Below are 56,657 nucleotides of genomic sequence, written 5' to 3'. Positions count from 1 at the left end.
ACAACAACATTAGTTCCATTAACTGTAGGAGAAGTAACCGTTTGTGCTGTCACCTCGCCTGTAAAATTCGCCGTCGTCCCTCCCAAATGCCCAAGCATTGAGTCTCCGGCCTTTAATAAGTACTGCGGGAAAGCACAGGTCTTAGTGTTTGGGTTCCAGTTACCGCCACCAGAAAGACAAGAGTACTTGACCGCTTCAGCAATTAAACTTTCTGTATTTGAAAAACAGTCAGTGATGATATCGCTGGTTCCAGAAGGAGAAGAAATCCTTAGAGGAATACTCACCTCTCTTCCCTGTTCTTGCTTGGCAAGTTTCTTAATTTTTCTCATCTTAACGACAAGATCGATAATTTTTGTTCCGTCTGAGCTTACTTCGTTTTTATCCACCGTCCTGATCCCTTCGATCAAAACAGTATTGTTTCCATAAGTTTTTCCCGATTCAAACAGCACTCCGCCAACGTTATTTTTGATAACGGTAATAGCGTCACCGATTTTCCTGCCACCAATGGAATATGTACATGCTTCTTTAGAAGCAAGAGTTGTAGTGATGACTCTTCTAATTTCAAGTTCTTCAATTTTAGATTCAGATACGACAGATGCTGACTGTAAATTGTAAATAACCTTTGTCGTCGCAAGTGCAACAACGCCGACAATACCAGCAGCAATAAGGACTTCAACTAATGAGAAGCCTGCTTCATCATTGTTTACAAAATTCTTTTTCACAAACACTTCCATGAGTTTTTCTTAATATAAAAAAATAGTAAGCCCTATCCATACAGAACACCACCCAGATTCCATCAAGAATGCTCATGTTTTGTGACAACGGCCATATTTGGAACAATTTTAAAATGAATTCAAAGCACTGAATCTATACACAAAATCAAAGATATAATTAAAAAGCCTGTCTTATTATCCAAAAGAGGGCTATGGTTTGTTTGTTAAATATCGTTCGTTATTATTAGACCCCGCCTTGTTCTTCTAAAATCCAACTTTAATTAATTCAAAACGCCGTACTATTGCGGCCATTAAATTGGAGTCTTTATGACAAAAAAATTATTTGTGGGTAACCTCAATTTCTCAACGACATCAGATAACCTGATTAACGCATTTTCTGATTTTGGCAATGTCCAGGAAGTGAAAGTTATTATCGACAATATGACTAACAGAAGCAGAGGTTTCGCTTTCATTAATATGGAAACTGAATCTGAAGCTCAAAGAGCAATCTCTCATCTCAATGGAAGTGAGCTCGATGGAAGAAGTATTGTTGTTTCTGTTGCAAAAGAATTAGCTCCTAGAACAACATCATTTTCTAAAAAGTGGTAGTGACCAAAGCGACGAGCGTTAAGGCGACGCTCACTCGCGACAATTTTCTTTTACCATCCAATATGGATGCAAGAAAACATTCTCAGGAGCTCGACAGGCTCCTGGGTTTCAATACACTCAAAATTGAAAGTAAACTCAAAAAGCATTTTCAACATTATGCTCTAGAGAGTTCTGATGAGTCGAAACGTCCTTATAAAATCAATCGTGAAAGCTGGATTGGTTTAGACCCCCATCACCTACTGACTCCTTATGGTGAAGTCGCTTCTCTTTTTGAAAAGATTGAACACAAAAAGATTAAAACAGTGACTGATCTTGGCTGCGCATACGGAAGAGTAGGAATTGTGTCTGCCTTCTATTTTCCAGACGTCTCATTTATTGGGTACGAACTTGTCTCCAAAAGAATCAAAGAGGCCCAAAGAGTTTATGAAGCACTGGAACTTAAAAATTACAGATTAATCGAAGATGATATCCTCTTGGAAGATTTTAATCTCCCAGAGTCATGTATCTATTTTATTTATGATTTTGGAAGAGTGAGTGATCTAAAAAAAATTCTTAACAAGCTTATTGAAAGAATGCAGACAAACGAACTGATTATCATAGCTCGTGGTGATGAAATCCAGAGTTTGATGACTAAATTTTATAAAGAATTTAAAAAAGAAAACACTGTAAGGGAAAAATCATTTCTCATTTATACCCATCAGCTCGCGGAATAAAAAAAGAGGCGATGTCTCGCCCCTTCTTTATGAATCTTTTCTAACAACAGAACATTTTAAATAAATCGATCCGTGCCCATCAACTTTGCATGAAATATCATGCCCATCAATTGGATCATCTAACAATCGGATGCTTTTTACTTTCGTTCCAGACTTTAGCGTATCGCCACCCACTTTTAAATCTTTAACAGTTCTAACTGTGTCGCCATTTTGTAACTGGACACCGTTAGCATCTAAAAATTTAGGGCCTGCTACAACCTCTTGAGTTTTTTCTTCGGCCGCAAGAGTCCACTCGTGTGCACATTCTGGGCAGATCCACAGGTTCCCATCTGGGTATCCGTATGGCGAGTTGCATTTTGGGCAAGTTTGAGCGTCATCTGACATTTGAGTTCCTTTAGTACATGAATGAATAATGTGAACCTATTTTAGAACTTTTAGAACTCTTCTTTAAGTATGCATGCGTTAATTAATCTCAACTATCTACTACATTTTTACCTGAGAAATATCAGCAAAATGCTCTACAGACACAATCTCAACATCGGGCAGAGCTTCCTTCTCGGATATACTAAGTAATTCACAACGTATTGCAACTCTAGCTTTCTATGTATAAAATTTTATTATTTAATAGCTTTGCGCAAGAGGTTTTTCTCATGAGTTTTGTATGGCAATTTTGCTTAGTTGTATTGCTCACGATTACCTCGCACTCCAATGCAGTGGCTTCCCTTCCGCTCACTATCATCACAGAAGACTGGCCTCCCTATAACTATATTGAAAATAATGTCCTGAAAGGATTTTCAACAGAGCTCGTTGAATTAGTAATGAAGGACTTAAATATAAAAGACAAAATCACTGTCTTACCAGGTCCTCGTGCGATGAAAGTTCTCAATAAATCCAAGCGCACACTTTTTTTCTCAATGATTATGACTCCAGAGAGAAAACCACGATACAAATGGATTGGACCTTTCGGAGAACAGGCCATTTATTTCTATAAAAAGAAAGGAAGCACATTAAAAATTAACTCCCTTGAAGATGCAAAAAAAGCTAAATCTGTCTGCGCTCGTGAATCTGGGTTGGTCTCAGCTTTACTGAAGACCAACGGATTTACCAATATTGATGCTGGCGTAAGCCCTGAGAGCATTTACTTAAGGGTCATTCTTGACCGCTGTGAGCTTGGTATTGGCGAAACACCTCAGGGTGTCCACTTCTGGTTAAAAAAAATGAATCAGCCTCTGGATTCATTACTGCGAACAAACGTAAAGTTGATCAGCTCGCCTCTTTATATTGTCACCTCTAAAGATGTCCCGGATGAGGAAATTGCCCAGTGGCAGAAGGCCCTCAACAAAGTGATGGCCTCAAAGAAATATTTATCTTTAAAGCAGAAATACAGCAACTCATATAAAGCGCCTTGATTTTATAAAGATAAACAACACTTCCAAAACTATCTTTTTTTAAATCCAAACGGACAATGGCGGCACCCACCTTTGCAACATTTTCTTAAATGTTGAAGGTAGTATGAAGTCGATATAGGCTGACCATTTTTGGGGTCGATATAACTATCTTCTCTAGCGAGAGAAGCTTCTTTGTTCAATTGAGCGCATAGCTCTTTATATGTTTTTGGGTCTAATTTATTTTTCATTACTTGATAGTTAATACATATTTCTTCAAATAAAATTTTAAGAATCGTAAACTGAAACCTCAATCAAATTAAAATCTAAATCTCTAAAATAGACTGATGTAATTGGTCCAAGGGCCCCTGTTCGTGAGATCGGTCCTTCTTCAATCTTAACACCACAAGTATTAAGATGATCTACAATCTCTTGAATTGAACTTCTAGAGATTAAGCAAATGTCTACAGAACCAGGCGTTGGGGATTTTGCTTTTGGCTCAAATTCATTTCCTTTTTGATGGAGATTAAATTTAGATTTGCCAAAAGATAGTGCACGTCGACCAGCTCCAAAGCTTTCAGCCTTCATGCCTAAGACATTTTCATAAAATTTTATCGTTGCTTCAATATCACTTACTGTGAGTACAATATGATCAATGCGATCTATTACTATTGTCATAAATACATTCCTACCTTAATAATTATGAAAAACTATTATAGTTCCCATCTTTTTTTAAATGCCATTGCAACTTTCTACTTATAGAAGAACTCGTAATGTACTTGGTAGTCAAATACTTTTCATGGTTCCCTCAACAGATAAGTACGCTGGAACCTATTTGGTTCCTGATCAGTCAACTCCCCGTAATTCCTGCCTACTTTTTATAAACTTGCTTTTAGTCTCAACTAAGCGTAGAGTGAATACATCTGATCTAGTCTTGTCATTCGTTTGAAATTATTAAAACAGATTTTCCTAAAGAATTTGTTTTTTAATTAGAACTCACCTCTGATCATAAACTCAAAATCAAAATTAACATTTTTCATCACTCATTGTAGTGAGGAAGCTTATTGGAGTCTTTATGTCACAAAAAATTTATGTTGGTAACCTAGGTTACTCTATTGATGATGCTGCACTTTCTGAAAAATTTGCAGAATTTGGAACTGTTCAATCATCAAAAGTTATTATCGATCGCGATACAAATCGTTCAAAGGGTTTTGCCTTTGTTGAAATGTCATCTTCAATCGAAGCAGACCGTGCGATCAACGCACTAAACGGAACAGAGTTCGGTGGACGCGCAATGAACGTTTCAGAAGCCAAGCCAATGGTTCCAAAAAGCCGTTACTAATTAGCTTAAGTTAAAAGTTGCAACTGGTGAGGTTGCAATTGTTTTCTTCAATTCTAAATATCCACCAGGAGATCGTTATGGCCAAAGGACAGGACAAAGGTAAGGAAAAATCCAAAGACAAGGATAAAGTAAAGCTTACAACAAAAGAAAAACAGGATAGAAAAAAAGAAAAAGCAAAAAAATCTTACGACTAAATCGTTTTTATAAAAAAGCTCCGGATACAGGGGCTTTTTTTATCAAAGCCCCTTCTCTCTTTTATACACTTCACTCTATTAAATTTTAAGAAACACTCTATCAATGACTTGATTACTTTTCCTAAAACGATGATATTTTCACAGTATAATCGGGTGGGTAGTGAAAAAAGGACATAACTTTTCTAAAGAAATTTAGATGAAATTCTCATTTAGAGCAAAAACTCTGGAAGCCTCAAGGTCTAGCAGCCATGATATATTATGACAGCTGGCTAGCCTTAAACGAATTATAATCTCTAAATTTTAGTCAAATCCGAAATAGCAAAAACTTCTTCAGTCCCATCTGCATATTGAATTCTAACATTCTCATCTTCAAAAATTTGTAAGACAGTTGCTTCAAAGCTATGGCCATGTGTAAGAATTTTAACTCTATCTCCTACTGAAATCCCCTATAGAGAAGGTAGTAAGTGGCTTAGCAAAAAAATTGGCGCTACTCGTATGCTCCCATTTGCCAGTCTCAGCTTTGCTGTCTCATCGCTTAAAAGATACAAAATGACAGCATCATTGTGGAATCCATTTTCAATTAACTCCACTTTATCATTTGACTGAAAACCTTTTAAAGAAGAAAGAATTTTCCTCATTTGAGAGACTTGATACACAGAATATGATCCATCACTGAATCCAACCTTCACTGTGCTCTCACTCGGTATTTCTAAAATAGTCACTTCATAATAGCTGCTCTTAAGCACCAATTCGGCCTTTTCCCCTACGCTGAATTGCTTTTCAATCCCTGGAGTGCAATTTGCAAAAGCGCCAAAACTCCAAATAAAAGCTGCTAAAAAAATCATCTTTCTCATTTTTAAATCCTCCCTAATCTATGACCAATCAAACATACCTTTTAAAATATGATCATATTCACAAACAAATGATAAGGAAGCCAATCTTTAAAAAATGAAGGAAACGTGGTCTAGCGTGGTTTCTTAATGAAAATTAATCTAACTCTGAAAAATAACATGTCGCAGACGTCGTCACCACAAATGCGATTCCATTTTCTTTTACATAATAGGAATGAAATAACTGAGTTTCATGTTGAGAGTCTTTTGCTTTAGTTGAAATCAATTCTCGTCCCTTGTTTTGGAACTCAGTAATCATATTTTTATTAGTAAAATAAATATTCAACTTACCATTAACAATCTCTTTTGATACGACCGCTAGTGGGCCAGCATCCATTATATTATCCACTTTAAATGTATCACGAACTTCGGCAACAATCTTTGGCTCGTAGTCCGTGTTGTCATATCTTTTAATCGATGAATATTTACAACTTATTGACACAATTCCACTACTGGCAATATTTCGTTCAGACTGTTTTACAGACGAACAGCCTGTCATGAATAAAAAGCAAGATAAAATTGCAAAAAAATGGAGCCTCTTCATTATAAACCTCATCGTAAAAGTCTAAATGTCAAATCGGTTTGCCAATAAGGCATATTGAGGCATTGATTGGAAATGGTGTGGTTAACTGTGGTTGCAAGTGGTGGAGATATAAAAAATCCATTTATAATTAAATAAGTCCGAAAAGGAATATGAGGCAGAGCTCTATGTACTACGTTAAATTTCACATCATACATTTGTTCATTATGCTATTTTCCGCCCATGCCAAAGTTCAAGAGGGCCCTAGCAATAGATTTTTCTGTACAGACAATAACCTAAACAACCCCACACATTTTATTTTTTCCAACTCGAAGTATGCATCAAAAGACTTCAAAGAGTTTTACCAAAAAGTTGAAGAAAAAATTAAAGATCAAGCAAAAAGCAATTGCAGAAGCAAAACAAACACGGCTGACATACTCATAAATATAAAAAAAACCTGCGATAACTCATGTGAAACCCTCTCTGTTGATTTTTTAAAAAATAAAATCTTTAATTCAGGTTCAATGGCCAGGGCACTGCCTGAGTGCCTTCTTTTATGCGACGTCATGGCCAATTACTATCGTGGCTACATTGAAGGCTTAAGAGAAGCAAACAACGGTAAAAAAATGAATGATTGCTCAGGAGTTGTAGATACTTCTTCCAGAAATATCATGAAAAAAAATGACTTTGAAACGATTCAGGAAAACTTAAAAACCAAATCTTCAACGATACAAAAATAAAAAGAGCTTTACTCTTCTGCCTTCTCCAGACTTAAATCCACAGGGTGAAGGCCTACAACATAAGAAAATATAGTATTTTTATCCTCTGCCCCTTCCAAAAAAGAAAGAATATCTTCTCTGTAATTTGCTAATTTTCTCTTGGCCTCAGGCAGAAGTTTAGAGTCGGTTGCAACCAAAGACCAATTCAAAACTCTTTGAGATGGGTCAGAGTCAAGACTTTGAACTAACTGCCCAGTGATTTTCCGCGCCATTGCGCGGGCCAGGTCTTCTTCATCATTGCTTTTTGGCAACAACTGAAGCTTAACGATTTGCCCCGTGTGCCTCCAGTGCCCTTCTTCTGAAATAACGATATTTAGGCCTGCCAGGAAATTAAGTGTATTTTCTAATATCTGCACAGGAAGGTTCAAATATTTAGAAATTGCCAATGTGGTCTTTTCAAAATGCGACAAGTGCAAGATCTCAAGTAACAACAGGCACTGCTCACCACCAAGTATTGATAAATTCTCATCACTTATATAAAAAATACTCTTCTCTGAATAAAGCAGAGTATTTTCACGCTCAAATTGCTCTAAAGTCTCTTGAGACAACTGCAGTTGTTTTTTTATATTTAAATAAAATTTTTCAGATATTTGAGAACTACCATTTAAGTATTTACATAAATTAGAGGCGTCATACCCTAAATCTTTTGCAAACGAGCGAAGTGAATAAGATGGATTTCTCAAGCAGCGATTCTTAAGCTCTTCATTTAAAAATTTTCTAAAATACTTACCGTTGCTCATATTAATATCTGGCCTTGCAGTGTGGTAAAGTGTGGTGCTTCGAGCCCCCCTACTCTTGCTCGAATAAGAAAGCTTGCTATTATCCTAGCACAATTTGTTTAGGAGTCCTTATGCTAAAATTAATCTTTTTCTTACTATCAATGGCAATTACACAAAACGCATTTTCTTATGAATTTCAACTTGATTGTAAACCTGTAAGTAACACGAACAAAGATATCAACATTATCTTTGATCAAATCAAAGAGAAAGATAACTTCTTGGGATTCTCTAATGGAGATATCTACAAATTAACATTCCAGAAAAATGTTATGAACATCTATACGGGCCAGCTTGAAGAACTAGATAAAACGATTATTTATTCCAACCTAGAGGTCCTTGAGTGTAAAGCGCAGTCTAAGACTTTTTTAGCCGTCTATAAAGACAGGATTTCAAAAGTTGGCAAGTATAAATATGCAGCTTGGATCATTTTCGAAAAAGACAGTGAGAGTGATGAGATAAATGTTACTGCCGACCTAAGATGGGGTACATTTCGTCCGGTAAAATTAAAATCAGAATAGCACCTATATTAAATAAAAGTGGAGTCATATCAAAATAATGACATGACTCCACTTTATTAACCTTGAGTTTCAAGCATTCTCTCACTTACCTCGTACAGTATTTAAGCTTGCTCAAAGCATTTTTTTCAAAATCTCTGGCCACAAGATTAGACACTTCGGAAAAGCTGCCATTAGGATTATAAGTTTGTGTTTGAATTACACTATTCGTAAGAATGTTCCTAATTTGAACTTCCATAAAGTGCTCTTCGTTTTGCTTTAGATAAATCATGTAGTCTGGCTGAGAATCTAGTACGTCGGCTAAATTGGCCACTGTAAAAAAGTCAATTTCGTACTCGTCATGGTTTTTCATTGTTTTTTTAAGGGTTTCATTCAAGATCTTAAGTCCTTCTGGCCTGGCACCAGGTCCGCCAATGGCAATAGAGCACGCAGCAAAAGAATTAAAAGAAATAAGTGTCGTAGCAATTAGAGTTAAAAATAATTTCATAAATATCTCCTTCTTTTTTTAAAAATCAATATATCTATTTTTATTTTAAAAATTAAAAGCAGAGTAATTTTTATCCAAAATTTTATAATAAATTATTTTATTAATCGAAAAAGACCACAAGCGACCACGCTTTACAACACTCTATAACACAAAACTCTGGACAAAAAAATATGTCCCAAAAGGAGTCCCCTCTTTGACAAGAGTAGGGTCACTAACTAAACCACATTTTACCCCAGATACTTCACTTGAAAATGAATAAGAGAAAAACTCTCATGTTAAAATTTAGTATGCGATTTGTTTATAAAATAATTTTACTCTTAGATGCAGTCATATTCATTGGAAGCATTTTCTTTGTACTTACTTATTTTTATGAAAATGCGCCACTAACCTCAACGGTCAAAGATCTTACGACTTCATTGTGGTGATTCGTGGTTTCTACTTGCTTTAGAAATATCTTTAAATTAAATGAAACGCTTGCTAAAATATTCATACACAGCAACGTTAAGATATCTTAGATTAAAAAAAACCAGCACATTACATTGCTGGTTTTTTTATGTCCTTGAGGATAATTTTATCTATTACTTTCCAATCTGATCAACCGAGCTTTAATCTCTTCATTCTCTTTTCTTAAGGCCAGTATTTCTTTTCTGTTTCTGGCGTTCGAATCACGTAAAAGCTCTAATTCTTTCCTGCTCGCCTTATTTTTAGAAATTAAAGAGAATCTTTCATTCGAATCATATATTTGAGTGCTCACGATAGTGATTTTGTTATTTAACTCTTTTATTGAATTTATGATTGGGGCAATTAACATAGAGTAGGCCACTGACTTAACGCCGTCCCTATCGGTTGAAATCGCTTCTGGAAAGACCTTCTCTACCTGTTGAGCAATGACTCCCATTTCCTGGCGATTTGAGAATTTTTTCTCTGGATACTCAGCTGTTCGCCAATGATAAAAGACTCCGTTAAGCTGCAGTACTTTATCCAAAGAGTTGGGAATGAGGCCTATATTCTTTTTTAAGCGGACGTCAGACAAATTATTATATGCAGACGTTCCAGCGACTGATCCGTTCACATGAAGTGTATACGAAGGAGATGAAGTTCCAATCCCTACACTTCCTCCATTTGGTTGCAAATTAATAGGTTGATAAGTTGTGGCTACATCTTGTCCTGCCTGCAAATTAATGACTCCACCTATATTAGTTCCACCTGTTCCATTTCCACCACTAATGTTAACTCCTCCTCCGTTTCCAGAAGCCGATGTTCCTCCACTGAGTAGAACAGATCCTCCAGCTCCAGTGGTACCTGAGCCACCCTTTACGTATGCGTGTCCACCAGCACCTGCAGTAGCGCCAGAATTACCGCCTTGAAGAGTTGCAAAACCACCATTTCCAGATGTTCCTCCAGTTCCAGCTGTGATTGTGACTGGCCCTCCACGCGATGAAAGTGCACTGTTAAAATAGGCACCAGTCCCCCCAGTGATTAAAACAGATCCTCCAAGTTTATTTGTCGATGTAGAGACAGAGTTTCCGGCAGTGAGAATAATATTACCTCCAATATTATCTCCACCTGCGGCCCCATTTTGTCCAATAAGAGTAATAGGCAGTCCTGCACCAGAAGAAGCAATTCCTCCTTGAACATCTAAAGGACCACTCGCTGAACTAGTTCCGATACCAACCTTTCCACTGGAACGATAAATATTTCCGGCCCCATCACTTACCCACTGATTTGTCCCAGTTGAGACCTGGGCATCAACATAAGACTTATTAACTGCTGATGTTAGCCCTGCAGGTGAAGTCGGAACTATAATATCTCCTGCGCCACTGACCGTAATTACCGCTGTTATACTGTCTGCTGAGTTTTTACTTAATTTATTTGAATCAGATGCTGAAAGAGTCGTAACTGTTGTCGTTAAATCTGTAATTTGTTTTTGTAATTTTCCAAAGGCCCCAATAATCGTATCAGATGTCGTTACTACTGAATTTGTTGCCGTTGATAATCCAGTTAATACGACGGAAAGAATATTGTTGAATTGCGCCTGGAGTTTTCCAAACGCAGTTTGAACTGTATCACTTGTGGCGATTGCTGAGTTAGTTAGGACCGGGGCCGTAATCGGCGTCCCTAAAACCCTAGCACCAGTATGATAAAGATTTGTACTTTCTACAACTGCATTGGTATCCAAAGAACGCCAGCTCTTATCTCCACGATAATATTGAGAGGTGGTTCCGGCAGTAATAGCTGCTTCTTTGTTATTAAAAGTATTCCAGTCTGTTGAGGATAAATAACCGCTAGTTGATGTTGTCGACTGGGAAATTGAAATTGATGGAGTCGATGTTCCGTTAGAGACACTAATAGGCGATGTAGCACTGACCGAAGTCACAGATCCTCCACCACTCGTGACAACTCCAGGAACCCAGTTCGTGCCATTATATATTAACGTGTTTCCGTTAACTGGTGGAGTCGTTGTAAGATCAACATCTCCCAATTTATTTAAAACATAGTCTCCCTTGGTCGAAACAATTGCACCGGTTCTTCCAAATACACTGGTAATCATTTGTGAATTATCAATTCGATCAAAAGAAGTACCATTAAAAACAATCCAATCACCTGTTTGGTAAGGAGGATTTGCGACACTTACGATGAAATAATCACCAACATCTGCAGTTGTTGGTTGTGGATCATTTAAAGCATCCCAGGCCCCTTTATATGATATGCCGTTAATCCCCCTCGGCTTCCATTTGCCAGAAGTCGCATCATAAGAAAGAACCTCTTTATCATTAGGAGTAATTGAACAATTAAATCCCTTTCCTCCAAGAATAGAATCACACAAAGAAAAATTGACCGAAAAGACTGATGATGCTTGTGCCGTCGAAAAAATAAAATCAATTATTTTCCCTGCTGAAAAAACAACATTTGAATTGGTGTTTGCGACCAATCTTGTCGATTGTTTTGATTCAACGGCCAGGCTAATTGTATTAGTCCCTTCCTTTATTTTGAAAGTAGAAATATTTGAGAGATTTTTTCCAGTTACAATAATTTGATGATTGACTATTTTAACATCTGAAATGGCAATATTGGGTTTGTCCGTGCTCGTGCTCATCTTAATTTTTTTATTACAACTCAAAAGTAGGAATGAAAATATCAAGATACTAAGACACGACTTCAAAATTCCTTCAATTGATCCAACTTTTCTCATATCTAAACATCCCTTGTAATGTACTACTACACGAGATTAGTTTAGAGCCTAATTCTTCTTTTTGATGAAACAAGCAAAATATATGTGGCCCAAAATGTGGTTTATCGTGGTTGAGTCGGTCCAAAAAAAGACCTGGCTAAAAAACCAGGCCTTTCCAACACTATAGTCACGAGAGGTCTATTTGCTTAATTTGCATGTCATAAAAACTTCATGTGAACTAAACCCACACTTAAAAATCTTCTTTAGAGTAACTGTTTTGCCTTTATCCGCATCATTTGTTACCTGTAGAATATCTTGGGCGTATGATGCTTTTTTCCAATCACCACAAAGATTACTTTTGCCTGGATCATACTTATCTGTTTTGAGAACAATGCCTTCACGATTTGAAGATGTCTCAGTAATTAAGTCTCCACTTACAGATAACTCATCGAAAAGAGATAAAGGCATAACAACTTTAAGATAGTTGTCGTTTGCGTCCACCTCAACACTGCATATTGTATTTTGCTCATCTTTATTGGCCGCACTAGTTCTACCAACTCCACTAAGACCATCTAAGTTACTTAATTTTCCTAAGTCAAATCCCGCTGAGGCATTAAATGAGAAGGCCATTAAGAGAGAAACGATTGATAACACTTTCATAAAATCTCCTGAGTTATTGTTGTGTCCAAAGGTTATCAGATACATTTTTGATGTGTTGATTATTGAATTTTTTTTATGTTGTAAGTTGTGGTTGAATTTTTTAATTTTTTGCCTTTCCCCTATTTAACAGACAGACTTAATCTTTATATTCTCTTTCATCCAGTCGTACTCTCTCTGTTGAAAACTCTTTGACCATCCAATAAGCATAATTAGCACGACGATAGTTTCTGAAGGCACAAATATTAACATCTCTCTGTGCATTTTTTGCATATTGAGTAAAGAGCGGAGAGGTCACGCTCATTGCATTTATATCGTAGAAAACTGACAGGTTGGCCGTTTGGATTCTATTTTCTCTGGCCATCTCGGCCTCAGTCCCTGCATAGCTATCCTCAATTTTTAAAACTGGCCCCAACGAGGCGCCTTTGCAGATCGTTTTATACCTTTCTTGGTCAGAGAATGCGAGGGCCTGAATACAGAGCCTCGATCTTAACGTATTAAAAGATTCATTTGCATCCTCTTGCGACTCTATCTTTTTTGCCTTGTAGATCTTAGGTGTAGAAGTTCTGCCTTCATTGATATCGAATAACAGTCCATAATAGATAAGGTCGGTAAATTTCCTTAAGGTAGTCATATGAATCTTTGCCTTAGCAGGGTCTGAATCGAGCGCACTCTTAGAATTTTTCTTTGTTTTTCCTTTGTCAGCGATTTTTTTTACGTCAGAAATGGCCTGTGCAAAGCTTTCTGTAAACATCTCCTCTACTGCATCAATATTTTTCTTATTCACGACCTGGGCCGTACTCAAATCCAAATAAACAGCGTTGGGGTCCTTCTTGTAAGAAGTATTCAAGCGGTCAATAAGGCTTGATCCTGAGGCTATTAAGAGATTCTGCTGATCTTTAGAAATATTCTGGGAATCTTGAATCCTCATTGCAAAATCTTTTTGAACATAGGTTGAAAGCCTGGTCGATAAAAACGTATCTTTCTGAACAGCAACATTAAATCTTTCAAATGCCATCTGAATAATCTTAATTGATGCATTTTTAATCTCTTGGTCTTCATAGACCATTGTCTGAAAATCAGCTTTATCTTGTGAGCTCGTGATTTCTTTTTGCATTTCTACGTACTCTAGAACTTTAGACCTAACTGTTGCATAGCTTGCAATGACTTCATCAAGCCTTTTTTTCGTTTCGATCATACTTGGAATCTGAATGAGATTTCTTCTTTCATTTTTAGATTTTTCAATGAGCTTACCAAGGTACTTAGAAATTCTTATCATGCTCTGGTAAACAGTAATAGTTTGACTAGTTAATGATTCATCCACCAAATTTGGATTGTCGACAATAACCCTATTTTGATAATAGCGTCCGGCAATCAATGCGGCTTCATCATTAATTAATTTTAACTGCTCACCAACTCTTAAAACAAGTGCGGATGGATCTGCAAATTCTGGTTGGCTGGGAACACCACTTCCTCTTAAGTAATCTTCAGCAGTCATGGCCATTTTTCCGAAGCACTCAGGTGGTATCGTAGATCTTCCCAAAAGAAAAAACGGAATCAAACTGCCAGTTCTGGCCTTAGTATAAAAATTCACACTCTCCCTGGAACCAGACATTGTATCACTTAAATCTAAAATCATTTCCATAACGGCAATTTTCTTTTTATCAATATCAGACTCTTCCGCAATAACTTGAGCAGACTGCGCGAACTTTGCTAGCAGTTGGTTTTGCTTTGTTTGAAAGGCGGCAAAACTTGTGATCGTTGTATTTTTAGGAATGGTGTCTGACTCGAGCTTAGGAGTGGCCCCGAACTGCACTTTTTGCAGCCACGAAGAGATAATTGGTACTTCTCTCGTCAAAAGAAAATAACCTTCCAGAGGATTTGTCTCTAAAGAATCCATATTAATTTTCTTTGATGTTTTTGCATAATTTAATGATTGATAAGTATCTCTTGCTGAACAATAAGCCTCTGTCGTAGTTTCCAACAAGCATGACATCGACATCCATAATTCCGTTTGGTCAAGCTTAGAAAGTACACTTGTGAATTTTGAATTACGCATATAAGTGGCGAGTTTGGCGATGGTATTGCCAGCATCTCCAATTACGTTCTCGCCAGAACTTGCAAAGGCCGATGTGAGCTTAAGAAGTCCTCCGACTAAGGCGACTGCTTGATTTGGTCTTTCAACCAGGCAACGATCAAATTGCGGAAGAGTTGTCAGCGCTTGATCGACAAACTTTAATCCAGTCCTGGCCACACGGTCACTGCGAATCGCGATGTTTTTATAACGTGATAGAACGGCATTATCTAACGTCTTGCCCATTAGCATATTCAATACATCTTTAGTTTGATGCCCCGATGACCTTCCGAGCTCTCTTAGTGCATTGATGTCACTTGGCAGCCCCTCCCAAGTTGCAACACTTGATGAATCCTCTGCCGAATTCTGATTAAAACTTGATTCCACACCTTGGAGTTGATTAACAACCGTCTCTATACCTTTACAGTTAGGATCGTCTTTTAATGAGATAAGAATATTTTTAATAGATGTTGTTTGCGAAAGAGCAGCGGCCGTCCATGACCCCTGTGAACTGCACGAGCCACCAAAGCTATAAGGAGTTGTCTGTTCATCAGAGGCCAGTGATCTCGATTGATTATTGGATACTTTACCATGAAGGTCGTACTTATATGCTACTACTAATATCACAAAGAGAAAGGTCGTAAAGATTATTAGAATTTTTTTTGACTGCATATAGGCTCCAAAACAGTGAAGAGATGATTCAATGTTTTATCGGAGCCGTTAAAAATATAATTACAAAGGGCCTGAGTATTATCCTTGTGGTGCGTGGTTAAGTGTGGTTTGCCTAAACAAGCGATACTAAGTAGCCAAAGACTTAGAGTACTGCTTTGGAGTTACACCAATTTTTATTCTCATCTAACCTGCCATTTCTTTTATCCATTTTTTATATCTATTTGAGAGAATTTTCGTGCGAACTTGATCGCGAATTATAGAGAAAATGGGACTCGGATTAGTTAGAGGTTTTTTTCCATCACCAAGTCGATGCAACTGCCTTTGAATAGTGATTAAGCCGGCAAATCCCGCAAGTGTTTTATCTTTAAATTTTATAACTGGTAATTTCCCATCTTCAGGAGAACTTTCTCTCCAGGACTTAATTAAGTTTGGATTCATTGCTAGAGAGGATGCAATCCCAACAATTGAAACTCCTTCACTTAAGACATTCTCTGCAACTTCTCGTCGGCGAATTCCACCTGTGGTCATAATAGGCATTTGGGCAATCTTCAAAATGTCTTTAGCAAACTCTAGAAAATAAGCTTCTCTTGCTAAGGTTCGTCCATCTCTAGTTTGACCTTGCATTGCAGGCACCTCATAACTTCCACCTGAAAGCTCTACTAAATCCACTGGTAAATTATTTAGCATCTTGATGACTTCTATTGCATCAGTAGAATCAAATCCACCTCTTTGAAAATCAGCAGAATTTATTTTTACAGCAACACAAAAACGAGGACTAACAGCTGCTCTAACTGCTTTAACGACTTCAATCAAAAACCTTGCACGGTTTTCAATACTCCCTCCCCATTCATCAGTTCGCTTATTTGTTAATGGAGAAAGAAATTGACTGATGAGATACCCATGGGCCGCATGAATTTCGACACCAGTGAAACCAGCTTTTTCAGCTTCCAGTGCCGTTTCTGAAAACTTTTTTATAATATCTTTTATCTGAATTGTACTCATGGATTTTGGCTTAGAAAAAAGCTTAGACTGCTTTCCCATATCGAGGGCAACCTCAGAAGGGGCCCAGGCAATTTGTCCTAAGACTGCGAGCGTTTGCCTGCCTGGATGATTGATTTGCATCCAAACTTGTGCTCCATTACTTCGAGCAGCCTTGGCCCATTTTTTAAAAGGCTCAATCTCTGTGCCCTTTTGTAAAACAACATCACCAGGACTCCCAAGAGAGCGGGAATCAATCATAACATTTCCAGTTATTATTAGACCAACCCCACCGTCTGCAAAGGCTTTTTCTAAATGGACAAGTCTATCGTCGGGAAGTTGACCAATGCCTGCAAGCCCTTCGGCCATAGCTGCTTTTGCAATGCGATTTTGAATCACTGTTCCGTTAGGTAATATTAAAGGTAAAAAACTTTGGTAAACCATATTGGATCCGTTTTTATAAGTTAACTTTTTTAGGATAAAAAAGTATTTAGTTTCGAATTAAAATCAGAATAGTATTGAAAAATACCGCCATGCCCAGCGTCTTCATAAATCACTAGTTGTGAGTTAGGAATTTTTTTTGCCATATGCCTACTGTTTGAAGTTGGAACCATAATATCGTTGTCCCCATTTGCGATCAAAACAGGAACATTTATACTAGAAATATTTTGAGGAGATTGAAGTCCCCAAGCTTTGATAGCTTTCAGCTGTCTCAAAAAAGAGCTAACTGAAGGTTCACGATCACGATTCGTTTTTCGCTCTTTAAGTCTTAAGAGAAATGATTTTGCATGGGTTTGCCCATTGTTTGTGGAGGTAAAGAATAAATAATGTTTTGGATCGCGAAACGTAAATAACCCTTTTAAGATAAGTGGAAATGAAATTTTACCTACATTTTCAATTCCTTCTCCACCTGCAGGACCAGTCCCTGTTAGTATTAACTTCCCAACGAGTTCTGGTGATTTTAAAGCAACATCTTGGGCCACAAATCCGCCGAGAGAAAAACCAAAGAGAATAACCTTTTGAAGTCCCATCGAATGTATAAAATCAATTGTATCAAGGGCCATCTCACTAACAGTTAATGGTGCAATTCCGCTTGAAAATCCCATTCCGCGATAATTTAAAGCGATTACCCGATATTTTGTTGAAAGATTATCAACAATGCGAGGATCAAAATTATCCAATACAGCACCCCAGTGATTTAAGAGAACAATCGTTGAACTCGCATTGCGAGGACCTAAATCACGATAAGAAAAAGTTTCACCTCTTATCTTGAGAAATAAGTTGGGGGCATCGATATATTTCATACATCACATCCTATTTAATCTTAAGAACGACTTTTCCTTTAGTTCTGCCCTGGGCGATATAGGCCATCGCATCTTTGGCCTGATCGAATGGAAAAACTTTATCAATGACTGGATTAATTTTTCCATCCTCAATGATTTTTTTAATTTCATTAAGTTGATGACCTGATGGTGTGACAAACACAAAGTTATACTCGACACCTTTATTTTTAGATAATTTATTTATCTTCCTTCCAATTAACCCCATGACTACTTGAAAGAAGAAATTAAGCTTCGCTTGTTTGGCAAATTTACTATCCGGTGGCCCGACAACTGATAATAGATGTCCACCTGATTTTAAAATATCAAGACCTTTTTCTATAGGCTCACCATCAACTGAATTTAAAAAGACATCATAGTTTGCTAAAACTTCGTTGTACTTTTCTTTATTGTAATTAATGACATGATCGGCACCAAGTTTTTGAACCCATTCTACATTCTTCTCACTAGTCGTTGTGGCAACTTCCGCTCCAAATGCTTTGGCGAATTGAATGGCAAATGTTCCAATCCCACCACTCCCGGCCTGAATAAAAACCTTCTGCCCTGCTTTAATTTTAGCAAAATCTTTTAATGCTTGATAAACAGTTAAGCCAACTAATGGAATGGAAGCTGCTTCATCAAAACTTAAGTTTTTTGGCTTTAAAGAAAGGTCTGCCTCTGACACAGCAACGAACTCGGCAAATGCCCCCATTGCTGACGTACTAAAACTACCGTAAACCTCATCACCTACTTTAAAATTTTTAACTTGCGATCCTACTTCGACGACTTTTCCTGAAAAATCAGTTCCTAAAACCAAAGGAAATTTAAAATTTAAAAGTGGTTTCATCTCACCTTTTCTAATTTTAACGTCAATAGGATTTAATCCGGCCGAATACACCTCGACCAGAACTTGATTAGAGTTTATTTTTACTTTTGGTAAGTTCGCGATCTGAATCGTGCTCTCATCACCATATTTGCTTATTATTACAGCTTTCATAAACTCTCCAATTCAATTTTATTTCGCTAGAAGTAATCTATCTAAAGATTTACCAATCAATTTCAATACAAGGTTGGGATAAAATTTACTTAAATAATAAATTTGATTTGATTGACCAGGTCTAATTTCAAAAGTGTCATTCTTTAAACCTTTAATTGCAAAACTTACCAATTTTTCAACTGGCATTGGTTTCAACTCATCTGTGTCTTGCTTATCAAACGTCTCTAGTAAGCTAGTTTGAGTTGCAGGTGGAGCGAGTTCGAAAACCTTTATAGGTGTATATTTGAGCTGCTCTCTCAAAGAGATAGTAAAAGAGTGAAGTCCTGCTTTTGTTGCAGAATAAATTGGAGTTGTTGGAATTGGAAAAAAACCAACTGCAGAAGTTACATTGATAATTGCTGCTTCATTTTGCAGACTTAGCAGTGGTAAAAATTGTTGAGTCAGCCAGATAGGAGCATTTAAATTTGTTGTGACTTCTCTTGTTAGTTCCTCTAGTTCTGAGTTTTTATTTAAATTAAAAATCTTAGAATAACCTGCATTGTTAACAAGAATATTTAAACTAGGAAATTTACTGGCAACTTCTGCATACAGAGTAGCGATATCGCGAGGGTCATTAATATCACTTTGAATGGTATGAACATTAGGTAGTAAGCTCTTAGTCTTATTTAATTTATCTTGATCTCTTCCGGTTATAATCACCGTGTTATCAAGTTCTAAAAGTTGCTTTGCTAATTCAAAACCAATTCCACTTGTACCACCAGTGATTAGAACTGTATTATTTGATAATTTCATTTTTTCTCCCATTTTTACTTTCAATTAATTTAATGAATGCTTTAAAAGTGTGGCGAAGCTCTTTTTTTGTCACTCCATTTAATTGCAATACTCGTGAACCTGTTATTGTTGTCATTAATAATTTTGAAATTTCTTCTGCAGAAATCGTATCAATAACTTCTCCTAATTTTTGAGCTTCCAAAATTGCTTTTTCAATTAGGATTTCTGTGCTTCTATGAAAGTCTTCCAGCATTTTCGAAATCTCTATATCATTCTCTCCAATTTCTGACGCCGTCCTTGAAACCAAGCACCCTTTTGGATGAGCAATATTTTCTGTCTCAGCAATTTCATAAAGTGCATTTGCTAATGCCTTCAATGGAGATTTTTTATTAATGATTCTTACTTCAGTCTCCGCAAGCATATTTTTGATATATAGATCTAAACCTTTAATAAACAATGACCTCTTGTCTCCGAACGCAGTATAGAGACTCTGCTTATTAAGCTTCGTCTCGGTCATTAAATCTTCCATCGAAGTGGCCTGATACCCTTTCGTCCAAAAAAGATTCATGGTTTTTGATAGTACTTCTTCTGTATTAAATTCTCTTGTTCTTCCCATGAATGCATCTTAACATTTCTTGACCAATCGGTCAAGAAAAAGGCAAAATTACTGACCACTTGGTCATTAATTCAAGGACATAGACAATCGGATTTATGATTTTTCAGAATAGAGCTTTAAGCAATTCAATCAACGATTAATTGAGCTATCCAGGCCTTTTTGAAGCAGAGGTTTAAAAAGAGAAATAAGCCATCCTTCCATACTTTTGTGGACAAGATACTCAGCTAAGGAATTTGCTCCAAGAAAAATTAGAGTAAATGAGTGTCACTTGGACCAACACATACAAATTTTGGCGACGGTGTTAAGAATAAGCCCCCTGAGTTTCTTGAACCGCTTGCGATGCAAACTGCATTTGGACGTATTGGTACTCCTGAGGATCTTGGCAAGGTCATCGTCAATTTACTTTCTGATGATTTTGGATGGGTGACGGCACAAGATATTGAGGTGTCTGGAGGGCACTTATTATAAAGACTAGAACAAATAATAGAGATCTGATAATTTAGTCGGAATAGGTCGAAATGAGATTTTTCGACCTATTTTCCATTAACAATTTTTAATAAGATAAAAAACTTATGCCCGAACTACCCGAAGTCGAAACCATCAAAAACCAAATCAACCCCATTCTCCCTCTAAAAATCGAGGCCGCGGTTTTCTCCCCCCTGACGAAACGAATCGTCAAACAAATGGACTTCGACCCCACAGGCTTCACGATCACTAAAATCCGAAGACACGCCAAATGGCTCATCTTTGACCTGGCCCCGCACGGCCACATACTCTCTCACCTCGGAATGAGTGGCTCATGGCAAATGTCACACGCCCCACTTTCTGAAAAACACGGACACATCGAATTTATCGACAAGAAGAAATCCGAGTTCGGAGTTCTCACATATATTGACCCAAGACGCTTTGGTCATCTTTATGTTTTAAACGACGAGAACTTTAAAAAGAAAGAAGACTCTCTTCCTATCGACATCTCAAGCCCAGACTTTGATAAAGAGCAGATCGCCCTTACCCTTTACTCTCACCCTAATAAACCAATTAAACCTTTCCTACTCGATCAAAAGGCCTTCCCTGGTGTGGGAAATTATATGGCCTCTGAAATCTGTGCGCGCGCAGGGATTCTTCCAACGAGACTCGCTGGTGATATTGAAGCAGAGGAAATTGAAAAGATGAAAGCTGCTATGGATGTCGTTATTAGCGGAGCTGTTGAAACCAAAGGGACAACTTTTAGCGGTGGATACAGAGACGCCAATGGCTCAAAAGGCGAAGGTGTTAAACACCTGGTGGTCTTTTATCAGCATCACTGTCAAATGTGTTTGGAGCGAGGAAAAGTCACGAAGGTCATCAAGACCATTATGGCAGGCAGAGGGACATACCACTGTCCCGTCTGCCAAAAGTAATTATCTGCCTTGAGAATTGCGGTTCATTCTATTCATTGAGTCTACACAGTTGCGGTAATCGACGTCACCTTGAACGAATCGCCTTCCCGTTGTGTCCGTACAATAAGCAGGGTCATTTGGCATAATCCTACTCGTTGGCGGATTAGAGTTCATTGTTTTTGGGCTTGCGCCGTTGTTTGAACTTCTAATAGTAGATGACTGTCCCGTGCCGACGGTGTCTTCTCGGACTGAGCCATCACGGACATTTGTGTTCGTATTTTGCGTTTGAGCGTACGACGTTGTGACAAAAAATATAAATGCGATTGTTGTTATATATTTCATAAACCACTCTCTCCTATTTTTTCTCTGTATCAGGCATATTCATACAATTTCTGTAGCCTTCATCCTGAGGTCTTAACCATTGGCCATTGTGGTTTTTACAGCCTGGAGAGCTTCCTCTTCTCATAGGATCGTTTTCACGGGAGTAATCGCGTCTGGTTGCTGCTTGGTTAACATTAGCAGTATCGCTGATTTCATCTTTTTCTCTCATGGTGGTTGTTCTTACTTTGGCATGATCAGGATAAGCAGCACTGTGATTGTCGTGTGGAGCTGCGCTGTCCATATACGAGTACGTTGTTTCGTTGGTATTACCAGTGGCCACAAAGGCTGCCAAAACGACTAACAGGGAAATTTTCATAACGGCCTCCTTAAAAATAAAACTTTGAATTGGTGTTCAATTCAAATGAGTTACATTTAAGAATACAAAGAGCGTGCCAGTGCTAAGTGATAAAAAAGAAAAGAATACTTGAGAGAGTTGGAGTGATGATGAGTCAATATGCCCGCCTCATTGAAGCGGGCCATTACATAGAAGAAAATTAATTTCCTAGGTGGACTTTGATATCTGCGTTTGGTTCATGAGGATTGTTTTTGTCGTTCTTCACTTTTTGAAGACACTCATCATACCCCTTTTCACCTTGCTTGATTTCGTGGCCATCTTTGGCCTTGCATGAAAAGTTTACTTTAATTTTTCCTGGTTCAGTGTAAAGAGCAGTCTCATCTGCAATGTCTGCTTTTTTATCTTTAGCTTCTAAATCAAGAGTGCTCTGATCAATCTTTCCTAACTCACTCATTGTTTTTGAAGTGCCAGAAGATGTCTTTGCTGTTTTTTTTGTTTTTTCAGCAGCGTAGGTAGAAAGAGAAAGTGTTAAAAGGGCCATTAGTAAATACTTCATATACGCATCCTGTTTATTTTAAGTGTTTCCTAAAAAAAGCATAATCCAAGGCCTTTGTGTTGGCCAGCTGACTTCTTTTTAAAATATGAAGCCCAGCGTGCTATAAAGCGTGTCAGAAGTACGGTAATAACTCCAATATGAATTCTTATCCGGAGCTTTTAGGACTTCAAGCCCTAATGCCAGACGGATTTTGTTAACGTAGTTGTAGCTGATTTCGCCTTTAACAATATTGTCTTTTCTTTCGATGTCGTACTTTAAATCAAAAGCAACATCAAACGAGTCATTAAAGAAATACTGAAAACCTCCACCAAAGGTACTCTTCCACTTAACCGTATCACTGAAGAAGTCATCGTTACCGCGGATGTTATCTGATAGCAGGTGGATGTAGTTTAACGTCAGCTTATAATTTTTTTGTTTGTCGTAATTTAAACTCATGTGCGCGTAAGCTTCTTTGTCGTAACGAGGATTGATGTTGAAGTAGTCCGACTTAAATGTCTTTCTGGCGTTTGAAATATCAATCAGGAAGTCTTTACCAAATTTAGCGTTCGGGTCAACGTAACTAAAACCTCCGCGCGCTTTAATATCACCGAAAGACTGAAACAACTGCACGCCATAATAAGCGTGGTGATTAACAGTCGGGTCGGCAGTAACAATAACTTTGCCGGTGTTTAAGTTGTCATAGTAGGCGCTGGCATTCACACGCAGTTTGTTTTCTGGTTTATAAATGGCAAAGGCCGAAGCTCCCCCATTTGACCAGTGATAGCGAACATTGGCACCGAGTGATTTATTGAAGACAATTTTTTCGATCTGGTAATCAGTGATTGAGTAATAGATGGGAACTTCAAGTCCACTGACCACTGTTTTTTTCGGAGGAAGTCTCATCCACTCACTGTGACTTTTGACCTCTCCATTTTTAAAATCAATCGACGGGTTAATTTGTGGGATGAAGAGGTACGAACCTAAAATATCAAACTCAAAGTTCCCATATCTCTTAGTGAAAATAAGTCCTGTCACTCCTTCCTCTTCTGTGCTGAGAAGCGTGAAAGATTGCAGGGCGTTTAGGTAACCCAAACTCCAATATTTTTCGTTGGTATTCCAGTCGAGAATCTTTCTTCCGATGGTGATCTTATAGTCGTCGTTTTGATAGACCGCGTAGGCTTCTTGCAGTGAATAGTTAAAGGAATTATTGTCCTGAAAATAGAATCTTAGGTCCCCCATCAAGAAGGTATCGAGTTTCTTTTCAGGGGGCGCAGTCTCAAATGAAAGCCCTAACCACTCCCCTGTATCACTGCGGTTTACTGGCTTATTGAGGCGAATGTATTTCTCATAAGTGAGCTCCGCTGAAGCTGCCCAAAGAGAGCTATTTCCCAATGAAAAAAGCGTTAAAAACAAGAAACTATGTAAAAAATACCTACTTAAAAACACATTCACTCCCAGGCCCTTTGGCCTGTCTTTTGTTTAACAGAATCTTGACGCGTTCTAGACTCAAAACACTGTAAAAAACACTCATTTATGGAGATTCCATTTTGACATTATCTGCTCAATCTTTAAACTGTTTATTATGGAAAAACTTAAGCAGCTCTTGAATCATCTAGTGATCGCCTTGTGCCTTGTCGTCACTAGTTGCGGATACGTTTCCGACAAACCGGTTGAAAACGTGGACGTGTATAAGACAGACGAATTACAGACTTGTAAAATCGATGTCTCAAAACTAGGCGAAATTTTTAAAGCAGATCAAAAAGAACAAATCAAATGCTTACAAGAAAACTTCATTCAATTCACAAAATATGTACGCGCTAAACACCCGGGAACAGTTACAGAGGCCGAATTAGGGATCTTCGTTAAAAGATTTTTTGAAGGACAAAGTGATTCAATCATTAAAGGGTTAAGTTTAATTTTCCAATTAAACATGCTGCTTTTAAAAGATGAAGCTGACCGCATCTCACACACTAACATCTCTCCTCTTTTTGAACTTCTGGTTCAAGTTAACCAAGAAGCCGTAGTTCTTACCAACATCATCAAAACGATGGATGAAGACAAAAACCAGCTAAAGTTCTGGGAGCTTCGTCAAAGATTTAAAGAATCAACAGAGCGTTTTGCCACTGCTGCTGTAGGTGTTATCGATAAGTCTCCGGGAATGGCAAAAAAACTTAACATGCGCGAGTTCATCCTCGACATGAGCAAGAAAATTGGCGACGGGCAAATTGATAATGAAAGTATCGACTCTTTTATTTTCCTAAAAAAGGTCATCGTTGGTGGGGATGAAGAAGTCATCACGACTGATGAGTTAAAAGACCTTATTACCAAACTACCACGCATCATGGGTCTTATCTTTGATGTCTATTACTGTAAGTCTGAGAACTTTAAGACTGAAGCCGACGAAATGCGCTTCTACCTTCTGACAGTAAGAAACCTTTACCACTCAATCAAATTCAACCAGGAAGACTTCGAACTTCTAAACTCTGATCAAGTTGTTAAGCTCGCTGAAAAGCTTTTAAAGAACTACGATGTCGAGTCATTTAAGCCAAGTATCGAGGCCCTTAAAGCACGCTTTATTGGTGGAAAGAAAGACTCTATTACACTTAAAGATTTAGACACTGTTTTAATCATGGTTCACGACTTTTTTGAGAAAGTGTATTTCAACCATGTGACTTATGACGATGCCGTCAACAACCACATCCTGAGCAAACCAGGCCCAGTTGACCCCAAAGAATTTAAGTTTAAACAACTTCCTGAATACGATGTCTTCACGAATAAACCTCGTTTAGAGCAACTTTATACCAGCTTTGCTGATACCGTTTTCAACTTCCGTTACTTCAGGGACTCGACGGGAACTGCTTTTTACGACACTCAAATCCTAAGAAACAAGTCTGGCTTCATTGAAGTGAATATTGCGAAATGGTTAAGCTGGAAGCTTTTAAAAGCTTATGGGCACACGGATGCTAATAAACAAATGCAGCTTTCAATGGATGAGTTTTCAAAATTCCTTCTGGACTCCAAACCGCTTCTGCAGGAGTTTAAACTGTGGTCGCCTAACTTCCAGACATTCTCACGCAATGCTGTGCTACTGGCTGACTTATTTCAACAGCAGTCTAATGGTGACCAGGCCATCAATATCAACGAAGCTACTGAATACATCGGAATGCTTTTAACTGCGGTTGAAGTTTCTGGAAAACACAGTGAAAACCTGACAGGACTTTGTGACCCAGGTATCAATGCAGAAGACCCGGTCTTTGAAACGAGCTGTTTTAATGAAAATTTCTACGATCTTGTTTTAAATAAACTCGGCTATAAAAAGTCTCTTCCTCGCCTGGCAAATTACTATGCGACAGCGAGCAAAAAAGAAACGATGGACTACCTAAAAGGAGTTGAAGGTTTTGCCCGCGACAACAATGCTCCAGGTGTCCCAGTCAACCGCCGTGACACAACTCTGGTTATTGGGGCGATGTTAAACATCGAAACGACTTTTATTAGATTTGATAAAAACTCTGATAACATCATCGACTATAAAGAATTATCTGAAGCCTTCTTCACATACCGTGCTTCTATTATCACACTTGCGGGCCTTAAGCCTGAGCAAGAGAAGTATGCAAAAGGTGTTTTCCTTTATATGGCCTCAAAAATGGAAGTTCCTAAAACAGGAACATGGGTGACAGACGCTCAATTCGGAATCTTTAATTCGTGCGTTCAAAGTGACTTCTGTCGCGATACATTCATGGATAAAATCGAGGCCAAGCGCCTAAACATCGGAAAGCTGCTTTACTACATGGTCAATCAGGCCTCTCCAGCAGCAGTTAAAAAATAAAAAGCAGCAACAACTAAAGAATGAGAAATCTCCCCTGACCCAACCAGTTGGGGGATGTCCTTTAGGTCTCGAAGATAAACTTCGATCTCTTCAAACGGGTCAAATTCCTGATCGTGAGTCTTCTCTGCATCTAGGGCAAGGTAAGTGTCGCAGTAGTTATTCATAAAGGCCGGATTGGCGTCTACGCGTCCGATATGCTTCCAATTTGAAGAAGTATACCCCGTCTCTTCACGCAGCTCTCTTTGAGCGGCCAGGAAAACATCTTCATTAAAATGAACTGCCCCGCCAGGGATTTCAACCGTGACCTGATCAGTCCCGTGTCGGTATTGCTTAATAAGTACAACTTTTTTGTCTTTAGTGACCGCAATAATATTCACCCAGTTTAAACATTGAATAATGTCGAAGTCTCCCACCTTTCCGGTTGTCGGTGACTCACTTTTAACTTTCACATAACGAAAGATATTAGCTTTTAAGGCGACTTCAGAACTTACTGTTTTCCACTTGGTGATTTTCACTAGAACTCCACTTGAATGAACTCTTTACCAGCTCTACGATTGTCTTCATTGATCTTATCGCGGGCCTTGATATAGGCCTGAAACTTTGTTTCACCAATAAGCTCTAGAAGTTTTTTTAAGTAGTCCTGATTGATTTTCTTTTCGCGAATACTTTGGTCTTCTGAGATATTGTATTTGAAATTATCGCCGTGCTTGCGGCGAAGATAATCATGGTACTCTTTGTACGCATCCATTTTTTCTTTTTCGTTTCGCTCGCGCATTTCTAAGTACTGAGCGTAGAACTGATCACCGATAACTGTTTTAACTTCCAAAAGCCATTTCTTTTCCATTTCATCAAAGGCCTGGAACTTCTCTTCTTCGTCTTTTGAAAGCGACGTGTACTCGCGAACTTTTTCTGGTTTATCTTCGGGCGCTTCTTTTTTTAAAGTGACCGGCGACTCTTCTGCTTTTGACCCCGATGTGGCATCGAGCTGATCCCAATCTAGAGTCATCTTAGGTTCAGTCTCAGGTTTTCTTTCGATAAAAAACTTATACGAGGCCCAGCCTAAAAACAGCAGCACCAAAAGATAAGGAATCGCCTTTTTGAATTTGTCCACACTAGTCTCTCTTCATGTTTTCCATTTGCAGTTCGATATCCACTTCTTTGTGAGTGCGAAGCAAATGAAAAGCTCCCTGAAGATCATCGATTTTTTTACCAGTGATCCTGATTTTGTCATCCATGATGCTTGAAGAGACTTTAAGCCCCGAGTCCTTGATAATTTTGTTGATCTCTTTGGCCTTTTCTTTTTCGATGCCATTTTTAATTTTGATCACCTGCTTAAGCATCCTGTTACCAGTGGGCTCAATTTTTTCAGGATCGATGCATCTTTGACCAATGTTGCGCTTTACCAATTGGCTTCTTAAAATATCAAGTGCGGCCCTCATTTTGTAATCATCTTCGGCCTTTAGCTCAATAATCGTGTCTTTTAACTCCAGGGTGATGTTACTGCCCTTGAAATCGTAGCGGGCCCCGATTTCTTTTTGGGCCATTTGGACGGCATTTTTCATTTCCATCATATCTGTCTTAGAAACTAGGTCGAAAGAAGGCATGGTTACTCCATTTTATGCTTAGACTTTTACCCAGATGATGGTACAAATAGTTAGGTAATTTTACAATGAATGATAAATTAGACCCCGCTCCAAATTTCGAACGCGCCCAATTCAAAGGCCAGATCATCACAGTCACTAAGGACGAACAGATCGCCCCTGCCATGGACCTACTCAAAGACCAGCTATTAATTGGCTTTGACACGGAAACCAAGCCCGCTTTTAAAAAAGGTGAATTCTATAATGTTTCTCTGCTTCAACTCGCCAGCGACGACGTTGCCGTCTTATTCCGCCTGCATTTCCTAAAAGATTTTTCTTTAATCAAGATCATCTTTGAAGACAAACACGTGGTGAAGGCCGGAGTGGCGATTAGAGACGATATTAAGGCCCTGCAAAAGCTTTTTCCCTTCACGCCTCATGGGTTTGTAGAGCTCTCAGATATCGCAAAAGAAAGAAATATGAAGAACTTTGGTTTAAAGGGAATGACGGAAGAGATTCTGAATTTCACTTTGAGCAAAAAGGCGAAACTTTCTAACTGGGAAGCCCACGACTTAAAACCTGACCAGCTTCAGTACGCCGCGACCGATGCATGGATCGGCCGCAAGCTTTACGAAAAGCTAAATCCCCACTCTTAGTTTATTACAGCGTCTTTAAGAAATGGATGATGTCTTTTTTCTGGTCCATCGTGAATTTTTCGCGCCCAGATTCATCAAGGAACATTTTAGTGTGCCCGATATTTCTTAGACCCGGCTTCTTGGTATCAATTGTCGCGTCTGTATCTTTTAGCCACTCTTTTGGAATCTTATTTCCTGTTGGGTAACCAACACAGTCTTGATCAAAATCAGTCGCCTTATTCACTGCTGGCCCAAGAACGAATGTTCTAGGACGCTCTTCTTCTTTACTTAAAACCGCACACAGAGTTGGAACCGAGTTGTTGTGGAAGTATGGGTATCTCGCCCAGATTCCCACTAGCGGAGGTGGAACGTATCCCACTTGTGGCTCAACTGTTGTCTTCATCCATTTTGAGATCGCCAGGTTGTTTAAAGCATCAGAGAAAAACTTCATTGCCTGGTAGCGGTTCGGGTCTGTCCCTACATCTTTAACGGGAGTCTTATCGTGGTAGATCACTTTTGTTGTCACTAAAAGATCAACTGACGAAAGCTCGCTGGCATTATCTGCATTCCATGCCTTCTGGTACTCTCCGTGACACTTCATACATGCTTGGTTGAAAAGTTTTTCTCCGCGTTTTGCTCTTTCTAAATCAATAGAGCTCGCCGGGAAAAAATCTGTGTAGCGAGGAGCTTCTGTTGCAAAAGCGGCCGCTGTGACCTCTTGAATCGTTTTGCTGTTATCCTGCATCCATTTTTCTAGTTCTTTTAAATCAGTCCCTCTTCCCAATTCATTCCATAGGAAGTTTGTGAAGATCGGGTTACCGCTGACAACTGATCCATCTGAAAGCCATCTCGTTTTGTATTTTAAGTTCCACCATGGCATTGGCTTTGAGTCCGCAACAAATGTGTTTAACTCATTGTCGCGCGGGAATCTCTCCAGGATGGGGTTTTTCGTCGCGTACTCATCATTGTTTCTTCTGGCCAAACTTAAAGCTGTGTGTGGAAGAGAAGTATCAAGTCCGTGAACTTGAGGGACAACGCTATCAACAGAGAGAATGTTTTTCTTAGTGCGAATAAACATCGCCAATTCACCATCAGTTGCTTTTGAGCTCGCTTTAAAAATGGCATTTGGGATTTTAGGAACAACCTGACGGGCCATATGGAAAAGTTTATTTGAGTGCGGACGTTTGTTTGTCAGACCCATAACCGTTGTTCCAAAAAGACTTGTCGAGTGGCAGGCAAAACAGCTAAACGTTAAACCTTCGCCATTTTCGTTTTTAATAATCCCAGCTCCAACGTAAAGAGCTTCAGGCTGTCCTTCCGGGCGAGGCATCTTGTAGATCCCCGTTGCAGTCACTGGGTTAAATTTTGAAAGACCTAGCCACTCATAAAATTCTGCTTCTGATTTAAAACCAGCATACGACTTCGTGATGGCCAGAATGATTTCTTTAACCGGGTTTTTATTGTCTGAACTTAAAACATTAATCAGCGGGCGGTATGGGATTAAAAGACCAGTGACAGTCACCGGGTACTTCATCGCATGCTTGTAGCCATTCATTTTAAGCAACTCTAACTCTTCAGGCGAAACCTGATAGATATTAGCGCGGTCTTCACCTGGAATCAGGATGGCCTCAGACGACCAGTCAGGATTCACAGAAGCGTGAACTGGATTAAGTAAACTTAAAGCAAGTCCCATGATTAAAGTAAGCATTGCGATCCCCTCTTATGCTTAAAAAAATAATGGGAAAATTTAATCGCGCCGTAAACGATCCTACAAGGGAAAACGCCTGCAGATGAGGAATTGTAAGGAATGTGAGCAAAAAAGACTGATTTTGGTTACCAAATGACCTGTTTTACCCTTAATTTTTCGGGGTACAACCTGTGCCGGTAAGCCCCATGTTCAGGCAGCGCCCCTGATTCTTATACGAGGCCATTTGCCCGGCCTGCAGGGAAATCTCCAGAAACTGCTCTTTAGTGATCTGCCCTGCCTTATACTTGGCTGCCGCTTCGGCCAGCATATTCATGGCACTCTCTGAAGCTTGTTTGATGTATTCATCTTCCTGGGCGTCTTTAAATTTTTGAGCGGCCTCTAGGGCCTTGGCCTTGTCTTCTCCCTCTTTAATTTTTGCCTGAAACATCTCCCGCTCTTGTTTTTTTAAATTGGCCACCATCTCTTTTGAGACATCAAAGTAACAAGCGCCTTTTCCATCGGGATAAGTAATACAGACGCTTTGCCAGGGACCTTCTGGCATCGCAAAAACTTCGGCCGTATAAAAGCTTAAAAGCAAGATGATGATTTTCATTTCTGGCAATACCCTACTGCTGGATAAAAAATATTCGGTTCAACCATCGGGGCTCCCGTGGCCTTATCCACATATTGAGTCACTGTAATCAAGGCCCCACCTTCACCAATATAGTTTCCGCTCGTATCATAAAACTTGCGGTTACTACCGGCCTTCCACGGTCCTGTTTTGCCTTTTTCTCCAGAGAAAAGACCGTAAGAATTCATCCCTTCATCGCAGCTAACGATAAAAGTTTTAGATGTGTTGGTCCAATCGGCAAAAACTTGTTCTGAACCATCAAAGCCTGGCCCAAAAGAGGCGATGAAATTAAGTGAGATTGGTTTTTGAGCTTTAGCGACCTGATCTTTTAGGTACTGGAGTCTTTCGGCAGGAGGTCTGCAAATCGCAAATTGAGGGTTTTGCGCGCAGATCGTTTGCTCTGAGGAACTGAAGCCAAAAGTTTTTTCAGACCAACCTTTCTCTGAAGCGCTTCCGCTTGCCGATGAGGCCGGCGCACTGGCAGAGGTATTTCCATTGGCCTTCGTTGCAGTGTCGACTTTTTTGTTGTAATCGGCCATCGCTCCAACCTGAAGGGCCACTTCGATATATTGATCTTTAGATAGAGAGCCTGCTTTATATTTTTTTGATGCTTCAATTAGCATCTCAATAGAGCTATTGGTGACACTCTTAATATAATCCATATTCCCGACACTGCTGGAACTCGTCGGCGCCACTGCGGCCGTCGTTTTTTGTGCCTGGCCTGCGTTTTGTTTTTCTTCATAAAGAACATTGGCCCCCGTCAAGGCCTTATACTCATTGCTATTTTGCAACTCGTACATACTCACAACTTTTCCTTTTAGAGTAAAAATGGTATTGCCATTTTCATTATAGGCTGCAATTCCTTTATCAAACTTCCATGGATTGTCTTTATTGTATTGGGCCAGTAATCCATGAGTGGCGACGTGACTGATTGAAGTTCGATAGGCGTCTTGTTGGTTTTGAGCGTTGTCATTTGTGAGGTTTCCGATATCAACACCATACTGGGCAATCCACGTGTTATTGATATCACTATTTTCTCTGGCAAGTTTAGGAATATCTGCTGTGGATTTTAAAGTAGCTTCGTAATAACCATTGTTGGTGTTCACATAACGAAGTTCACCTTTTTTTGTCCTGGTTAAAGTTCCCCCAGCCCAGCTCATAGAATCTCCAAGCTCAGGAATAAATGCCCCATTTAAGGCACTGTTAAAATCTTTTTCAATCTGGGCCATAACCGCCGGATCAACAGCTGAAGAAGTAGAAGTACTTACTGCTGCCGATGCTTTTGTAGCACTCTCTTTAGTTGACGATGTAGACGTCGCTTTTTTAGTTGAGTGAATCTTTCCTGGAGAATACAACAGCACAGAAGCTGCATGGGTCTCCATCAATGCACTAAAAGAAACAAGCATCAGTAGGGTGATGTTTATTTTCATCTGGATAATCCTTTTTATTAACTACTCTATAATAGAGGCTTTTCCTTTACAGACCTGCTACAAAAGTAGTTGGGTTCATAACTTTTTGTATTCACAATGCATTTATGCCGTAACTCTCATATCTCTATGCCAATAAAAAGACCTAAAAACAGCCCCAGTACCCTCGGCATTCTGTATATGAATACCCGGCCATAACGTAATAAGAAATTGTCCCATCACCTGCAACAGAAGTGATCGTATAGGAGCATCGACCATTATAATTAGTGCCACAATTGCAATACGATTGGTTGATTGTTGAGCAAGAGCGAACATAAGCATCATTACACGTTGGGCTTCCCCATGAATTATAACTGGCCACCAATTCATTACAGTGCTGTTGCGGACGATTTGGATCCTTAGTCGTAAAGATCGCTCCTCCACTATTGCCTGAATCAAAATTCGCGCAGTAACTGTCGGCCTTCCAGGTACAACAGGCCTGCGTATTACAGCTCTGGGATAAAACTGGTGCTCCACATGAAGGAGCAGGTGCTACGGGAGTGCAACTCTGAGAAAGCGGAGCTGTAGCCCCACACACTCCAGGATTAACGGGCGTGCAAGGAGCCGTGGTGCTTGGCTTAGGAGCGACACATGCGCTATCAGCAAGCACAGTTGCCCCTTTTTGACACTTCACTGATCGCGTCTGCGTTCCACTGTTTGCCGAGTAATTACAAGTAGCGCTCCGTAACTGGCTTCCGGAGTTAACATTGTACTGGCAGGTTCCTGAGGTTCGTGATTGTGTTCCTCCGCCACAGGAAAGAGAGCAAGTTCCCCAGGCCCCATAGCTGTACCCCGCCGAACCACCAGTGCAAACTCCCCATGGTGTATAATCCCAGACCCCATTTCCCCCAGAGCAAGACCCAATATTTGTCACAACCCATTTTGGGCAAACTACCATATCTAAATGGTCACGCAGTTCTTGAAAATGAATACGTTTAATTTGCGTTGAAATTGAATTAAGAACATCAGTCCAGCTGACAGCAATGCCAAGGTCTTCAATCGCCCAACGCATTTCCTGAAGATGGGCCTTTTTTATTGGTGTCTCTTTGGCAATAATCACGGGATCACTCCATATTTTTACAGGCAAAGCACACTCTAGTCGTTTCTCATTAATGGCCGTTCGCAATTCTGTTATATGCAAAGCCTTTATAGTTCCGTTACTGACAAGCGACTCACTCCACGCCATCGCTTTAAGGGGAAATAGCAGGAGAAAAATCCACTTCATCATTTTACACTCATTGATATGTCGGCGCCGTACAGACAGGAGCTCCTGTCGCATCTAAACCATTCAAGCTAAGACCTGCCGGACAGGTCAAAGTTCTACAAACTGCTCCACCAGATGAGTTAATATCCTGAAGCAGTTGACCGGCTGGACAGCTAGGCAATGCACACCTAACCCCCGAATCACTCCAGACTCCCCCAAGAGAAAGACATCCATCTTTTAAATAAGACTCGGCATCACTAAAACAACTTGAAATTGGCCCTGTCGAAGTGGCGGCAACAACTTGTAACTGGATAGTGAAGTTCTTCACTTTTCCGATGGCCATTTTTTTCATTCGTTCAAGTGTCACCACGAGCTCAACGGTGCGAGTCCCGTCACTTCCAACAATATTTGTATCTTCTGTTTTCATCGAAGTAATAGCTAGTGAGTTGTTGCCATATTTTTTGCCCACTTCATAAATAATGGCGCCGCTAGAATTCTTGATTTGTGTTATCACTTGCCCAAGAGAAAAATTTTTAAAAGTATTCTCACAGGCCTTCTTATCAGCAAGAGTCGTAGTCAATATCCTTCTCATTTCAAGCTCCTCCATCTTCGTTTCCGAAGTCACTTGCCCTGACATCATATTCTTCATCATCGAAGCCACTCCCAGGGAAAGAACACTCAAAAGCCCCATGCCTATCAGTATCTCCGTCAGAGAGAATCCTCTTTGATTAACACTCACCATTCACTCCTTGAATTGGTAAAAGAATAAAAACTAAACAATTTAAATTATAGAAGAGAGACGAATGCTACAAAATGAAAAAGAGTGTATCTGGATAAAAAGCGCTCCCCTTTTTTTTGGGAAGCTGTGATTATTTAAGATCTTCAGGTGAAACATCGCTCATTGGAAAAAGCTGAATATTGAGATTGTAGATGTGATTGCGGCTTCCTGATGTGGCAACTTTATCAACCTGATCTTTAAATTTCTCAATGAGTTCAATGATCTTCTTATACTTTTTTGTGTTGAAAGGAATTGTAATCGACGTCACAAAACGAATATCGGAGCTCACTTCATCAATACGTTCGATCACATCCTGCAAACGCTTTTTATGCCCATTTCTGATAAGCTGATTCGGAATAGGCTGAGTGGCCAGCGGTTGCGATGAACGTTTTAGTTTCTCGCCTTCACTTTTTGCCAGGTAATTCATCTGAAAAAGTTTATCCACAATGGAGCTTACTTGTTGTGGATTCTTTTTTAAAATTTTAACAACTTGGGCCTTACTCATACCATCAGGCTGTAATTCAAAGGCGGTCAAAACTGCATACACAAGTGGGTCGCTTAAAAACTCATAATGCTCAGTGGGAATCAGCTGTTTCTTAATTTTCTTCTTTTGAGCTAAAATGCTTTCTTTAAATTTTTTTGATTCCTCTGAAGAAAGTTTCAACGATACGATAATTTTCTCTGCAGTTTTAAGAGTGATTCTTCTGCGCCCTTCCAGGTATTCAGACAAACGTCCCGAAGGAATGTTTAAAAGTTTGGCAAAGGCCCTTTTAGAAAAACGCGGATTTGTTTTCTGGCGGATTTGGTATTGTTTTAAAAGCCACGCTTCAGGTCTCATGGCCATTTGGGAATGTCGTATTTCGTTGAACAGAATGAATAGGGCTTCCAAACCCCCTCTTCCATAACAACTGGTTGATCTGCAAAAAAGAACCACTGATTATACTCAGGGTCTAGGAATGTTCCACATATTTTTGCTGCTGAACTGGTGACACGTCTAATTTCTTCTTTTTCATTAAACTCAAGTCCAATTTTTCCCATGATATCTGCCATCATTAATAGAGGGAAGTTGTACTTGTCAGTAATATAGTAATCTTGAGAGACTTTGCTCAGAGGTTCATTGCGAAACGCTTTTACTAACTTGTTATTAGCAAACTCGTAGTCAGTAACAATGATTTCGCCATAAAAAGTTTTGTTATCAATAAGTGGGAATTTCAAAACAGGACAGAAGCTCTTCATTCCTGTAAAAACTCCCACTTCAACTTTTGTTACATCCCCAGTCCTATTTAAATAAACATTTCCTTTGAGGGCGTCATTAATACACTCAATATGAAAACGTTCATTCCACTTAAATCGTCCGCCCCAAGAAAAGGAAGTCAGCTCATTTAACTCATTCCAGTTGAGAGTTGTTCGAATCAGATTGTTTGGCAATTGTTCATAGAGAGAAAATTCCGTATTTTTGAATTCACCGTATTTAAAATTAAGCTTAACCAGTCTTTCTAAAAAACTGCGCTCTGACATTGTTTTAAATTCTTTTGAATACCATTGACCAATAAACTCTCGCGCTCTTTGAGTTGTCGGGTGGCGCTCTTCGTTGGTTGCCAGATCCAAAAGAACGGCTTCATGAAGTATCAGGGCCGATTTATCTAGAAGTGAAAGTTCATTCCAATAATTGGCCTGAAAAATAACTTGAGTGAGATTAGTCTGGGTGTCCTTAATCTGCATTCCAAGTTGAATGAGTTCGCAGTGACTTTCAATTGAGGTGTAGCCAACATCTTGGGTCAAAACAAGCTTTTCATTTTTCCCCGTAAGACGGTAGTTTTTTAGAATAAGCTCTGTTTGGGCCTCATAGCGCTTTGCACGTTTGGGTGCCAAGCGCTTAAGTTCGTTCAATTTTTCTTTTAGGAGTCCTTCCAGGCTCGTTGCCGTGGATTCTTGAAGGATGCTTCCGCGATTTTTTTCTTCATATAAATCGAGAAGCCTGATGACTTTATGTCCTTTCGTATCAACGCAAAGGACACCATGGCCCCCATTTCCCCATTCATTTGAAGATGCAAATACATTAGTAGATAAGAGGTAAACCCCTGCCACCAGGACAAGCTTTGAAAGAAAATTCATCATTTTCTAGTAATATCTATTAAACAAATTTACGTCAAGGAAGGAGGAGGTCCCAGTCAGCAATAAGTGCTCTCATTATTTTTGGGAGCACAAAAAAAAGGGCTTCCAAAGAAGCCCTCATTAGTTACATATTGATTCTTTTTTCTAAAACTTCAATCGGAGTCAGAGGAACAATAAACTTTAAATCAGACCCGTGCGCCTGAAGAGTTAAGACAGCTCTAATTCCCATGAAAAGCTGCTTGCCTTTAATTTTAAGCTCGCCTTTAACGTGGTTGCTCCATTCATTATATTCAGCTTCAGTGACAAATTTCTTTCCTGCCGCTTTAGCTTTTTCAATTTCACCTTTTAAGTAGGCCTGAATTTGTGGAGTTGTCTCCCAGCTTCTTGCCTCAACGTAATCAGCTTCTGTTGAAACTTCGCAGTCGAAGTAAAGTTTTAAAAGAGGAATGATATCACTGTAGAAGTTCATTTTTTCTTTACTTAAAGTCACACAGCGAGCTTTCCACTCAGCATCCATTTTGTGGAATGGGTGATCAGCAGGAAGAATTCTTTCAACTTCAGAAATCAGTTTTTCTGTTGGAAGAAGTCTTAAGTGCTCTCCGTTGATGTGGTTAAGTTTTACGATGTCGTAGATCGCTGCAGATTTAGTGAAGCGGTCTAAATTGAACATCGTTCCCAGAGTGTGAATATCGAAAATATCTTTTTCTTCAGGGTGCGACCAGCCCAATTGAAGAAGGTAGTTCAGCATCGCTGATGGAAGATAGTTTTGCTCTTGATATAGTCTTACTGAAGTTGCCCCGTGACGTTTTGAAAGCTTCTGGCGGTCTTGACCAATCAAAAGAGAAACGTGACAGAATGTTGGAGGTGCGGCGTTGTAAGCTTCATAGAGAATCAGCTGGCGAAGAGTGTTGTTTAAGTGCTCTTCAGCGCGGATAACGTGAGAAATCTTCATCGTCATATCGTCGATAACAACCGCAAAGTTATAAACTGGAATATCGTTAGCGCGAACAATAACGAAGTCCCCTACCATGTCTTCAGGGAATGTCACCTCTCCACGAACTTTATCAGTGAATGTGTAGGCTTTTTTCGGAGTGATACAACGAACGACAGAAGGAAGCCCTCTTGCCATTTTATCGGCCACGTCCGCATCAGATAAGTGTCTGCACGTCCCATCATAATGTGGAGGAAGACCTTTTTCTTCTGCGATCTTTTTCTTTTCTTCTAAAAGTTCTTCTGAACAAAAACAGCGGTATGCTTTTTTCTCTTTAAGAAGTTTCTCTGTGTATTCTTTATAAATGTGCAGGCGTTCTGATTGTCTGTATGGCCCGTAGTCTCCACCGACATCTGGTCCTTCATGGTGTTGTAGATCAAGCCACTTCAGGTCTTCAATCTGAGCTTCTTCATATCTTCTTTCTGATCTTTCAGTATCAGTGTCTTCAATACGAAGAACATATTTTCCACCCATTGCTTTAGCAAAAAGGTAGTTATACATCGCAGTTCTAGCTCCTCCGATGTGAAGGTATCCAGTTGGTGATGGGGCAAAGCGTACGCGAACAGTCATGAGGCTCTCCAGTAAATTAACGAATGCTTACTTTAGCAGGGAATATCTTATTAGTACATTGAGAAGACCATAAAACGGCTCACCGCCCCATCCTATTTTATGCTAGAATTAACTCAAACTAGTTTAAGAGGTTCATGTGAAAACTCATCTCCTATCTCAAGTGACCATTCTTGGAGTAATCATAGTAATCTTACTCATCCGGCATCAACGTCAAAAATCTCGCAAAAATGTAGATCTCTATGGCTTTTTCCTGCCTCAATGGACTCTTCTGAATGACAAAAATAAAATTTTAGAAATTGAAAATGATTTCAAAAGCGGAATCATCGCTGCAGGCCTGATGCAGTACGGATTAGATATATCGGGAGGTCACTCCCATCAGCAACACTCATCAGGCAAAGCCTTTAGTGGATTTATTAAATTGGAATCTATAAATGGTTTTATAGTCGTCCAACAACTTCCCAATGAAATCTTTCATAGAACGTCCAACTTTAGTCGACATAGAAAAGCAGAGTATCGTTATTTCCAGGGAAAAACCTCAACTCACTACTCAGAATTAAGCAATATTGATTCTTATCAAAACAAATTTAAAACTCTTAATGAAGAAGTTAATCTGCTAGATCAATTTGTTGGTCAAGGAAAATGGCACATTGTTATTTTTGGAGATAAATACTATCTCCTCGCTCCTGAAATTTTTAAGGAGGAGGAGATTAAAAGATTTCTTGAAATTGGTTTAAGTCTTCAGGCAAAGATTTAATAAACAAGTAATCGCGGCTCAAGCATCTCTGCCATGGCGTATTTCACACCTTCGCGCCCAAAACCTGAATCCTTCACCCCGCCATAAGGCATCGTGTCGATTCTGAACCCCGGCACCCCATTAATAATCAAGGCCCCGACTTCCAGATTCTCGTGGGCGTATTTCATTTGAGAGAGCTGATTGGTAAATAATCCTGCTTGAAGTCCGTAGCGCGAGCGATTGATTTCGCGGATGACTTCATCGAAATACTGCACTTTTTCAATAATCGCCACCGGACCAAAAGCCTCTTCAGCGACAATCTTCATGTCTGCAGTTGTGTTGGTTAAAAGAGTTGGTGAATAAAGCGAGTGCTCTAAATCAAGAACACTTCCACCAAAGATCACTTGAGCACCTTTAGTTTTAGCTTCCTGAATCCAGCTGTCGATTCTATCGATATGGACTCTATCAATCATTGGCCCAACCACGACACCTTCTTCGGCCGGGTTTCCAATTTTTAACAGACCTACTTCCGTCTTAAATTTTTCCAGGAACTCATCAAAGACTCCAGCATCAACATAGATTCTTTGAACTGAGATACACACTTGTCCGGCGTAGTTGTAGGCCCCCATGGCAATCGCCTTAGCGGCTTCATCTAAATTGGCCGTGCGATCGACAATAACAGCAGCGTTTCCACCTAATTCAAGGACAACTTTTTTCTTTCCAGCTTCGCTTTTTAACTTCCAGCCCACTTCTGCAGAACCAGTGAATGAAAGCATTTTTAAACGCTCATCTTTAAGCATTAAAGAAGCTTCCTCATTCTGACAAACCACTACGTTTAAAACGCCGGCCGGAAGACCTACGCGCTTACAAAGTGAAGCCAGAGCAAGAGCTGTTAGTGGTGTGTATGGTGATGGCTTTAAAATCACCGGACACCCAACAGCTAGGGCCGGAGCGATTTTATGCATGGCCAGGTTGAGTGGAAAATTAAAAGGAGAAATAGCGAGAATGGGACCAATGGGATAATTTTTTGTATGGGCCGATTTGCCTTTACCTAAACCAAAATCCATTGGGACAACTTCACCGCTTACACGGATAGCTTCATCGGCCGCCGACTGAAGAATAAGGAGAGATCTCTCCACTTCCTGAGTGGCATAATTAACGGGTTTTCCACCCTCTGAAACAATGAGGTTAATAAACTTATCGCGCTCCTGGAAAAGCCCTTCTCTGATTTTTAACAGGTAGTCTCTTCTTTCAGCAGCACTGATTTTAGAATAGCTCTGGAAAGCCTGGACTGAATTGGCGATAGCAAACTGAACTTCAGATGGATCAGCGTACGACACCGTGGCCAGAGGGCTTTGGTCGAACTTGTTTTTGACCACTAAAATATTAGTCGTTGAGTGACCAACCCATTCGTTATTAATAAAACTTTTTGCTTGTAAAACGTCTCGATTTTCCATGCAGCTATTTTAGCTACACTGAGACCTAAAAGCCAAATGGAGAGTCGGCCGCAGAAGATAATTTTTTTGAACGAGTCGCAAGAGCACGCGCAAAAGAAAGGTGCTCTCTCAGGAATCTCTTCTCACCGATCATGAAAAGTTCAATAGAGTGGATATAGCATAAACGCACAGGGGCAACTGAGTTTTTATAAACCTTATAGAGCTGCTGAGTCACAATATGGTCTTTCGTCCCATTTAAGAATCTGTAGTCTTTGCCTTCCGATTTACAAATTTCGCACATACCTCTACCTCACAATAGATTTTATCGTCAGAGCAGGCCCTTTTCTTAAGGATTTTTGGGCCAACATAGGGAAACTGAGTATATTCGGAGTATTCCCTTTAGTTTTAGGCCCTAAGCATAATAAATCTTTAGGAAAATAATCCTAAAAAATGCCACAAAGTTTTGCTATGCTTTACCAAATTTTAGTCCAATCTAATTAACCCATAGGAGATTTCCCCATGATTAAAGCGCTCAACTTTAAAGCATCGCTCGCAATGAACCCAAAACAATCTCCAAAATATGCTCTTACTGTGAAGAACAAAGCTGGTCAGGATGTAACTGTTGCTGATCCTCGCGCGACCCGTGCTCTTGTAGCATTGATGAATCAACACGCGACTATTGGAGGAGCTGCTTGCCACTGGGGTGGACCTGCTGCTTTTGCTGAAATCATGGCCGCAACTCACGCTATTATGTTCGCTGATAAAACAAAAAACTGGTTTGATAGTTTCCACTTCGTTAACGATGCTGGACATACTGAAAACGGCATCTATGCTCTAAGAGCAAACTACGGCTTTGATGATCAAAACTTTGAAGGCCTGAGAAAATTCAGAAGCATTGAAAGTAAACTTACTGGTCACGGTGAAGCTCACCTGAATCCTCAAGGAGTTTTAATTTCTAACGGTCCTCTTGGCTCAGGTCTTCCTCAGGCGCAGGGCCTGGCGATGGCCGATAAAATTGTAGGCAACAACCGTGTGACAATCTGTACGATCTCTGATGGTGGGGCCATGGAAGGTGAAGCACGCGAATCATTCGCTGCGATTCCAGGTCTTGCTGCTAAAAATAAAATGAATCCATTTGTGATGATTGTTTCAGACAACAACACAAAACTTGGTGGAAGAATTGATGCTGATTCATTCTCAATGAACCCAACGTTTGAAGCCCTTGCTCCACTTGGATGGGAAGTTGTAAAAGTGGCTGAAGGCCATGACCTGCAAAAAGTTTATGTGACCATTGAAGCGGCGATTGAAACGGCAAAAGCAAATCCGGCCAAACCAGTAGCAATCGTTTTTAAAACAATCAAAGGTTACGGTGTTAAATCAACTGTAGAGAGTGCAAGTGGTGGCCACGGCTACCCTCTTTCTGCTTACGATGAAAAACTTGTGGCCTTCGTTAAAGAAATCTACAACGGTGAAGCTCCAGCTGAATTCGTAAGCTGGGCAGAAGATATCTTAAAATCAAAACCAGCTCCAAAAGAGGCTTCTGCTCCTGCAGCTAAAACTGAAAAAGTTCAGGATGGATTTGCCCGCGCGATTATCCGTGCAGCTAAAGAAGGCCTTCCGGTTTTCTCAATCTCATCTGATCTTCAAAGCTCAACTGGGATTAAAGCTTTCCACAAAGAATTCCCGGACCGCTACATTGACGTTGGTATCGCTGAAGCAAACATGGTTTCATCAGCTATCGGTCTATCTAAAGTAGGTCTTATTCCAATCGTCGATACATTCGCTCAATTCGGAATCACAAAAGGAAACCTTCCATTCATTATGGCCGGTCTTTCTCAAGCTCCAGTGATCGCCCTATTTTCTCACACTGGTTTCCAGGATGCTGCTGATGGTGCCTCTCACCAGGCGACAACATACTTTGCTGCTCTTTCATCAATCCCACACATGAACGTTGTAAACTGCTCTTCTTCAAGCGAAGCAGAAAGTTTAATGTACGAGTGTCTGGTTCAATTTGCTAAAGACCGTGAAGCTGGAAAAACTCCAAACTCAACAGTTTTCTTCTTAGGAAGAGAAAATCACCCGGTAAGCTACGTTGAAGGTGCTAAGTACACTTGGAACAAAGCTCAAGTGTTAACAGAAGGATCTGACGTCACAATCGTGGCAGCAGGGCCAATGGTTGGAAAAGCGCTAGCTGCTCAGAAACAACTTTTAGAAAAAGGTGTTAAAGCAACAGTTATCAATAACTCATTCATCAACCACGTTGATGTTGAAACATTAAAGTCTGCTCTTGCTAAAACAAAAGGCAAGATGATCACGGTTGAAGATCACCAGGTTCTTGGTGGTATGGGATCAATGATCATCCACGCTCTTCATACGAACGGTGTTGAGTTTAAGGCAAAGACACTGGGAATTGGCGGAGAGTTCGGACAAAGTGCTTATAAAGCAGACCAGCTTTATGCTCGTTTTGATTTATCTGCTGAAGGTATCGTTAAAGCTTATAACTCCCTTAACTAAAAGGGAGTTATAGCACTTAGCCAGATTTGTCTGACTGATGAGAATTGTTTTGCATTCGTTGCACTTGAACATAGAGAGTAACGAATGCGGTCTTTTTCCACTCCAAAAAATTTCTTACCCGCTTGTGACGTTGAAGTAATGATTGAAACTGCTTCAGTGCTCACAAGCGATTTATCCTTGTTAAGTTTCGCAATCTCAATGCGATCATAACCTTCGCTGATAAGAAGATTTAAACGTAGCAAATTATTTCCGCTCGTAATCTGATTTGAAACCGCTCCATTTTTTGCAAAAGCATCACAAAAAGGTTTCATCACTCCAGACTGGTCAGTGATCACGTCTCTGAAGAAATTGACTCTCGTTGAAACGTATTCAAAATCTGTTGTACTGGTATTTGAAATAGAGGCCGGAAACTCTACGATTGTTGATGGATTAACCTGACCACAATCTCTGCTCTCCCCTCTAAAACGGAATTGCTCCTGCATATTTGTAATCGTTTCAAAAAGCTCGCGCTTATTTTTTAAAGCAGCACAAATTCTTTTTCCGATCACAACTTCAGAGTCGGTGAAATTTCTTTCAGTTGAAACAACGATCGGCTGATTTCCCTGCTCTGGTTTATCATCAGTTTTTGACTGTTCCATTTTACAGCTAACAGACATAAGCATGGCGATCGCCACAACAGAAGTTAGTTTCATATTTTACCTTCCTTAGTAATTATCAATGAAAAGAGTATCGAATCCGTAATAATCTAAGGATAGGTTAATAGAAGGCCTTGATTTAAGCAAATGCGATGAGAGAAAACCCACTAACATTTTCTTAAGACTCATGAAGGCTTCATTTTCAAAAGAGACAAGAGGCCAGTTGGGAACTTGATAGAATGTATTCATAACCAAAAAATCCTTTTTCATGGTTTTCTACGACTAGAATTTCTACCACGAGGATTTTTGATTGAATGTTAAGATTTCCTAAAAATCTCCGGGAGCACATTGCAGACATGTAAGCCCCATCTTTCTCCAGCGCTCGACAACGCTTTTTCGGTCATCTACAACGAATAATACTTGAGCGTGATTCTCGATTTCATTTCTGTACAACTCTTCTTTGACATCAGAGTCTTCACGGAAATCGTTTGCGGCCCTCATATATAGTCCGTCATGCTGAACGTTATGACGCTTAAGCCATGCTTCCGTCATTGCACGGAAGTTCTCGTCTCGACCTGTGACAAAATAAACGAAGTATCCACGGGCCTTCATGGCCGCAATCAATTCAATACACCAGAAATAAGACTCATCCTGATCCATGGCCTCGTTAAAAGCTTTCCAATTTTTTGGTTTGCTCTTTACGTGATGAACCCGGTGTTCAACGTTGCAAAGAGTTCCATCTAAATCAACCAGGATGGCATTGTATTTACTCAAACTAAAATCTCCAGAACTTATTAAATTCCTCTTTATAGAAATATAAAAGAGCAATACACATACCGATATTCAAGCCGCCAAGAATCCCCATGATCAGAGAAAGAGAAAACTTTTGTTGATGAAACAGCATCAGAAGAATTGAAACACTCACCATCGCCAGAGCGTTGATGATGTTATTTCCGGCCACAATTCGCGAAAGCTCGCTGTCTTTAGTCACTCTTTGAAGTTCCGCAAACTGAGGAACAGTAAACATTCCACCAAAAAGAGAAAGGAGAAATAAATCGACAACCGTTCTCGCGCTCATATTAAGAGCAAAAAAATCTTTGATCCCAATATTTTGAGTCAGGCTCAAAAGAAAACTCTGTCTTGAAGCAATTTTAATAACGTAAGATAAATCGAAAATCACCAGGGTCATTGCCACTAAACTCATTGGGATCACCCAACGCCTCACTTTTCCTTTCGTTGCCTTCTCCAGGATAAAAGGACCAAGCCCCATTCCGATAGTGAAAGTAAAAAGCATCATTGTCGCCACTGCTTCACTGCCATGGAAAATATCTTTGGCCACTAAAGGCAGAAGTGATAAAAGCCCTGCCCCCATAAACCAAAACCAAGAAAGACCGACAATTAGTAGTGCAGTCATTGGATTTCTAAATACCAGCTTTAAGATGTCTCTTGTCGACGTAAAAAAGTTCCAGTCGACTTTGATCTGGCGGTCTACTTCGTTAATCTCGTTAGGATCTTTTTGTAGCGGAAGTTTTTTAGCGTAATAAAGCCCGAGGTAAGCAATAATTAAAAGCACGGCGATCAGTGGCCAGTAATTATCTCCAAGGCTCGCGGCGATCCCACCAATAATTGTTCCGAGTAAAATGGCCACAAATGTCCCGGAACTCACCATCGCATTAGCAAAGATCAATTGTTCTTTAGGTGCATAATGTGGAATGAGTGAGTATTTGATCGGTCCAAAAAAGGTCGACTGCAACCCCAGTAAAAAAAGCACCAGTAGCATGATGTAATAATTATCCATCATAAGGCCCAGGGCCCCGAGAATCGCAATCCCCACTTCTGCTTCTTTGATTCGGTAAGAGAGCCAGACTTTGTCCAAACGGTCTGCTAATTGACCGCTGGTTGCTGAAACTAAAAAGAATGGAAGAATGAAGACACCGCCACACAAAGCGACCATTGAAGCTGAATTAACTCCAAAAAGACTGATATTTTTATAAGTGATCAGGATGACCAAGGCACTTTTAAAAAGGTTGTCGTTAAGTGCACCGTAGAGCTGCGTCCAAAAAAGCGCATTGAGTTCTTTTGAAATTTTTCTCATGAAACTATGTTGATCAATTAATACTTAATTGTCACGCCTAAAACGTGATAGTTCTCATAAGGCTTGCCGGAAACTTCGCCAAATTTTTTATCCATTGAAGTTCTATGACGTTCGATGCCAATAAAAGGCTTGATAGTGACTTGTCTAAATTTTTTCTCAGCAGAAAGCATAATTCCGCCTTCTCCTCCAGGACCCATGGCCCCCGTTCCTGCTTGAACCCAGGTAGAGAGGGCAAGCCATGGAAGTGATGAGTGCGATAGTTTGTTCTCGGCCTTAGCGCCCACTTCCATCGACATATTCCCAGAGAAGTCCACACTCGCTCCGGCCTTGGCCTCTAAGCGCGTCTGGCATTTCCAGTTTCCGATATTTTTAATCCATTCTTTTCCGACACCACCCATAATGGTCACGGTATTTTTATCTGGCTCTTCATTTAAATATTTGTACTGGATCACATTCATTCCCATTTGTTTTTTATTGAAAGAATGCCACCATTCCTGAACACCACGGCTTAAGTTTCCGTCATCTGTTTCATTGGTAAACTTAAACTCTCCAATCCAGTAAGATTTTTCGGTCTCTGATTTTTTGAAGTTTTTATCCAGGCGCAAATCGAGTGTATTTACTTCGCGGAAGTTTAAATAATATTTTCCGTCAGGGGTTTTTCTGTAACCATCGACTTTGCTGAATTTTCCAAAACCGGTGGAATCTAAATTAAGTTTTAATTCGCCTTCTGTTCCAATCAAACTGTAGTTTAAACCACCGTTAAATGTTCTTCCACGGTCATCGCCATCAAGTGAGCGGGCCTTATCACCCATTTTCTGAAGGCCCCCATGCAAGAAGTTGTCGTTACCAGTGTTGATGGTTAATTCAGAATCGTATTCACCAATCAGTGATTCAAGCAGCGATGGGTCTTTAATTTGTCCGTCTTTAAGTTCACACAGACAGAAAATTTCCTGCCCTTGTGGTTTTTCTACAACCTTTTTTTCTTTCTCGCGTTTTTTGTCACAGTCTTCTTCCGGGACTTTGGACATCACTTTTTTTGACTCTTCTAAAAAATTAAAGCTCACCGCCATCAGGTCTTTGTCTGAAGGAGGTAAAAATTGCTGTGCCAGAAGAGGCGTTGAAGAAAAAAATGTCAACCAAAGTGCTATTTTCATGGGACACTTATCGGTGTATATTGGAGAGAAATTAGTAAGTATTCCCGACCTAATAGAGATCTGACAAATATGAAACTTTACCACTACGTTCATTGCCCTTTTTGTGTCCGCGTCCGCATGGGATTTGGTTTACTGGGTGTAACCTATGAATCTCACGTCACGCCTTATGACGATGAAACAACTCCAGTGAAACTCACGGGAAAAAAGATGCTGCCGATCGTGGAATTCGACGGGCGGGCGATGAATGAAAGTTTAGATATCTTGAAACTTAAAGACCCAAAGAATCTCTTAAAATGGGATGAGCTAGCTAAAAACGAAGCTCTTTTAAACCCACTTCTGTATAAAATCGGCTCTCCTGTTCACTCCCTGGCCATGCCTTATTGGATTTGGACACCGGAGTTTGATGAAAACTCTCGCCGCTATTTTCAAACAAAAAAAGAAGTGAAGCGTGGGCCTTTTAAAGACCTGGTAAAGAATCAACAGACGTTTGTAGATAAATTGAATGCGGTTATTAGCGGAGAGCTTATAACGGAGCTAAAACCGTTTTATAAGAGCTCTGAGCTGACCATCATGGACATCATGATCGCTGCTCATTTATGGGGAATGTATGTTGTGCCGGAGTTTCAATTTGAGCCGAAAGTGCATGAGTATCTGCAGACAGTGAAGAAGATGACTGGTTTTAATTATCACGAAGACTTTTGGAAATAGCTAAGAAGCTCTTAAGAAATGATTCTTAATAAGCAGCGCCGCCTCTTCAATATCAAACGGCTTAAAGATCACCGCTTTTGGGTGAAATGAATTTAAAACTTCGCGCGAGTAATCCATGTACCCGGTAATGAAAAAGACCGGGATATCCCTTTTTTCTCCACGAAGATAAGTCACCAGCTCTGCCCCATTCATCTCAGGCATCGAGATGTCGGTGATCAGGCAGTCAATTTTCTTATTTTGATCGAGGATTTTCTTGGCCTCAACGCCATTGTGAGCAATCAGGACATTAAAAGACAAATCTTCCAGACCTTCTTTAAAGACTTCCAGGAGGCCAGAATCGTCGTCAACAAGCAGAACAGTGGGTTTCACTTTATCCATAAAAAAAGTATAACATCGACTATTTAAAAAACGACTTAAAAATGTCCATGCAATAATTTTTTATTTGTCGTGCCCCTATCTTAACCATGTCGATTTTCTTTAAGGGATACTCATAATCGCGGTCGGCAACAGCGTGCCCCAGGTTTTTTACCGCCGTCTTAACGATGGTGTCCTTGAACATCTCTGTCTCTCCCATACTCTCAGGAAGCTGCTTTAAAAGAAGTGATCCTCGGGCAAAGGCCCCCAGATTGTCTGAGACGAAGTAGTTTTTTTGTACACACCAAACAACCCAGTCCTCTGGTCTTTTATTCGGACTCACCTTCATTTCTGATTCAATGTCTTTTAAAAGTTTCGCACGCAGGTTTTTATCCTGTGAATCCATCGACACCATAAGTCCGTCGGCCAGGGTGTTTGGCGACTTCATATAAGCTCCCGCTCCCACTAATAAGAAAGCGCGTTGGTCTTCTTTTGTCAGCGTTGATGAGAGACCAAAGTCATAAAGCTGAACTTTAATCTTGTTGTCTTCTTCAATTAAAACGATGCGGAAGTTCCCCTGGTGAAGATCGGCGTTCAAGAAACCACTTTTAAAAAGGGCCTCTTCAAACCACATTCTTACCATCTCTTCAGCAACGATCTTTTTTGTGGCCGTATCATCTAATTCAGCAAATTTGACACCGCCACCGGCAAATTCCTGGATATGCAGGTTTGATTTTCCTTCAGGTGGAAGATAAACCTCAGGCACGCGCATCTCCAGCATCTTAAATTTTGGCGAACCAGAAACTTTCACTGAGCGGTTATAGACTTCAAAAGCTTTTTTCTGTCTGGCAACAGCAACACTTAGGTTCACTTCTTCATCGAGGAATTTTTCAACACTATCAATAAGCGTCGACATAATCTTGATATCTTCGACACCTTCTTTGGCAAAGAGAGCTTCGTTTTCAGGAACAAACTGGCGAAGGATGGCGATATCTTCTTTACAGCGTTTGCCAACTCCCGGCTTTAAAAAGCGCAGGGCCACATCCACTTCTTTTTCATCATGCCAGATCTTTGCACGGTTAACCTGAGCGATAGTCCCCGTCCCTAAAGGTTTTTTGATAATATCCTTAACTTCAAATCCCCCTTTATCTGTCTCCACAACTTCGCGTACTAAATGAATAGGAACTTCTTTACCAGAAGACTCTAAAATACCCATGAGCTTAGAGAATTTATCTCCTACCCCTTGTTCTTTTCCAATCTGCTGAAGAACTTTCCCAAGGCCTGGCCCGGTGTTTTGGAATACGATCTTCATCACTTCTTCTTCAGGAAGCTTCGCGCCTCCAGTGACCAGTTCAGACATAATGGTTTTAATCACGTCGTCTGGCATCTTATTAAAGTAATAGTCCATGAACGTCACAACCAGCCTCAACTGAGTGTTGTTCATATCGACGTGACCGCTTTTGGCAATCTCGCTTCCAATGTGCCTGATTCTCGATTCGTGTTTATTAATTTTCTTTTCAATCGTACTAATGGCCTTAAGAATTTTTTCTTCATCTGAGCCATTACTTTCAAGTAGTGTTTCAATTTCATTAAAGCTAGGGTGAAGATCAAAATTCTCTCCCATCACTTTCGTCACGCCTGCCTGGTAATTGGCCCCAAGCTTTTCTTTAGTTGGTTTATCAATACCTTTATAGAGTTGAGAAAGAAGTGAGAGGCCTTGAAGCAAATCAACCTTTACTTTGGGAGCTGGAAGAGAGTCAGCTTCCTTATTAAGGAAACGCAGCTCCTCTTTGAGTGTCCAAAGTGGGGCCTTCTTGATTTCTTTAAACTCATTAATCCCCTGTTTTTCGTTTCTCATATTAGAGAGAATCAGCGGATAGATTTTATTGAAGTATTCAGAGGCTTCTTTATAAATTTTAATTTTGTAAGCATCATCAGCAGATGTAGCTTCGATTAAGTACTTAAGCAGGTTTTCCTGCACAGTCTGAATCTCTTGTTTTCTCGCCAGACTGATATTGCTTTCATAATAACTTTTAAGCTCCTCAATGATCTGATCGACTTCAGAAGCCGCAATCTCACGGCCCTGTTCATGATCGACATGGGTCTTAGGCCAGTACGAGCACGACGAAGCCAGCATTGAGAGGATTAAAGTGACGAGGATAAAATTTATCTTATTTCTATTCATAAGGGTTTTATCGGTTATCTAGTATAAGACCTTATAAAAAGAGAGCTAAGGTATGAAAATAAAATAAAAAACAGCTAGCCTCTTCTACTATCATGGGCTTGTGTAAAGTTTTCAGGTTACTTGAGAATTTTGCTCAAAAAGGTATGGTGACCCAGCTTTACACACACAGGGAAAAAACATGAAAAAAATCATCTTGGCTTCACTTCTGGCAACGTCTGCACTTACTCACGCAAGCGATATCATTGTTTCAAAAGGTGTTAAATCTAACCTTAGAGACTTGATCGAAAAAGACTTAAATGTCCTGGATAACCTTAAGTTTAAAGGCGACACATCGGCTGAAGATCTAAAGATCATCGGACTTCGCAAGGTTGACACTAATTCAGCAACAGGCTGGTTATCAGAAAGAGTTAACTACGTTATCGAAGAAAACGCTTTTACACTTCCAAAACTTCTTATTAAGAAAGTTATCTCAGTTGAGAGATCTGGAGTGACGTTTCCAAACCAGGACGTTCTTCCATACGGTCTTGCTAACGATATGATCAATGAAGAAGAAGAAAAAGGTATCACAGTCATGAGTAACATCGGTGCTGGTATCTATATGGGTGGTAAACAACAAAAACAAGTTTACTCTCTAAAGATCTCAAGAGGTCTGTTAAAGAAATCAATCAAAGCTGTCGTTGAATCTCCAAGAGTGGGAATCATCCAGATTGGTGAAGGTCTCTTCATGCCTCAGGTTAACCCTAACAAGGCAAACAAAGAAGCTGTAGCAAACTCTATCTACCGCCTTGGTGTTTTCTTCCACGAAGCACGCCACAGTGATGGTAATGGCGTGAGCCTTGGTTTCACTCACTCGAAATGCCCAGCAGGTCATAACCTTGAAGGGGCCTACGCTTGTGATGAAAACTTAAACGGACCTTATACGGTTGGTGCTATCTTTACTGCTGAAATGCTGAAAGCTTGTGGGGATCAGTGTTCAGAGCAAGAGAAGTCTGCCCTACTGGCAGAGATCCTGGACTCTTACTCAAGAGTTGTTAAAATCAACAAAAAAGGCGTTCCATCTACACACTGGGATGCGACTCCAGAGAGTCTATAACTCTAGAATAATCAAAGGCCTGGGTGATCCCGGGCCTTTTTATTTTGGCCTTGCCGAGCTTTTTACTAAAGTATTTTACCTGCCTCACCGACAAGCTTCATAGACCTTAAACTACTAAAGGAAAAACTTATGAAGGCGAATCTATTAATCCTGACATTATTAACAGTTGCAACAGTCTCTGTGCAGGCCAAGGAAGTTCTTTATACTGAAGGTGGAAAAGCATCATATGCTGCTTACCCGGTTTCAGATTATAAATTCCCTAATCAGCAAGTGGCAGTAACTGATAATGAAAAAGACATGAAGATTGCCAATCTTAATAAGCTGCTTGATCAGCAACAAAGACTTTACGAAGAGAAAATCACATATCTTGAAGATGAGTTAAAAAAATCAAAAGATCGTTTAATTGAGAAATCAATTAACACTGATAAAATGACTGCTCTAACTGAAAAGCGCTATAGCGAAGAAACAGCTTACCTGAAAAAGGAGCTGGTTGCTAAGACGAGAACAGTAATGGAGTATCAAAGACAACTTGAAAAAATGAAACCTGCAGATGATATGAAAAACCTTATTAAGGTTAATACTGAGCTTGCTCTAGAGCTTAGAAAATCAAACGACCAGCTGGCGATTATCCAACTTAAAGGCAATGAGGCCATTGCACAGAAAGTTGAAGAAAAAGCAGTTACTGGCGGAAGAATGCCTGCAAGTGTTGGAAAATAAAATTTTAGCTTCGCAATCTTAAGGGCAGGTCATCCTGCCCTTTTTTTTTGCCACTTTTTCGGAATTTTTGGCGACTCTAAATTTTCTTTAAAATCGCCCTCAAACCCTCGTATCCCTTCACTTTTCTCCAAGTATCCCCGACTCCTATTGAAGCTCTCACTCATTTCTCTAAAATAGGTTCAATCAACATTGGGATTTTGTCAGCTGCACGTTTTTGGACTTTAGAACAAAATCGCAACAATCAAAGAAAGAAACCATTATGAGAACAATCTCCATTCTGGCCTTTACGAGCTTTCTAGTTCTTTGGGGAGTTTACTTCTTCCTAAAAGACAACGATCGCTCACAAAAGGCACAAGTGACAAGCGCTGAAGTTCTTGATGAGAATCTTAAATCTGAAGGGAGTGTGCTTTCAGCTAAAAGAAAGCGCGACCTGGACAAAATCGGAGCCGTTATTAATGAGAACAACGTTCGCATTGATGACTCTACTCGCGAAGAAATCAAGACTGCGAAACAAGGGTACGAGACAAAAGAAGGTGTAAAAGAATTGCAGGCCATGCTGGAACAAAGTTATATGGACCGCAATAGCACCATCAAAGACATCAAACGTATTCAAGACGCAATCATTGAGAAGAAAAACAAGTTAAAAGAAACTGTGACTAACACTGAAAAGTGGGACCCGCGTTTCGTGTACTACCTGATGATTCAGGAAAATTACACTTATCCGGAAATCAACATGATCAAATCGCTTGCTGAAAACGGTCTGAACATGGAAGAAATTGAATACATCAATGAGCTGATCCGCGAAGACTCTTTCATGGATAGAATTATGGCATTCAAGTCTCAAGGAGACATCAGCCGTACAGTAGCTTCTTTCAAAAAGACAAAAAAGAAAGAAGTGGATGATTTCATCGACGACGTTAAAGATGGTCCGTCGATTGAAGATAAGTTAATTGAAATGAATTACAACCAAGATGAAAAAGAGGAAATGATCTATGGGAACAATCAATAATCAGGACCACACTATGCAAACAACTAAAAAAAGAATCCCGCTCGTCAGCTTACTATTGCGTGAAAAGAAATTCTTGATCAACAACGACTTTCAGATCCAGTTCATGATCTCACTGCTCCTCATCTCGATCTGTTCAATGTCGGTGATCTACCTGGCAAACGATTACTTTTTCCACTCTTATATGCAGCGAGGAGAAGCACTTAATCTTCCTCCTGATCACCCTTTCTTTTTAATGATTCACGAACAGAAACAATTTATGACAAACGTTTTCATAGTAGTGGCCCTAAGCATCTCGGGAATCGCTGGACTCTGGGGGCTCTTCTACTCACACAAGATCGCGGGGCCTTTATACCGTCTGCAACGTTATTTCACTCAGGCCGCTATGGAGAGTGCTCCGCTTAAACAAAAGATTTATTTCCGTGATGATGACTTTTTCCAGGAAGTACCGGAATCAATCAACAAGTATATTGATTCAATCGGTGCCGGCGGAGCAGAAAAAACCATTGCCGGCACGACTGAGGATAGTAATAAAGTGGCTTAAAAGTTATAAGATTTATTCGACGTATTCAGAAAAATTCGACTTTAAGTTTTCAAGCTCAAGTTCATCAAATTCAATCGTGGTCGGTGATCCCCAAATGGGTCCCGGCCACGCTCTGTCTGTAGGGTATCTGGCAATGACATGGATATGCAGCTGCTGAACGATATTGCCAAGGGAGCCGACATTTAATTTATGCGGCTGATAGTGCGACTTTAAAAACTCCGAGACGATCGAAATTTCTTCCATCAGCATTGTTTGTTCTTCGTGGCTCAAATCCACCAACTCGACTGCACCTGTCTTTCTGGGAACCAGAATGAACCAAGGGTTCTCTTTATCATTTTTTAAAAAGATAGTACTAAGACCCAAATTGGCAATAAAAACTGAGTTTTGCTCAATGACTGGGTCAACGGTAAATCTGTTGGCGTTCATAAATCTCTTCCTAAGGCTGTAAACGAGTGATCATCCAATCGTTGTTTTGTTTTGTAAAAAGGAAACGGTCGTTAATACGATAATCTCCATAGACAAAAAATTCAAATTCATAAGGCTCAAAATAAAAGCCTCCCCACGTTGCGGGCAGTGGAATATCCTTTCCATCAAATGCTTTGGTCGCTTCTTCCAATTTCTTCATTAGAGCATCTTTATCAGCAATCGGAGAACTCTGCTCTGAGATATAAGAAGCCAACTGACTTTGTCTGTCGCGGGACTGAAAATAACGGCGGGAACTGGCCTCATCCATTTTCTTGACAGTTCCTTGAATACGAACCTGACGCTTCGAAACGTGCCAGTAGAACAATAAACAAGCTTCATTGTTGACCTCTAGCTCGCGCCCTTTCGTGCTTTTGTAGTTCGTATAAAAGGTCAGTTTTCCCTCTGAAAGACCTTTAAAAAGTACAGTTCTTGAATCTGGGCGGCCGTGAAAAGTATCAACTGTCGAGAGAGTCATTGCCTCTGGATTTTGTTCTACTTTCTTGGCATCATTGTACCAACTGGAAAATGATTCTAATGGATCTTTGTTTAGATAATAGTTGATTAGGTTATCCATATAATTCCTAAACTTTCTTAAGTTTAAATTAATCTTGGTAGTCTTCTCTTTACTCTACTTTATTCCGATAGATTAAAAAAAGAAAATAATATGAAAAGATTTAAAATCCTGATTGTTGAAGATGAAGAAATGCTACTCGATTTATTCGAGATGCTGATCTCTAGCGAAGTAGACTGCGAGATCACAACTGCATCGAATGGACATGAAGCAATGGACATCCTGAATCAGGACAGCGATTTTCAATTAGTCATTTCAGATTATAAAATGCCACGCGCTTCAGGTGGAGAGTTATATCACTTCAACTCTATCCGTCAGAATATTCCTTTCTTTCTTTTTTCTGGTGGAGACCTGGAAGACTATCCGGAATTCGCTGAATTTTATAAGACAAATCCCAACAATCGTTTCTTTAATAAGCCTTTCAATGAGAAGCTGCTTATCACTGAAATCAAGCGCCTTTATAATTCATAACCACCAGCGTTTCAAAGTGTTCCGTATAGGGAAACATATCGAAAATTTGCGCGCGTGAAATCGTGTAATGCTCTTTCATCATTTCATAATCGCGGGCCAGCGTTTCTGCATTACAGCTCGAGTATATAATCACTTTTGGGCCAAGCTTCAGCAAGCTCTTGACAATATTTTCATTGAGCCCACGGCGTGGAGGATTCACCAAAATGGCCTCGTACGCAGCCCCTTGGGTCTTTAAAAACGCTTCGACATCAAGGGCCTCGAAACCAATCTCACCTTTGATTTTATTTTTAGCAACCGCACTCTTGGCCGACTCAATCGCCTCTTTGGAAATCTCCACCCCAAATACACGCTCTGCATTTTGAGCGGCAAAAAATGAGAAGGCCCCTACGCCACAATAAAGATCCAGAAACGACTGGATGTTATAATCGCGCACCACATCTCCAGCGGCCTTATAAAGCTTGCCAGCGATTTCCGGCGAGACTTGAAAAAAGCTTCTAGGCCCCAGGCTTAAAGTCACATCACCAAAAACGTGAGTGATATTTTGCTCGCTCGTCAGGACAATCTCTTCATCACCTTCAAGCACTGCTTTGTGTTCCGGCTGAATATTGGCCGTCACCACTTTGATCGCCGGAAACTTTATTAAAAGCTCCGCCGTCATTTTTCTTAAACGATCCAGCGATTCTTTTGAGCGCAGGACAAAACGCAGAAGAAACTCTTCACGCCCTTGAGTCTTGGAGAGAATTAAGTATTTTAACTCTCCCTTTTTATCTGCCAGCGAGTAAGGTGGAATTTTAAATTGTTTTAACTCTAACTTTAAATGCGGCAGCAGCTCATTCATGCCTGGCATGTGCAGAGGACATTCTTCCAGGTCTTTAAATTGGAGTGTACCGTCGACGATCCCAAATTGAATATGATCTAACTCACCAAAGACCGCAAACTTTGCTTTATTTCGCGAACCTTCCGCGGCCAAGACGCCTACCGTCGGCATTAGTTCCAATTTTGTGCCTGAAAAAAGCGCTTGTAGCTTCTTTTCTTTAAGCGCCAGTGTCTCCTGATAGGAAAGATCCAGAAGTCCACAAGAGCGGCAATGATTGGCCTTAAACCAATGACAGTCCATAATAATCCAATTGATTTCTTAAATGTTAAAAAGTAGCTTTATCATACCACACTTTAAAGGAAAATGACTTATGGCACTTACATTAATCGGCTCTTTCACTTCACCTTACGTTAGAAAAATCCGCCTGCTGCTATGGGAGGATAAAAGCGTTGAATTCAGACCAGTAAATTACTTTGAAGAAGAAGGAAATAAATACTTAAAGGCGATCAATCCCTTCAACCAGCTTCCCATGATGCTCGATGGAGACCAACCGATTTATGACTCGCGCGTGATGTTTAATTACATTACAAAAAAGAAAGGCCTTAAGCCACTTACGATTGAAGAAGAGAATATTCTTTCGGCCATTGATACGACTCTGGCCAGCGCTGTAAATCTTTTTTCTCTAAGAAAAGGCGGCATTGATATTGATGCTGGCAACCACTACTTTATCGAGCGCCAAAAAGAGCGCCTGCCTTCCCTTCTAAACCTGATTACTCCATGGGCAAAAACTCAGGAGCCGGCAAAAGACTGGAACTTCCTGACGATGAGTCTTTACTCTCTGCTTTACTGGCTGGAGTTTAGAGAAATGTATGACATTAAAAAGCACCCGGATTTAGTAAACTTC

60 protein-coding genes and 1 pseudogene (2 of these 61 only partly in view) are annotated in these 56,657 nt (G+C 39.9%); 19 read left to right on the top strand and 42 right to left on the bottom strand.

Going from position 1 to position 56,657, the window contains the following annotated elements; all coding sequences use genetic code 11:
- Nucleotides 1-722 carry the 5' portion of a tail fiber domain-containing protein gene (locus AC6JA8_RS06275; RefSeq protein WP_497976281.1) on the bottom strand. 364 nt of this gene lie to the left of the window's left edge, so 722 of the gene's 1,086 nt are visible here — the first part of the coding sequence; the start codon lies at nt 720-722; the stop codon falls past the left edge of the window.
- 318 nt (nt 723-1,040) lie between these two features.
- Between AC6JA8_RS06275 and AC6JA8_RS06270 the strand changes: the two genes are divergently transcribed.
- Both AC6JA8_RS06270 and AC6JA8_RS06265 read left to right on the top strand, forming a co-directional pair.
- Entirely contained in the window at nt 1,041-1,322 is a 282-nt protein-coding gene (locus AC6JA8_RS06270; protein WP_491634548.1) for an RNA recognition motif domain-containing protein, read from the top strand.
- On the top strand, nt 1,322-2,035 hold the full coding sequence (locus tag AC6JA8_RS06265) for a methyltransferase domain-containing protein (protein ID WP_497976280.1): 714 nt from the start codon (nt 1,322-1,324) through the stop codon (nt 2,033-2,035). The genes AC6JA8_RS06270 and AC6JA8_RS06265 overlap by 1 nt, the downstream gene beginning before the upstream one ends.
- Nucleotides 2,036-2,062: 27 nt before the next feature.
- On the opposite strand, the gene AC6JA8_RS06260 is transcribed toward AC6JA8_RS06265, so the two are convergent.
- Nucleotides 2,063-2,419, bottom strand: a complete 357-nt coding sequence (locus AC6JA8_RS06260) for a zinc ribbon domain-containing protein YjdM (protein ID WP_497976279.1) — start codon at nt 2,417-2,419, stop codon at nt 2,063-2,065.
- A 266-nt stretch (nt 2,420-2,685) separates the two neighbouring features.
- Between AC6JA8_RS06260 and AC6JA8_RS06255 the strand changes: the two genes are divergently transcribed.
- Nucleotides 2,686-3,444 (top strand): substrate-binding periplasmic protein, encoded by a 759-nt coding sequence (locus tag AC6JA8_RS06255; protein WP_497976278.1) that lies wholly within the window; start codon nt 2,686-2,688, stop codon nt 3,442-3,444.
- Between the two features lie 29 nt (nt 3,445-3,473).
- Here the strand turns inward: AC6JA8_RS06255 and AC6JA8_RS06250 are convergent, their stop codons facing one another.
- Together AC6JA8_RS06250 and AC6JA8_RS06245 are read right to left on the bottom strand one after the other, a co-directional pair.
- Nucleotides 3,474-3,671, bottom strand: a complete 198-nt coding sequence (locus AC6JA8_RS06250) for a DUF5522 domain-containing protein (RefSeq protein WP_497976277.1) — start codon at nt 3,669-3,671, stop codon at nt 3,474-3,476.
- 37 nt (nt 3,672-3,708) lie between these two features.
- On the bottom strand, nt 3,709-4,098 hold the full coding sequence (locus tag AC6JA8_RS06245; protein WP_497976276.1) for a VOC family protein: 390 nt from the start codon (nt 4,096-4,098) through the stop codon (nt 3,709-3,711).
- Between the two features lie 397 nt (nt 4,099-4,495).
- On the opposite strand from AC6JA8_RS06245, the gene rbp reads away from it, so the two are divergent.
- A complete protein-coding gene (rbp, locus tag AC6JA8_RS06240) occupies nt 4,496-4,762 on the top strand; it encodes an RNA-binding regulator (RefSeq protein ID WP_497976275.1) in 267 nt (88 codons plus the stop codon).
- A 640-nt stretch (nt 4,763-5,402) separates the two neighbouring features.
- Here the strand turns inward: rbp and AC6JA8_RS06235 are convergent.
- Both AC6JA8_RS06235 and AC6JA8_RS06230 read right to left on the bottom strand, forming a co-directional pair.
- Entirely contained in the window at nt 5,403-5,810 is a 408-nt protein-coding gene (locus AC6JA8_RS06235) for a tudor domain-containing protein (RefSeq protein ID WP_497976274.1), read from the bottom strand.
- Between the two features lie 133 nt (nt 5,811-5,943).
- Nucleotides 5,944-6,288: a hypothetical protein gene (locus tag AC6JA8_RS06230; protein WP_497976273.1), complete on the bottom strand. Its 345-nt coding sequence runs from the start codon at nt 6,286-6,288 to the stop codon at nt 5,944-5,946.
- A gap of 602 nt (nt 6,289-6,890) precedes the next feature.
- Between AC6JA8_RS06230 and AC6JA8_RS06225 the strand changes: the two genes are divergently transcribed.
- Nucleotides 6,891-7,106 carry a hypothetical protein gene (locus AC6JA8_RS06225; RefSeq protein WP_497976272.1) on the top strand — a complete coding sequence of 72 codons (216 nt, stop codon included), beginning with the start codon at nt 6,891-6,893 and terminating at the stop codon, nt 7,104-7,106.
- A gap of 8 nt (nt 7,107-7,114) precedes the next feature.
- Here AC6JA8_RS06225 and AC6JA8_RS06220 read toward each other — a convergent pair whose 3' ends face one another.
- A complete protein-coding gene (locus tag AC6JA8_RS06220) occupies nt 7,115-7,885 on the bottom strand; it encodes a DUF4423 domain-containing protein (RefSeq protein ID WP_497976271.1) in 771 nt (256 codons plus the stop codon).
- Nucleotides 7,886-7,995: 110 nt separating this feature from the next.
- Here AC6JA8_RS06220 and AC6JA8_RS06215 point away from each other — a divergent pair, with 110 nt between their 5' ends.
- Nucleotides 7,996-8,442 carry a hypothetical protein gene (locus tag AC6JA8_RS06215; protein WP_497976270.1) on the top strand — a complete coding sequence of 149 codons (447 nt, stop codon included), beginning with the start codon at nt 7,996-7,998 and terminating at the stop codon, nt 8,440-8,442.
- Nucleotides 8,443-8,527: 85 nt separating this feature from the next.
- Here the strand turns inward: AC6JA8_RS06215 and AC6JA8_RS06210 are convergent, their stop codons facing one another.
- The 9 genes from AC6JA8_RS06210 to AC6JA8_RS06170 all read right to left on the bottom strand — a co-directional run bounded on the left by AC6JA8_RS06210 (nt 8,528) and on the right by AC6JA8_RS06170 (nt 20,182).
- Nucleotides 8,528-8,926 (bottom strand): hypothetical protein, encoded by a 399-nt coding sequence (locus AC6JA8_RS06210; RefSeq protein ID WP_497976269.1) that lies wholly within the window; start codon nt 8,924-8,926, stop codon nt 8,528-8,530.
- A 571-nt stretch (nt 8,927-9,497) separates the two neighbouring features.
- A complete protein-coding gene (locus AC6JA8_RS06205) occupies nt 9,498-12,023 on the bottom strand; it encodes a tail fiber domain-containing protein (protein ID WP_497976268.1) in 2,526 nt (841 codons plus the stop codon).
- A 273-nt stretch (nt 12,024-12,296) separates the two neighbouring features.
- On the bottom strand, nt 12,297-12,758 hold the full coding sequence (locus AC6JA8_RS06200; RefSeq protein WP_497976267.1) for a hypothetical protein: 462 nt from the start codon (nt 12,756-12,758) through the stop codon (nt 12,297-12,299).
- A 136-nt stretch (nt 12,759-12,894) separates the two neighbouring features.
- The gene (locus tag AC6JA8_RS06195; protein WP_497976266.1) at nt 12,895-15,501 is read right to left on the bottom strand and encodes a hypothetical protein; all 2,607 of its coding nucleotides are present in this window, start codon (nt 15,499-15,501) and stop codon (nt 12,895-12,897) included.
- Nucleotides 15,502-15,684: 183 nt separating this feature from the next.
- Nucleotides 15,685-16,923, bottom strand: a complete 1,239-nt coding sequence (locus AC6JA8_RS06190) for an NADH:flavin oxidoreductase/NADH oxidase family protein (RefSeq protein ID WP_497976265.1) — start codon at nt 16,921-16,923, stop codon at nt 15,685-15,687.
- 29 nt (nt 16,924-16,952) lie between these two features.
- The gene (locus tag AC6JA8_RS06185; protein WP_497976264.1) at nt 16,953-17,783 is read right to left on the bottom strand and encodes an alpha/beta fold hydrolase; all 831 of its coding nucleotides are present in this window, start codon (nt 17,781-17,783) and stop codon (nt 16,953-16,955) included.
- A 10-nt stretch (nt 17,784-17,793) separates the two neighbouring features.
- Nucleotides 17,794-18,795 carry an NADP-dependent oxidoreductase gene (locus AC6JA8_RS06180; RefSeq protein WP_497976263.1) on the bottom strand — a complete coding sequence of 334 codons (1,002 nt, stop codon included), beginning with the start codon at nt 18,793-18,795 and terminating at the stop codon, nt 17,794-17,796.
- An 18-nt stretch (nt 18,796-18,813) separates the two neighbouring features.
- Nucleotides 18,814-19,587: an SDR family oxidoreductase gene (locus AC6JA8_RS06175; protein ID WP_497976262.1), complete on the bottom strand. Its 774-nt coding sequence runs from the start codon at nt 19,585-19,587 to the stop codon at nt 18,814-18,816.
- Nucleotides 19,571-20,182 (bottom strand): TetR/AcrR family transcriptional regulator, encoded by a 612-nt coding sequence (locus AC6JA8_RS06170; protein ID WP_497976261.1) that lies wholly within the window; start codon nt 20,180-20,182, stop codon nt 19,571-19,573. The genes AC6JA8_RS06175 and AC6JA8_RS06170 overlap by 17 nt, the downstream gene beginning before the upstream one ends.
- Nucleotides 20,183-20,390: 208 nt before the next feature.
- Here AC6JA8_RS06170 and AC6JA8_RS06165 point away from each other — a divergent pair.
- A pseudogene (locus AC6JA8_RS06165) lies at nt 20,391-20,650 on the top strand (SDR family oxidoreductase); the annotation flags it as partial.
- A gap of 104 nt (nt 20,651-20,754) precedes the next feature.
- A complete protein-coding gene (locus AC6JA8_RS06160) occupies nt 20,755-21,582 on the top strand; it encodes an Fpg/Nei family DNA glycosylase (protein WP_497976260.1) in 828 nt (275 codons plus the stop codon).
- On the opposite strand, the gene AC6JA8_RS06155 is transcribed toward AC6JA8_RS06160, so the two are convergent.
- The 4 genes from AC6JA8_RS06155 to AC6JA8_RS06140 all read right to left on the bottom strand — a co-directional run bounded on the left by AC6JA8_RS06155 (nt 21,583) and on the right by AC6JA8_RS06140 (nt 24,185).
- The gene (locus tag AC6JA8_RS06155) at nt 21,583-21,903 is read right to left on the bottom strand and encodes a hypothetical protein (protein ID WP_497976259.1); all 321 of its coding nucleotides are present in this window, start codon (nt 21,901-21,903) and stop codon (nt 21,583-21,585) included.
- A gap of 13 nt (nt 21,904-21,916) precedes the next feature.
- On the bottom strand, nt 21,917-22,258 hold the full coding sequence (locus AC6JA8_RS06150) for a hypothetical protein (RefSeq protein WP_497976258.1): 342 nt from the start codon (nt 22,256-22,258) through the stop codon (nt 21,917-21,919).
- Between the two features lie 178 nt (nt 22,259-22,436).
- Entirely contained in the window at nt 22,437-22,793 is a 357-nt protein-coding gene (locus AC6JA8_RS06145; protein ID WP_497976257.1) for a hypothetical protein, read from the bottom strand.
- A 78-nt stretch (nt 22,794-22,871) separates the two neighbouring features.
- Entirely contained in the window at nt 22,872-24,185 is a 1,314-nt protein-coding gene (locus tag AC6JA8_RS06140; RefSeq protein WP_497976256.1) for a hypothetical protein, read from the bottom strand.
- A 169-nt stretch (nt 24,186-24,354) separates the two neighbouring features.
- Between AC6JA8_RS06140 and AC6JA8_RS06135 the strand changes: the two genes are divergently transcribed.
- Nucleotides 24,355-26,598, top strand: coding sequence for a hypothetical protein (locus AC6JA8_RS06135; RefSeq protein WP_497976255.1), 2,244 nt, complete (start codon nt 24,355-24,357; stop codon nt 26,596-26,598).
- Here AC6JA8_RS06135 and AC6JA8_RS06130 read toward each other — a convergent pair.
- Genes AC6JA8_RS06130 through AC6JA8_RS06120 form a run of 3 tightly spaced genes read right to left on the bottom strand, consistent with a single transcriptional unit; the run spans nt 26,568 to nt 28,202 of the window.
- Nucleotides 26,568-27,113 (bottom strand): NUDIX hydrolase, encoded by a 546-nt coding sequence (locus AC6JA8_RS06130; RefSeq protein ID WP_497976254.1) that lies wholly within the window; start codon nt 27,111-27,113, stop codon nt 26,568-26,570. The two genes, AC6JA8_RS06135 and AC6JA8_RS06130, sit on opposite strands and share 31 nt — an antisense overlap.
- Nucleotides 27,113-27,709: a hypothetical protein gene (locus AC6JA8_RS06125; RefSeq protein WP_497976253.1), complete on the bottom strand. Its 597-nt coding sequence runs from the start codon at nt 27,707-27,709 to the stop codon at nt 27,113-27,115. Before AC6JA8_RS06125 ends, AC6JA8_RS06130 begins: the two co-directional genes overlap by 1 nt.
- Before the next feature lies 1 nt (nt 27,710).
- On the bottom strand, nt 27,711-28,202 hold the full coding sequence (locus AC6JA8_RS06120; protein ID WP_102242911.1) for a YajQ family cyclic di-GMP-binding protein: 492 nt from the start codon (nt 28,200-28,202) through the stop codon (nt 27,711-27,713).
- A gap of 65 nt (nt 28,203-28,267) precedes the next feature.
- Between AC6JA8_RS06120 and AC6JA8_RS06115 the strand changes: the two genes are divergently transcribed.
- Nucleotides 28,268-28,834 carry a 3'-5' exonuclease gene (locus AC6JA8_RS06115; RefSeq protein ID WP_497976252.1) on the top strand — a complete coding sequence of 189 codons (567 nt, stop codon included), beginning with the start codon at nt 28,268-28,270 and terminating at the stop codon, nt 28,832-28,834.
- Between the two features lie 4 nt (nt 28,835-28,838).
- Here AC6JA8_RS06115 and AC6JA8_RS06110 read toward each other — a convergent pair whose 3' ends face one another.
- From AC6JA8_RS06110 to gltX, 8 genes are all read right to left on the bottom strand, one after another.
- Nucleotides 28,839-30,521 (bottom strand): c-type cytochrome, encoded by a 1,683-nt coding sequence (locus AC6JA8_RS06110; protein ID WP_497976251.1) that lies wholly within the window; start codon nt 30,519-30,521, stop codon nt 28,839-28,841.
- A 148-nt stretch (nt 30,522-30,669) separates the two neighbouring features.
- Nucleotides 30,670-31,113, bottom strand: coding sequence for a hypothetical protein (locus AC6JA8_RS06105; protein WP_497976250.1), 444 nt, complete (start codon nt 31,111-31,113; stop codon nt 30,670-30,672).
- The gene (locus AC6JA8_RS06100) at nt 31,110-32,561 is read right to left on the bottom strand and encodes a hypothetical protein (protein ID WP_497976249.1); all 1,452 of its coding nucleotides are present in this window, start codon (nt 32,559-32,561) and stop codon (nt 31,110-31,112) included. The genes AC6JA8_RS06105 and AC6JA8_RS06100 overlap by 4 nt, the downstream gene beginning before the upstream one ends.
- Nucleotides 32,562-32,703: 142 nt before the next feature.
- Nucleotides 32,704-33,825, bottom strand: coding sequence for a hypothetical protein (locus AC6JA8_RS06095; RefSeq protein ID WP_497976248.1), 1,122 nt, complete (start codon nt 33,823-33,825; stop codon nt 32,704-32,706).
- A 7-nt stretch (nt 33,826-33,832) separates the two neighbouring features.
- The gene (locus AC6JA8_RS06090) at nt 33,833-34,540 is read right to left on the bottom strand and encodes a PulJ/GspJ family protein (protein WP_497976247.1); all 708 of its coding nucleotides are present in this window, start codon (nt 34,538-34,540) and stop codon (nt 33,833-33,835) included.
- A 130-nt stretch (nt 34,541-34,670) separates the two neighbouring features.
- Nucleotides 34,671-35,423: a TIGR02147 family protein gene (locus AC6JA8_RS06085; protein WP_497976246.1), complete on the bottom strand. Its 753-nt coding sequence runs from the start codon at nt 35,421-35,423 to the stop codon at nt 34,671-34,673.
- A complete protein-coding gene (locus tag AC6JA8_RS06080) occupies nt 35,414-36,697 on the bottom strand; it encodes a hypothetical protein (RefSeq protein ID WP_497976245.1) in 1,284 nt (427 codons plus the stop codon). The genes AC6JA8_RS06085 and AC6JA8_RS06080 overlap by 10 nt, the downstream gene beginning before the upstream one ends.
- Nucleotides 36,698-36,818: 121 nt before the next feature.
- On the bottom strand, nt 36,819-38,255 hold the full coding sequence (gene gltX, locus AC6JA8_RS06075; RefSeq protein ID WP_497976244.1) for a glutamate--tRNA ligase: 1,437 nt from the start codon (nt 38,253-38,255) through the stop codon (nt 36,819-36,821).
- A 136-nt stretch (nt 38,256-38,391) separates the two neighbouring features.
- Between gltX and AC6JA8_RS06070 the strand changes: the two genes are divergently transcribed.
- Nucleotides 38,392-39,009, top strand: a complete 618-nt coding sequence (locus tag AC6JA8_RS06070; RefSeq protein WP_497976243.1) for a hypothetical protein — start codon at nt 38,392-38,394, stop codon at nt 39,007-39,009.
- Here AC6JA8_RS06070 and AC6JA8_RS06065 read toward each other — a convergent pair.
- Nucleotides 39,006-40,445 carry an aldehyde dehydrogenase family protein gene (locus tag AC6JA8_RS06065; RefSeq protein ID WP_497976242.1) on the bottom strand — a complete coding sequence of 480 codons (1,440 nt, stop codon included), beginning with the start codon at nt 40,443-40,445 and terminating at the stop codon, nt 39,006-39,008. The two genes, AC6JA8_RS06070 and AC6JA8_RS06065, sit on opposite strands and share 4 nt — an antisense overlap.
- A gap of 25 nt (nt 40,446-40,470) precedes the next feature.
- Nucleotides 40,471-40,725 (bottom strand): hypothetical protein, encoded by a 255-nt coding sequence (locus AC6JA8_RS06060; RefSeq protein ID WP_102242904.1) that lies wholly within the window; start codon nt 40,723-40,725, stop codon nt 40,471-40,473.
- A 218-nt stretch (nt 40,726-40,943) separates the two neighbouring features.
- Between AC6JA8_RS06060 and AC6JA8_RS06055 the strand changes: the two genes are divergently transcribed.
- The gene (locus AC6JA8_RS06055) at nt 40,944-42,938 is read left to right on the top strand and encodes a thiamine pyrophosphate-binding protein (protein WP_497976241.1); all 1,995 of its coding nucleotides are present in this window, start codon (nt 40,944-40,946) and stop codon (nt 42,936-42,938) included.
- Here the strand turns inward: AC6JA8_RS06055 and AC6JA8_RS06050 are convergent.
- From AC6JA8_RS06050 to AC6JA8_RS06035, 4 genes are all read right to left on the bottom strand, one after another.
- Nucleotides 42,935-43,630 (bottom strand): hypothetical protein, encoded by a 696-nt coding sequence (locus tag AC6JA8_RS06050; protein ID WP_497976240.1) that lies wholly within the window; start codon nt 43,628-43,630, stop codon nt 42,935-42,937. The genes AC6JA8_RS06055 and AC6JA8_RS06050 overlap by 4 nt on opposite strands.
- A 270-nt stretch (nt 43,631-43,900) precedes the next feature.
- Complete coding sequence (locus AC6JA8_RS06045) at nt 43,901-44,347, bottom strand: phosphatase domain-containing protein (RefSeq protein WP_497976239.1); 447 nt, start codon at nt 44,345-44,347, stop codon at nt 43,901-43,903.
- 1 nt (nt 44,348) lies between these two features.
- Nucleotides 44,349-45,668, bottom strand: coding sequence for an MFS transporter (locus AC6JA8_RS06040; RefSeq protein ID WP_497976238.1), 1,320 nt, complete (start codon nt 45,666-45,668; stop codon nt 44,349-44,351).
- 17 nt (nt 45,669-45,685) lie between these two features.
- Nucleotides 45,686-46,822: a hypothetical protein gene (locus tag AC6JA8_RS06035; protein ID WP_497976237.1), complete on the bottom strand. Its 1,137-nt coding sequence runs from the start codon at nt 46,820-46,822 to the stop codon at nt 45,686-45,688.
- Between the two features lie 69 nt (nt 46,823-46,891).
- Between AC6JA8_RS06035 and grxB the strand changes: the two genes are divergently transcribed.
- Entirely contained in the window at nt 46,892-47,530 is a 639-nt protein-coding gene (grxB, locus tag AC6JA8_RS06030; protein WP_497976236.1) for a glutaredoxin 2, read from the top strand.
- Here the strand turns inward: grxB and AC6JA8_RS06025 are convergent, their stop codons facing one another.
- On the bottom strand, nt 47,531-47,908 hold the full coding sequence (locus AC6JA8_RS06025; protein ID WP_497976235.1) for a response regulator: 378 nt from the start codon (nt 47,906-47,908) through the stop codon (nt 47,531-47,533).
- A 19-nt stretch (nt 47,909-47,927) separates the two neighbouring features.
- On the bottom strand, nt 47,928-50,069 hold the full coding sequence (locus tag AC6JA8_RS06020) for an AarF/UbiB family protein (protein ID WP_497976234.1): 2,142 nt from the start codon (nt 50,067-50,069) through the stop codon (nt 47,928-47,930).
- Between the two features lie 178 nt (nt 50,070-50,247).
- On the opposite strand from AC6JA8_RS06020, the gene AC6JA8_RS06015 reads away from it, so the two are divergent.
- The 4 genes from AC6JA8_RS06015 to AC6JA8_RS06000 all read left to right on the top strand — a co-directional run bounded on the left by AC6JA8_RS06015 (nt 50,248) and on the right by AC6JA8_RS06000 (nt 53,429).
- The gene (locus tag AC6JA8_RS06015) at nt 50,248-51,162 is read left to right on the top strand and encodes a hypothetical protein (RefSeq protein WP_497976233.1); all 915 of its coding nucleotides are present in this window, start codon (nt 50,248-50,250) and stop codon (nt 51,160-51,162) included.
- Between the two features lie 129 nt (nt 51,163-51,291).
- On the top strand, nt 51,292-51,879 hold the full coding sequence (locus AC6JA8_RS06010; protein ID WP_497976232.1) for a hypothetical protein: 588 nt from the start codon (nt 51,292-51,294) through the stop codon (nt 51,877-51,879).
- Nucleotides 51,880-52,138: 259 nt separating this feature from the next.
- Nucleotides 52,139-52,888: a hypothetical protein gene (locus AC6JA8_RS06005; protein ID WP_102242892.1), complete on the top strand. Its 750-nt coding sequence runs from the start codon at nt 52,139-52,141 to the stop codon at nt 52,886-52,888.
- On the top strand, nt 52,872-53,429 hold the full coding sequence (locus AC6JA8_RS06000) for a hypothetical protein (protein ID WP_497976231.1): 558 nt from the start codon (nt 52,872-52,874) through the stop codon (nt 53,427-53,429). The genes AC6JA8_RS06005 and AC6JA8_RS06000 overlap by 17 nt, the downstream gene beginning before the upstream one ends.
- A 12-nt stretch (nt 53,430-53,441) precedes the next feature.
- Here the strand turns inward: AC6JA8_RS06000 and AC6JA8_RS05995 are convergent, their stop codons facing one another.
- Nucleotides 53,442-53,855 carry an HIT domain-containing protein gene (locus AC6JA8_RS05995; RefSeq protein WP_497976230.1) on the bottom strand — a complete coding sequence of 138 codons (414 nt, stop codon included), beginning with the start codon at nt 53,853-53,855 and terminating at the stop codon, nt 53,442-53,444.
- Between the two features lie 10 nt (nt 53,856-53,865).
- Entirely contained in the window at nt 53,866-54,468 is a 603-nt protein-coding gene (gene pdxH, locus AC6JA8_RS05990) for a pyridoxamine 5'-phosphate oxidase (protein ID WP_497976229.1), read from the bottom strand.
- Between the two features lie 90 nt (nt 54,469-54,558).
- Here pdxH and AC6JA8_RS05985 point away from each other — a divergent pair, with 90 nt between their 5' ends.
- Entirely contained in the window at nt 54,559-54,936 is a 378-nt protein-coding gene (locus tag AC6JA8_RS05985) for a response regulator (RefSeq protein ID WP_497976228.1), read from the top strand.
- Here the strand turns inward: AC6JA8_RS05985 and rlmD are convergent.
- Nucleotides 54,914-56,053 (bottom strand): 23S rRNA (uracil(1939)-C(5))-methyltransferase RlmD, encoded by a 1,140-nt coding sequence (gene rlmD, locus AC6JA8_RS05980; protein WP_497976227.1) that lies wholly within the window; start codon nt 56,051-56,053, stop codon nt 54,914-54,916. The genes AC6JA8_RS05985 and rlmD overlap by 23 nt on opposite strands.
- 70 nt (nt 56,054-56,123) lie before the next feature.
- Between rlmD and AC6JA8_RS05975 the strand changes: the two genes are divergently transcribed.
- On the top strand, nt 56,124-56,657 hold the 5' portion of the coding sequence (locus AC6JA8_RS05975) for a glutathione S-transferase family protein (RefSeq protein WP_102242886.1). Its footprint extends 57 nt past the window's final position; 534 of the gene's 591 nt are visible here — the first part of the coding sequence; its start codon is at nt 56,124-56,126; its stop codon lies off the right edge, out of view.

The sequence above is a fragment of the Bacteriovorax sp. HI3 genome, from assembly GCF_059738875.1.
Note: the sequence above shows the minus strand (reverse complement) of the source record. Positions and strands in the feature narration are given on the sequence as shown.

Bases quoted from the DNA above. Each gene is read 5' to 3' on its own strand.
- AC6JA8_RS06270 (WP_491634548.1), top strand. From the start codon at position 1,041: ATGACAAAAAAATTATTTGTGGGTAACCTCAATTTCTCAACGACATCA.
- AC6JA8_RS06120 (WP_102242911.1), bottom strand. From the start codon at position 28,202: ATGCCTTCTTTCGACCTAGTTTCTAAGACAGATATGATGGAAATGAAA.
- AC6JA8_RS06050 (WP_497976240.1), bottom strand. From the start codon at position 43,630: ATGAAACTAACTTCTGTTGTGGCGATCGCCATGCTTATGTCTGTTAGC.
- AC6JA8_RS05995 (WP_497976230.1), bottom strand. From the start codon at position 53,855: ATGAACGCCAACAGATTTACCGTTGACCCAGTCATTGAGCAAAACTCA.
- AC6JA8_RS06195 (WP_497976266.1), bottom strand. From the start codon at position 15,501: ATGCAGTCAAAAAAAATTCTAATAATCTTTACGACCTTTCTCTTTGTG.
- AC6JA8_RS06190 (WP_497976265.1), bottom strand. From the start codon at position 16,923: ATGGTTTACCAAAGTTTTTTACCTTTAATATTACCTAACGGAACAGTG.
- AC6JA8_RS06000 (WP_497976231.1), top strand. From the start codon at position 52,872: ATGGGAACAATCAATAATCAGGACCACACTATGCAAACAACTAAAAAA.
- AC6JA8_RS06105 (WP_497976250.1), bottom strand. From the start codon at position 31,113: ATGAAAATCATCATCTTGCTTTTAAGCTTTTATACGGCCGAAGTTTTT.
- AC6JA8_RS06170 (WP_497976261.1), bottom strand. From the start codon at position 20,182: ATGGGAAGAACAAGAGAATTTAATACAGAAGAAGTACTATCAAAAACC.
- AC6JA8_RS06150 (WP_497976258.1), bottom strand. From the start codon at position 22,258: ATGAAAATTTCCCTGTTAGTCGTTTTGGCAGCCTTTGTGGCCACTGGT.
- AC6JA8_RS06065 (WP_497976242.1), bottom strand. From the start codon at position 40,445: ATGGAAAATCGAGACGTTTTACAAGCAAAAAGTTTTATTAATAACGAA.
- AC6JA8_RS06145 (WP_497976257.1), bottom strand. From the start codon at position 22,793: ATGAAGTATTTACTAATGGCCCTTTTAACACTTTCTCTTTCTACCTAC.
- AC6JA8_RS06205 (WP_497976268.1), bottom strand. From the start codon at position 12,023: ATGAGCACGAGCACGGACAAACCCAATATTGCCATTTCAGATGTTAAA.
- AC6JA8_RS06005 (WP_102242892.1), top strand. From the start codon at position 52,139: ATGAGAACAATCTCCATTCTGGCCTTTACGAGCTTTCTAGTTCTTTGG.
- AC6JA8_RS06085 (WP_497976246.1), bottom strand. From the start codon at position 35,423: ATGGCCATGAGACCTGAAGCGTGGCTTTTAAAACAATACCAAATCCGC.
- AC6JA8_RS06010 (WP_497976232.1), top strand. From the start codon at position 51,292: ATGAAGGCGAATCTATTAATCCTGACATTATTAACAGTTGCAACAGTC.
- pdxH (WP_497976229.1), bottom strand. From the start codon at position 54,468: ATGGATAACCTAATCAACTATTATCTAAACAAAGATCCATTAGAATCA.
- AC6JA8_RS06180 (WP_497976263.1), bottom strand. From the start codon at position 18,795: ATGAAAGCTGTAATAATAAGCAAATATGGTGATGAGAGCACGATTCAG.
- AC6JA8_RS06135 (WP_497976255.1), top strand. From the start codon at position 24,355: ATGGAAAAACTTAAGCAGCTCTTGAATCATCTAGTGATCGCCTTGTGC.
- AC6JA8_RS06210 (WP_497976269.1), bottom strand. From the start codon at position 8,926: ATGAAATTATTTTTAACTCTAATTGCTACGACACTTATTTCTTTTAAT.
- AC6JA8_RS06080 (WP_497976245.1), bottom strand. From the start codon at position 36,697: ATGATGAATTTTCTTTCAAAGCTTGTCCTGGTGGCAGGGGTTTACCTC.
- AC6JA8_RS06025 (WP_497976235.1), bottom strand. From the start codon at position 47,908: ATGGATAAAGTGAAACCCACTGTTCTGCTTGTTGACGACGATTCTGGC.
- AC6JA8_RS06200 (WP_497976267.1), bottom strand. From the start codon at position 12,758: ATGAAAGTGTTATCAATCGTTTCTCTCTTAATGGCCTTCTCATTTAAT.
- AC6JA8_RS06260 (WP_497976279.1), bottom strand. From the start codon at position 2,419: ATGTCAGATGACGCTCAAACTTGCCCAAAATGCAACTCGCCATACGGA.
- rlmD (WP_497976227.1), bottom strand. From the start codon at position 56,053: ATGGACTGTCATTGGTTTAAGGCCAATCATTGCCGCTCTTGTGGACTT.
- AC6JA8_RS06015 (WP_497976233.1), top strand. From the start codon at position 50,248: ATGAAAAAAATCATCTTGGCTTCACTTCTGGCAACGTCTGCACTTACT.
- AC6JA8_RS06250 (WP_497976277.1), bottom strand. From the start codon at position 3,671: ATGAAAAATAAATTAGACCCAAAAACATATAAAGAGCTATGCGCTCAA.
- AC6JA8_RS06225 (WP_497976272.1), top strand. From the start codon at position 6,891: ATGGCCAGGGCACTGCCTGAGTGCCTTCTTTTATGCGACGTCATGGCC.
- AC6JA8_RS06110 (WP_497976251.1), bottom strand. From the start codon at position 30,521: ATGCTTACTTTAATCATGGGACTTGCTTTAAGTTTACTTAATCCAGTT.
- AC6JA8_RS06055 (WP_497976241.1), top strand. From the start codon at position 40,944: ATGATTAAAGCGCTCAACTTTAAAGCATCGCTCGCAATGAACCCAAAA.
- AC6JA8_RS06155 (WP_497976259.1), bottom strand. From the start codon at position 21,903: ATGAAATATATAACAACAATCGCATTTATATTTTTTGTCACAACGTCG.
- AC6JA8_RS06035 (WP_497976237.1), bottom strand. From the start codon at position 46,822: ATGAAAATAGCACTTTGGTTGACATTTTTTTCTTCAACGCCTCTTCTG.
- AC6JA8_RS06060 (WP_102242904.1), bottom strand. From the start codon at position 40,725: ATGTGCGAAATTTGTAAATCGGAAGGCAAAGACTACAGATTCTTAAAT.
- gltX (WP_497976244.1), bottom strand. From the start codon at position 38,255: ATGACTGTTCGCGTACGCTTTGCCCCATCACCAACTGGATACCTTCAC.
- grxB (WP_497976236.1), top strand. From the start codon at position 46,892: ATGAAACTTTACCACTACGTTCATTGCCCTTTTTGTGTCCGCGTCCGC.
- AC6JA8_RS06220 (WP_497976271.1), bottom strand. From the start codon at position 7,885: ATGAGCAACGGTAAGTATTTTAGAAAATTTTTAAATGAAGAGCTTAAG.
- AC6JA8_RS06235 (WP_497976274.1), bottom strand. From the start codon at position 5,810: ATGAGAAAGATGATTTTTTTAGCAGCTTTTATTTGGAGTTTTGGCGCT.
- AC6JA8_RS06020 (WP_497976234.1), bottom strand. From the start codon at position 50,069: ATGAATAGAAATAAGATAAATTTTATCCTCGTCACTTTAATCCTCTCA.
- AC6JA8_RS06100 (WP_497976249.1), bottom strand. From the start codon at position 32,561: ATGAAAATAAACATCACCCTACTGATGCTTGTTTCTTTTAGTGCATTG.
- AC6JA8_RS06255 (WP_497976278.1), top strand. From the start codon at position 2,686: ATGAGTTTTGTATGGCAATTTTGCTTAGTTGTATTGCTCACGATTACC.
- AC6JA8_RS06115 (WP_497976252.1), top strand. From the start codon at position 28,268: ATGAATGATAAATTAGACCCCGCTCCAAATTTCGAACGCGCCCAATTC.
- AC6JA8_RS05985 (WP_497976228.1), top strand. From the start codon at position 54,559: ATGAAAAGATTTAAAATCCTGATTGTTGAAGATGAAGAAATGCTACTC.
- rbp (WP_497976275.1), top strand. From the start codon at position 4,496: ATGTCACAAAAAATTTATGTTGGTAACCTAGGTTACTCTATTGATGAT.
- AC6JA8_RS06160 (WP_497976260.1), top strand. From the start codon at position 20,755: ATGCCCGAACTACCCGAAGTCGAAACCATCAAAAACCAAATCAACCCC.
- AC6JA8_RS06040 (WP_497976238.1), bottom strand. From the start codon at position 45,668: ATGAGAAAAATTTCAAAAGAACTCAATGCGCTTTTTTGGACGCAGCTC.
- AC6JA8_RS06215 (WP_497976270.1), top strand. From the start codon at position 7,996: ATGCTAAAATTAATCTTTTTCTTACTATCAATGGCAATTACACAAAAC.
- AC6JA8_RS06095 (WP_497976248.1), bottom strand. From the start codon at position 33,825: ATGATGAAGTGGATTTTTCTCCTGCTATTTCCCCTTAAAGCGATGGCG.
- AC6JA8_RS06185 (WP_497976264.1), bottom strand. From the start codon at position 17,783: ATGAAATATATCGATGCCCCCAACTTATTTCTCAAGATAAGAGGTGAA.
- AC6JA8_RS06245 (WP_497976276.1), bottom strand. From the start codon at position 4,098: ATGACAATAGTAATAGATCGCATTGATCATATTGTACTCACAGTAAGT.
- AC6JA8_RS06175 (WP_497976262.1), bottom strand. From the start codon at position 19,587: ATGAAATTATCAAATAATACAGTTCTAATCACTGGTGGTACAAGTGGA.